58 protein-coding genes, 3 tRNA genes, 1 rRNA gene and 1 pseudogene (1 of these 63 running past the window's edge) are annotated in these 57671 nt (G+C 38.9%); 23 read left to right on the top strand and 40 right to left on the bottom strand.

Translation table 11 applies throughout. The features are described 5' to 3' along the window. Nucleotides 1-693, bottom strand: the 5' portion of a protein-coding gene (gene kdsB, locus LLF28_05900; GenBank protein ID MCE5194973.1) for a 3-deoxy-manno-octulosonate cytidylyltransferase. 69 nt of this gene lie to the left of the window's left edge; the window shows 693 of its 762 coding nt (coding positions 1-693); it begins with the start codon at nt 691-693; its stop codon lies off the left edge, out of view. Between the two features lie 98 nt (nt 694-791). Between kdsB and LLF28_05895 the strand changes: the two genes are divergently transcribed. Beyond that, a tRNA-Leu gene (locus LLF28_05895) sits at nt 792-874 on the top strand. 5 nt (nt 875-879) lie between these two features. Here the strand turns inward: LLF28_05895 and LLF28_05890 are convergent. The 6 genes and pseudogenes from LLF28_05890 to rpsF all read right to left on the bottom strand — a co-directional run bounded on the left by LLF28_05890 (nt 880) and on the right by rpsF (nt 4760). Further along, nucleotides 880-1176 (bottom strand): HNH endonuclease, encoded by a 297-nt coding sequence (locus LLF28_05890; protein MCE5194972.1) that lies wholly within the window; start codon nt 1174-1176, stop codon nt 880-882. Nucleotide 1177: 1 nt separating this feature from the next. Continuing rightward, nucleotides 1178-3037, bottom strand: a complete 1860-nt coding sequence (locus LLF28_05885; GenBank protein MCE5194971.1) for a sensor domain-containing diguanylate cyclase — start codon at nt 3035-3037, stop codon at nt 1178-1180. A 104-nt stretch (nt 3038-3141) separates the two neighbouring features. Beyond that, a pseudogene (locus LLF28_05880) lies at nt 3142-3707 on the bottom strand (DUF507 family protein). Between the two features lie 3 nt (nt 3708-3710). Then, nucleotides 3711-3935, bottom strand: coding sequence for a 30S ribosomal protein S18 (gene rpsR / locus LLF28_05875; protein ID MCE5194970.1), 225 nt, complete (start codon nt 3933-3935; stop codon nt 3711-3713). A gap of 52 nt (nt 3936-3987) precedes the next feature. Next, on the bottom strand, nt 3988-4386 hold the full coding sequence (ssb, locus tag LLF28_05870) for a single-stranded DNA-binding protein (GenBank protein MCE5194969.1): 399 nt from the start codon (nt 4384-4386) through the stop codon (nt 3988-3990). After that, nucleotides 4386-4760 carry a 30S ribosomal protein S6 gene (gene rpsF, locus LLF28_05865; GenBank protein ID MCE5194968.1) on the bottom strand — a complete coding sequence of 125 codons (375 nt, stop codon included), beginning with the start codon at nt 4758-4760 and terminating at the stop codon, nt 4386-4388. The genes ssb and rpsF overlap by 1 nt, the downstream gene beginning before the upstream one ends. A gap of 282 nt (nt 4761-5042) precedes the next feature. On the opposite strand from rpsF, the gene LLF28_05860 reads away from it, so the two are divergent. Both LLF28_05860 and LLF28_05855 read left to right on the top strand, forming a co-directional pair. Next, the gene (locus tag LLF28_05860; protein ID MCE5194967.1) at nt 5043-5396 is read left to right on the top strand and encodes a hypothetical protein; all 354 of its coding nucleotides are present in this window, start codon (nt 5043-5045) and stop codon (nt 5394-5396) included. After that, nucleotides 5389-5781 carry a hypothetical protein gene (locus tag LLF28_05855; GenBank protein MCE5194966.1) on the top strand — a complete coding sequence of 131 codons (393 nt, stop codon included), beginning with the start codon at nt 5389-5391 and terminating at the stop codon, nt 5779-5781. The genes LLF28_05860 and LLF28_05855 overlap by 8 nt, the downstream gene beginning before the upstream one ends. Before the next feature lie 44 nt (nt 5782-5825). Here the strand turns inward: LLF28_05855 and pabB are convergent, their stop codons facing one another. Continuing rightward, on the bottom strand, nt 5826-7682 hold the full coding sequence (gene pabB / locus LLF28_05850; protein MCE5194965.1) for an aminodeoxychorismate synthase component I: 1857 nt from the start codon (nt 7680-7682) through the stop codon (nt 5826-5828). A gap of 24 nt (nt 7683-7706) precedes the next feature. Then, a complete protein-coding gene (locus LLF28_05845) occupies nt 7707-8396 on the bottom strand; it encodes a response regulator (GenBank protein ID MCE5194964.1) in 690 nt (229 codons plus the stop codon). Nucleotides 8397-8543: 147 nt separating this feature from the next. Here LLF28_05845 and feoB point away from each other — a divergent pair, with 147 nt between their 5' ends. Together feoB and LLF28_05835 are read left to right on the top strand one after the other, a co-directional pair. Beyond that, nucleotides 8544-10490: a ferrous iron transport protein B gene (gene feoB / locus LLF28_05840; GenBank protein ID MCE5194963.1), complete on the top strand. Its 1947-nt coding sequence runs from the start codon at nt 8544-8546 to the stop codon at nt 10488-10490. 2 nt (nt 10491-10492) lie between these two features. Continuing rightward, nucleotides 10493-10921, top strand: a complete 429-nt coding sequence (locus tag LLF28_05835) for a transcriptional repressor (protein ID MCE5194962.1) — start codon at nt 10493-10495, stop codon at nt 10919-10921. A 3-nt stretch (nt 10922-10924) separates the two neighbouring features. Here the strand turns inward: LLF28_05835 and LLF28_05830 are convergent, their stop codons facing one another. From LLF28_05830 to LLF28_05805, 6 genes are read right to left on the bottom strand one after another with little or no spacing between them, the layout of a single operon-like run. Then, nucleotides 10925-11176, bottom strand: coding sequence for a YkgJ family cysteine cluster protein (locus LLF28_05830; GenBank protein MCE5194961.1), 252 nt, complete (start codon nt 11174-11176; stop codon nt 10925-10927). 1 nt (nt 11177) lies between these two features. Then, nucleotides 11178-11594: a hydrogenase 3 maturation endopeptidase HyCI gene (locus LLF28_05825; GenBank protein ID MCE5194960.1), complete on the bottom strand. Its 417-nt coding sequence runs from the start codon at nt 11592-11594 to the stop codon at nt 11178-11180. Nucleotides 11595-11634: 40 nt separating this feature from the next. Next, nucleotides 11635-12963 carry a Ni/Fe hydrogenase subunit alpha gene (locus tag LLF28_05820; GenBank protein MCE5194959.1) on the bottom strand — a complete coding sequence of 443 codons (1329 nt, stop codon included), beginning with the start codon at nt 12961-12963 and terminating at the stop codon, nt 11635-11637. Then, nucleotides 12956-13705 carry a hypothetical protein gene (locus LLF28_05815; GenBank protein ID MCE5194958.1) on the bottom strand — a complete coding sequence of 250 codons (750 nt, stop codon included), beginning with the start codon at nt 13703-13705 and terminating at the stop codon, nt 12956-12958. Before LLF28_05815 ends, LLF28_05820 begins: the two co-directional genes overlap by 8 nt. Beyond that, the gene (locus LLF28_05810; GenBank protein ID MCE5194957.1) at nt 13705-14541 is read right to left on the bottom strand and encodes an FAD/NAD(P)-binding protein; all 837 of its coding nucleotides are present in this window, start codon (nt 14539-14541) and stop codon (nt 13705-13707) included. Before LLF28_05810 ends, LLF28_05815 begins: the two co-directional genes overlap by 1 nt. Further along, nucleotides 14523-15590: a 4Fe-4S dicluster domain-containing protein gene (locus LLF28_05805; protein ID MCE5194956.1), complete on the bottom strand. Its 1068-nt coding sequence runs from the start codon at nt 15588-15590 to the stop codon at nt 14523-14525. Before LLF28_05805 ends, LLF28_05810 begins: the two co-directional genes overlap by 19 nt. A gap of 192 nt (nt 15591-15782) precedes the next feature. Between LLF28_05805 and LLF28_05800 the strand changes: the two genes are divergently transcribed. Next, nucleotides 15783-16304, top strand: coding sequence for a YkgJ family cysteine cluster protein (locus tag LLF28_05800; GenBank protein MCE5194955.1), 522 nt, complete (start codon nt 15783-15785; stop codon nt 16302-16304). 181 nt (nt 16305-16485) lie between these two features. Further along, nucleotides 16486-16647: a hypothetical protein gene (locus tag LLF28_05795; GenBank protein MCE5194954.1), complete on the top strand. Its 162-nt coding sequence runs from the start codon at nt 16486-16488 to the stop codon at nt 16645-16647. Nucleotides 16648-16744: 97 nt separating this feature from the next. Here the strand turns inward: LLF28_05795 and LLF28_05790 are convergent, their stop codons facing one another. The 5 genes from LLF28_05790 to LLF28_05770 form a co-directional block, all read right to left on the bottom strand. Then, a complete protein-coding gene (locus LLF28_05790) occupies nt 16745-18679 on the bottom strand; it encodes a CHASE2 domain-containing protein (GenBank protein MCE5194953.1) in 1935 nt (644 codons plus the stop codon). Nucleotides 18680-18715: 36 nt separating this feature from the next. Further along, nucleotides 18716-20365 (bottom strand): FecR domain-containing protein, encoded by a 1650-nt coding sequence (locus LLF28_05785; GenBank protein MCE5194952.1) that lies wholly within the window; start codon nt 20363-20365, stop codon nt 18716-18718. Nucleotides 20366-20504: 139 nt separating this feature from the next. Next, nucleotides 20505-20621, bottom strand: a 5S ribosomal RNA gene (rrf, locus tag LLF28_05780). Nucleotides 20622-20676: 55 nt separating this feature from the next. Then, nucleotides 20677-20752 (bottom strand) — tRNA-Ala (locus LLF28_05775). Between the two features lie 14 nt (nt 20753-20766). Further along, nucleotides 20767-20843, bottom strand: a tRNA-Ile gene (locus tag LLF28_05770). 182 nt (nt 20844-21025) lie between these two features. Here LLF28_05770 and argS point away from each other — a divergent pair. Together argS and LLF28_05760 are read left to right on the top strand one after the other, a co-directional pair. Next, on the top strand, nt 21026-22666 hold the full coding sequence (argS, locus tag LLF28_05765) for an arginine--tRNA ligase (protein MCE5194951.1): 1641 nt from the start codon (nt 21026-21028) through the stop codon (nt 22664-22666). A 43-nt stretch (nt 22667-22709) separates the two neighbouring features. Next, entirely contained in the window at nt 22710-23627 is a 918-nt protein-coding gene (locus LLF28_05760; protein MCE5194950.1) for a branched-chain amino acid transaminase, read from the top strand. Between the two features lie 66 nt (nt 23628-23693). Here the strand turns inward: LLF28_05760 and LLF28_05755 are convergent, their stop codons facing one another. From LLF28_05755 to LLF28_05735, 5 genes are all read right to left on the bottom strand, one after another. Continuing rightward, the gene (locus LLF28_05755; protein ID MCE5194949.1) at nt 23694-23957 is read right to left on the bottom strand and encodes a hypothetical protein; all 264 of its coding nucleotides are present in this window, start codon (nt 23955-23957) and stop codon (nt 23694-23696) included. Between the two features lie 278 nt (nt 23958-24235). Beyond that, nucleotides 24236-25072: a polyamine aminopropyltransferase gene (speE, locus tag LLF28_05750; protein ID MCE5194948.1), complete on the bottom strand. Its 837-nt coding sequence runs from the start codon at nt 25070-25072 to the stop codon at nt 24236-24238. 45 nt (nt 25073-25117) lie between these two features. Further along, a complete protein-coding gene (locus LLF28_05745; protein MCE5194947.1) occupies nt 25118-26281 on the bottom strand; it encodes a type III PLP-dependent enzyme in 1164 nt (387 codons plus the stop codon). A gap of 88 nt (nt 26282-26369) precedes the next feature. Next, nucleotides 26370-28577 (bottom strand): PAS domain S-box protein, encoded by a 2208-nt coding sequence (locus LLF28_05740; protein ID MCE5194946.1) that lies wholly within the window; start codon nt 28575-28577, stop codon nt 26370-26372. Nucleotides 28578-28579: 2 nt separating this feature from the next. After that, complete coding sequence (locus LLF28_05735; protein ID MCE5194945.1) at nt 28580-29509, bottom strand: DUF3365 domain-containing protein; 930 nt, start codon at nt 29507-29509, stop codon at nt 28580-28582. Nucleotides 29510-29618: 109 nt separating this feature from the next. On the opposite strand from LLF28_05735, the gene LLF28_05730 reads away from it, so the two are divergent. Next, entirely contained in the window at nt 29619-30551 is a 933-nt protein-coding gene (locus LLF28_05730; GenBank protein ID MCE5194944.1) for a TIGR01212 family radical SAM protein, read from the top strand. Here LLF28_05730 and LLF28_05725 read toward each other — a convergent pair. After that, nucleotides 30540-33200 carry an AMP-binding protein gene (locus LLF28_05725; protein MCE5194943.1) on the bottom strand — a complete coding sequence of 887 codons (2661 nt, stop codon included), beginning with the start codon at nt 33198-33200 and terminating at the stop codon, nt 30540-30542. The genes LLF28_05730 and LLF28_05725 overlap by 12 nt on opposite strands. Before the next feature lie 149 nt (nt 33201-33349). Between LLF28_05725 and hisI the strand changes: the two genes are divergently transcribed. The 11 genes from hisI (at nt 33350) to hisF (ending at nt 43891) form a co-directional block, all read left to right on the top strand. After that, nucleotides 33350-33673, top strand: a complete 324-nt coding sequence (gene hisI, locus LLF28_05720) for a phosphoribosyl-AMP cyclohydrolase (GenBank protein ID MCE5194942.1) — start codon at nt 33350-33352, stop codon at nt 33671-33673. A gap of 188 nt (nt 33674-33861) precedes the next feature. Next, entirely contained in the window at nt 33862-34890 is a 1029-nt protein-coding gene (locus LLF28_05715) for an aspartate-semialdehyde dehydrogenase (protein MCE5194941.1), read from the top strand. 161 nt (nt 34891-35051) lie between these two features. Then, on the top strand, nt 35052-36911 hold the full coding sequence (locus LLF28_05710; protein ID MCE5194940.1) for an ASKHA domain-containing protein: 1860 nt from the start codon (nt 35052-35054) through the stop codon (nt 36909-36911). Between the two features lie 67 nt (nt 36912-36978). After that, nucleotides 36979-37527, top strand: coding sequence for an epoxyqueuosine reductase QueH (locus LLF28_05705; GenBank protein ID MCE5194939.1), 549 nt, complete (start codon nt 36979-36981; stop codon nt 37525-37527). Then, nucleotides 37514-38524: a SpoIID/LytB domain-containing protein gene (locus LLF28_05700; GenBank protein MCE5194938.1), complete on the top strand. Its 1011-nt coding sequence runs from the start codon at nt 37514-37516 to the stop codon at nt 38522-38524. Before LLF28_05705 ends, LLF28_05700 begins: the two co-directional genes overlap by 14 nt. Next, on the top strand, nt 38508-39572 hold the full coding sequence (gene queA / locus LLF28_05695) for a tRNA preQ1(34) S-adenosylmethionine ribosyltransferase-isomerase QueA (GenBank protein ID MCE5194937.1): 1065 nt from the start codon (nt 38508-38510) through the stop codon (nt 39570-39572). Before LLF28_05700 ends, queA begins: the two co-directional genes overlap by 17 nt. Nucleotides 39573-39576: 4 nt before the next feature. Further along, nucleotides 39577-40188 (top strand): SPOR domain-containing protein, encoded by a 612-nt coding sequence (locus LLF28_05690; protein ID MCE5194936.1) that lies wholly within the window; start codon nt 39577-39579, stop codon nt 40186-40188. Nucleotides 40189-40391: 203 nt separating this feature from the next. Beyond that, entirely contained in the window at nt 40392-41180 is a 789-nt protein-coding gene (locus LLF28_05685) for a PhoH family protein (GenBank protein ID MCE5194935.1), read from the top strand. Beyond that, a complete protein-coding gene (locus LLF28_05680; GenBank protein ID MCE5194934.1) occupies nt 41161-42645 on the top strand; it encodes an HDIG domain-containing protein in 1485 nt (494 codons plus the stop codon). The genes LLF28_05685 and LLF28_05680 overlap by 20 nt, the downstream gene beginning before the upstream one ends. Continuing rightward, on the top strand, nt 42626-43042 hold the full coding sequence (gene ybeY, locus LLF28_05675; protein MCE5194933.1) for an rRNA maturation RNase YbeY: 417 nt from the start codon (nt 42626-42628) through the stop codon (nt 43040-43042). The genes LLF28_05680 and ybeY overlap by 20 nt, the downstream gene beginning before the upstream one ends. Nucleotides 43043-43048: 6 nt before the next feature. Then, nucleotides 43049-43891: an imidazole glycerol phosphate synthase subunit HisF gene (hisF, locus tag LLF28_05670; GenBank protein MCE5194932.1), complete on the top strand. Its 843-nt coding sequence runs from the start codon at nt 43049-43051 to the stop codon at nt 43889-43891. An 8-nt stretch (nt 43892-43899) separates the two neighbouring features. Here the strand turns inward: hisF and LLF28_05665 are convergent, their stop codons facing one another. The 14 genes from LLF28_05665 to LLF28_05600 all read right to left on the bottom strand — a co-directional run bounded on the left by LLF28_05665 (nt 43900) and on the right by LLF28_05600 (nt 56463). Then, nucleotides 43900-44373 (bottom strand): tryptophan-rich sensory protein, encoded by a 474-nt coding sequence (locus tag LLF28_05665; protein MCE5194931.1) that lies wholly within the window; start codon nt 44371-44373, stop codon nt 43900-43902. Nucleotides 44374-44451: 78 nt separating this feature from the next. Beyond that, nucleotides 44452-45501 carry a thiamine biosynthesis protein gene (locus tag LLF28_05660; GenBank protein MCE5194930.1) on the bottom strand — a complete coding sequence of 350 codons (1050 nt, stop codon included), beginning with the start codon at nt 45499-45501 and terminating at the stop codon, nt 44452-44454. Nucleotides 45502-46252: 751 nt separating this feature from the next. Continuing rightward, nucleotides 46253-46765 carry a hypothetical protein gene (locus LLF28_05655; protein ID MCE5194929.1) on the bottom strand — a complete coding sequence of 171 codons (513 nt, stop codon included), beginning with the start codon at nt 46763-46765 and terminating at the stop codon, nt 46253-46255. Nucleotides 46766-46816: 51 nt separating this feature from the next. Continuing rightward, nucleotides 46817-47413, bottom strand: coding sequence for a hypothetical protein (locus tag LLF28_05650; protein ID MCE5194928.1), 597 nt, complete (start codon nt 47411-47413; stop codon nt 46817-46819). Between the two features lie 198 nt (nt 47414-47611). Beyond that, nucleotides 47612-48247, bottom strand: coding sequence for a dTMP kinase (tmk, locus tag LLF28_05645; GenBank protein ID MCE5194927.1), 636 nt, complete (start codon nt 48245-48247; stop codon nt 47612-47614). 63 nt (nt 48248-48310) lie between these two features. Then, nucleotides 48311-49336, bottom strand: coding sequence for a methionine synthase (locus tag LLF28_05640; GenBank protein ID MCE5194926.1), 1026 nt, complete (start codon nt 49334-49336; stop codon nt 48311-48313). Continuing rightward, nucleotides 49337-50011 carry a ribonuclease H-like domain-containing protein gene (locus LLF28_05635; GenBank protein ID MCE5194925.1) on the bottom strand — a complete coding sequence of 225 codons (675 nt, stop codon included), beginning with the start codon at nt 50009-50011 and terminating at the stop codon, nt 49337-49339. 127 nt (nt 50012-50138) lie between these two features. Next, nucleotides 50139-51464, bottom strand: coding sequence for a S41 family peptidase (locus LLF28_05630; GenBank protein ID MCE5194924.1), 1326 nt, complete (start codon nt 51462-51464; stop codon nt 50139-50141). Between the two features lie 42 nt (nt 51465-51506). Then, on the bottom strand, nt 51507-52670 hold the full coding sequence (locus LLF28_05625; protein ID MCE5194923.1) for a peptidoglycan DD-metalloendopeptidase family protein: 1164 nt from the start codon (nt 52668-52670) through the stop codon (nt 51507-51509). Nucleotides 52671-52675: 5 nt separating this feature from the next. Then, nucleotides 52676-53554, bottom strand: a complete 879-nt coding sequence (locus tag LLF28_05620; protein MCE5194922.1) for an ABC transporter permease — start codon at nt 53552-53554, stop codon at nt 52676-52678. Continuing rightward, nucleotides 53554-54216, bottom strand: coding sequence for a cell division ATP-binding protein FtsE (gene ftsE, locus LLF28_05615; protein MCE5194921.1), 663 nt, complete (start codon nt 54214-54216; stop codon nt 53554-53556). The genes LLF28_05620 and ftsE overlap by 1 nt, the downstream gene beginning before the upstream one ends. A gap of 2 nt (nt 54217-54218) precedes the next feature. After that, on the bottom strand, nt 54219-55187 hold the full coding sequence (locus LLF28_05610; GenBank protein MCE5194920.1) for a transketolase family protein: 969 nt from the start codon (nt 55185-55187) through the stop codon (nt 54219-54221). Beyond that, nucleotides 55184-56026, bottom strand: a complete 843-nt coding sequence (locus LLF28_05605) for a transketolase (GenBank protein ID MCE5194919.1) — start codon at nt 56024-56026, stop codon at nt 55184-55186. The genes LLF28_05610 and LLF28_05605 overlap by 4 nt, the downstream gene beginning before the upstream one ends. Next, entirely contained in the window at nt 56023-56463 is a 441-nt protein-coding gene (locus tag LLF28_05600; protein ID MCE5194918.1) for a hypothetical protein, read from the bottom strand. Before LLF28_05600 ends, LLF28_05605 begins: the two co-directional genes overlap by 4 nt. 88 nt (nt 56464-56551) lie before the next feature. On the opposite strand from LLF28_05600, the gene LLF28_05595 reads away from it, so the two are divergent. Further along, nucleotides 56552-57139 carry an FmdE family protein gene (locus LLF28_05595; GenBank protein ID MCE5194917.1) on the top strand — a complete coding sequence of 196 codons (588 nt, stop codon included), beginning with the start codon at nt 56552-56554 and terminating at the stop codon, nt 57137-57139. A gap of 51 nt (nt 57140-57190) precedes the next feature. Next, the gene (locus LLF28_05590; GenBank protein ID MCE5194916.1) at nt 57191-57520 is read left to right on the top strand and encodes a winged helix-turn-helix domain-containing protein; all 330 of its coding nucleotides are present in this window, start codon (nt 57191-57193) and stop codon (nt 57518-57520) included. Nucleotides 57521-57671 lie beyond the last annotated feature (151 nt).

Here is a 57671-nt window from a genome sequence, read left to right as displayed (position 1 = left end):
AAAAGGAGTTTCTTTTACTTTTATTTTTATTCCATTAACCATTGCACGAAGCTGTTCAAGCCTTTCAATGTTCTCAAGTATTCCAGGTTTCATCTTTGATATCTTTAATAAAACATCTTTTCTGTAACTATAGATTCCGATATGTTTGAAACAAAAATTTTCAGTCTCATTTTTTAAATTCAAGACCGAAAGTGATTTCCAGTTGTCTCTGTTAAAAGGTATCGGAGCCCTTGAGAAATACATAGCAAAACCATTGCTGTCGCATACAACCTTTACAACATTAGGGTCTAATATTTCTTCGGGTTCTGTTATTTTCTGCATTAGGGTTCCGATGGATGCATTTTCATCATCAAGAAGGCTTATAACATCATCGATCATCTCAGCCTTTATGAATGGTTCGTCGCCCTGAACATTGACAATTATATCATAATCCATTGATGAAGCGGCTTCAGCTATTCTGTCTGTTCCAGATTCGTGTGTCGTTGAAGTCATAACTGCTTTTCCGCCAAATGCATTAACAGATTCAAATATTTTTTCGCTGTCAGTTGCAACAATCACACCTTTTGCTAGCCTGGATTTTCTTGAGTTTTCGTAAACATGCTGTATTATTGGTTTGCCTTTTAGAGAGACAAGTGGCTTGCCCGGAAAACGGGTTGAGTCGTAACGCGCAGGAATAATAACAATTGCAGTCATTTGATATGAGAATTATATATGATTTGAAAAAAATTGGAAAGAATAACTGGTAAAGGTTGTGTTTGACCTGACAAGGAAAAATCTTTTACAATCAATCAGCGAGAGTGGCGGAACTGGCAGACGCGCTGGACTTAGGATCCAGTGGGTAACCGTAGGGGTTCAACTCCCCTCTCTCGCACCATGAATCTATTCATTCTTGAGCCTTGAAAGATATTCTTCCCACTCAATTGGTAGCATATGTTTTTTCTTGTTGTTGCATTCTTTGCAGGCGGGAACAACATTCCCCTTTGTTGATCTGCCGCCTCTGATAATAGGCACGATATGATCCATCGAGAGTTCTTTTGGTTTGAAATTTATTCCGCAGAAATAACATTTCCCCTGTGATTGTTTCCTCTTCCACCACTGTGTTTTCCTGAGTTCACGCGCTTTGGCACGTTCTCTCTTAATCTCCTCTTCTGTTGTATCTGAAATAAAAGCAGACATATTATCTCCTGATTTCACTCCACAGCACACATTGGTTTCTTCCGTTGTTTTTTGCATGATAGAGCGCCTGATCAGCTTTTTCTACAAGGCTTTTTTTATCATCTGATTTTCCTGCAGCTGTTGATATCCCTATGCTCACTGTCACATGAATATTTTTACCGTCGATGTTAAATCCATTGTCTAGTGTTTGTTGCCTTAGTCTCTCTGCAATGTTCATAGCGCCTGTGCTGTCTGTGTCAGGAAGTATTGCTACAAATTCTTCGCCGCCGTATCTTGCTGCGATGTCTATATCACGCATTGTGTTTTTCATTATATTAGCAACACCTTGAAGTATTTTGTCTCCTGCCGGGTGCCCGTATGTGTCATTAACTTTTTTAAAATAATCGATATCCAGCAGAAGGATTGAAAAAGGCTTTTGAGTTCGATCCAGACGCCTGAATTCATCTGTTAATTTTTCCTGGAAATGTCTGTGATTAAAAAGTCCTGTGAGTCCGTCGACAACCGAAAGCCGCTTTATCTCAGCATGGAATTTAGCGTTTGCAATCGAGATTGAAGCCTGTGTGCCAAGAACAACAAGCAGCTCTATCTGGTGAGAATTGAATGCGCTAAGTTTCTCTGATAGAAACACGATCATGCCTGTAAGCTCTCCCTCATAGAGCAAAGGAAGAATTAATACAGAGGCGATATCTCTTGTCTCGAATGGCATTAGGTTATACGTATAGTTTCTTACATCTGATAGACATACTATCTTTCTGTTTTTCTTTGCCATGTCCAGAAGTGTTCCTCTGGGTGAATATAGGTTTTTAGTAAGCTTTATATCATCTGTTTTGTGCAATAACTCGAATGCTTCTCCTTTTTTTGTAAATAAAATAATCTTTGACGGGGCAATTTTTAAACAGCTCTCTACAATCTTCTGGCTGAGATCTTCGAATTTCAAGCTTTCAGTGAGCTTTACGCTTTCTTCGTGCAGTATTTTTAGTCCTGAATGTGACCTGTGGATCTGCGAGTGAACTCTTTCCTGCTGAAGTATGCGTATAAGCTGTTTGGATAAAAGATTTAGTGTCGTTGTGTCTATTTCAGTAAATGCAGAGTATCTTGAAGTATCAGCGGAAAGAACGCCAAGCACAAATGGTTCGTCAATAACCGGGATTGAGATAAAGGATGAAATTCTGCCTTTTTTCAAATATCCCACTTCATACCCCTTTTCATTTACATCAGCTGAAATGATTGTGCGTTTTTCTTTATAGCAGGCCATTATAAATCCATTACCTGAAGGTATTATGTTTTCTGTTTCTTCTGTTGTGCTTCTGAGTTTGAGTGTATTGTTGTAAGGCACAAAAAAATTCACTGAATCAGCGGTAAGAGAATGTTTTATTGTTTGTAAAACTTCTTTAATATCTTTGTCTGCTCTGGAAATCATAGACAGATATTGGGCTACTGCATTGTCATCCTGTACTGAGACAGCGCCGGCAGCGCTTATATCTGATGTCTCTTTTTTCAGATAAATCAGTTGAGATTCCACAGAAAGTATTTTTTTATTGGCTGATGCAAACAACCATGAGCTTGTAATTGCGGCGATGATAGTGACTATGCTTACTGAAACCTCTTCATAGATGTTATTAGAATTAATAAAATGACTTGCCTCAAGCAGAGGGACCGAAAGGCTCAGCAGGATCATTGTTTTCATAGGAAAGAATGCGGTCAAGGGAATAAGATATAAAAGATAAACAGTATGAAGCCACGCATAACCTGACAGCTTTATTGCGCCGGCGATTATAAGCGCAAAGCCAAATAAATACTCAAATGAGAATGAGCTGATTGTGTTTTTCCTTGCTAAATACAGGGTCAGGTAAATGAGCAAGGCAGCTGCTGGAAGCAGGAACCAAAACGCTGGTTTTTCTGATGGAAATTTGAAATGTAAACTTATTAGCGAAAAAACAAGCAGGACGACAGGTAAAAATCTAATTATCCTCCTGATGCCCTTCCTCTTTTTACTTCCTCCTCTCGGAAAAACTTCTTGTATAGAACTTCCCACTCAGGACTCCCCTCCACTAACTTCTTTGAAAAGGATTGCAGTTTTCTTCTTACTGCTACATCTATGTCAGCGCCAATTTTTAATTCGTCTGTAATTATACGTCTTATCTCCCGCCTGACTTTGCTCTCTTCTTCATTAAGTTCAATAAGTTTTCTGTCAATAATTCCAGTGAGCAATACATGTGTAAGATGAGTTACTTTTTCGTCTGATAACATCAGATGATAAGATTCCTTTCCTTTACCAGTTTTCTTTTTGTGAGTTCAAAAAGCTTTCTGTAATCCAGCCTGCTTTTCTCAATCTCAGGGTTATGCTTCTGGAGGAGCGCTCTGATCTCTTCATTAAGTCTGTCTTCTACCATAAGATCTTCAAGGAGAAGCTCCTCTGTATCAGCAAGCAGTTTATCAATGGGTACAAGTGGTGTAATAAGATGTTTTGCAACAATAGTATCAACAACTTTTTTGGATATCAGCGTGACCCATGCTTTTGGAATCCTCATTGTTTATTTTTCCACAAAGGAAAGCAATGCAATATTTCTTGCTCTTTTTATCGCCTCAGTAAGGTCTCTTTGATGTATTGAGCATGTGCCTGTCATTCTGCGCGCCAATATCTTTCCCTTTTCAGTGATATACCCTCTTAGGAGTTTCATATCTTTATAATCAATAAACTCTACTTTTTCAGCACAGAACTTACAGAATTTTTTTCTCTGAATTCTTCTCGGTTGCAATGTGTTTCTCCTTTCGATAATTTATAATTTTTTTAGCGTATATTATTATTGTTTAAAATGGTTCTAAGTCAGTTGTTTCTTCAGCTGGCGGAATTGATTCCGCTCCTCCGGTTTCTGTCTGTTCGCTTGGTTTTCTTGATGATAAAAAACGCACTGATGCAGCAATAACCTCCATCTTGTTCCTCTGCTGTCCGTCTGATTCCCAGCGCCTTTCAACAAGTCTTCCTTCAACCAATGCAGACTTGCCCTTACTTAAATACTGGCTGCATGATTCAGCCTGTTTTCCAAACACAACAATGTCAATGAACAGTGTTTCTGATTTCAACTCATCAGACTGTTTGTATTTTGAATTAACAGCAAGCCTGAAAGATGTTACCGGTGTTCCCTGAGGAGTATATCTGAGCTCAGGGTCTTTGGTCAGATTGCCTATCATTATTACCTTGTTAAACATTAGACCTCGCTTTTTATCTCAGGCTTTTCTTCTGCAGTTGCAGTAGCAGCTTCAGCAGTAGCAGCCTGCAATGCTTTGTCAGCCTGTTTTTTGCCCAGCTTCAAGACCATATATTTTATTACAGTGTCTGTTACCTTGTAATAGTCTTCAAGCTTTTTTATTGTGGCTGAAGGAGCTTTGAAAAGAAGGAGGATGAAAAATCCTTTTTTCTGTTTTTGGATATCGTATGCGAGTTTCTTTCTGCCCCAGATATCAGCCTTAAAAATTTCTCCGCCGGAATTTACGATGAGGTCTTTGACCTTTCCTGAAGTTGTGTCGATCTCTTCGTCAGAGAGTGATGCATTGAATATGATAATGTTTTCGTAGATGTTCACCCGAACACCTCCTTATGGATTTACCCGCCTACGGCGAGTCTCAGCCCAACTCAAAATGAGAGAGCAAGGAGTGCATATTTATACCACAGAAGCAGGGAGAAATGCAACTTTAAGAAAATTTTTAAAAAGATATTGTTTGTAGGAGAATCTTTCTCTGTTATTAACCTATTATTTAATTCACATTTTTTAGGTATTTGTTACGAAATTTATATACTATTGACAACCATAGAGCTTTTTAGATAAATTTTTATGGAGTTTTTTATTTTTTAAAGGAGGCACAAAATGCGTTTTATGCTTAAATGGCTTTTTGTGTTGTTTGTTTTATTCACTTTGGGTAGTTGCGGAGGTATTGAAAAAAAAGCATTCAATAAGTCTGCCAATCAGGATATAAAAACGATAGGAGTTCTTGAGCCTGCAAATTTAGGCGAATACCGCGTAGTGAACTTTGACCACCCTGGACTTGCTTTCGGTATTGTTGGAGGTTTACTGGCAGCATCTGATATGAAATCAAAATCTAGTCAATTTACTGAGCAAATAAAATTGCGTAATTTCAGCCTCTATGAGGATCTTCAGAACGCGTTAATGACAGAGCTTCAGAGAGTAGGATACGCTATAAAGTTGATTAAAGTTGATTAAAGTTGATTATACTAGAAAAAACTTGATGGAGAAATATGATTTTTTGGATAAAACCGTTGATGCATACTTAGACACTTATGTTTCAGCTATCTATGCCTGTAAGTTTTTATTTGGAGACTACTTCCCGTCAATGCGCGTTGTTGTGCGGTTAGTTAAGAATGGATCGAATGAGATTCTTTATCAAGAAGCGATTTGCTATGGATATGAAGAATTTTGTTATAATTATGGGGCTTGGAGATCTGAAGATATTCTTATTGCCGCTGACAAAAAATATTTTTTTGCAAACTTTAAAGCTATTATGGGAGAGCCTGAGCGTGCAATTGAGGGCTTTAAGGTTGGCATTCCTCTCATAACAAAGCAGGTGGTGCAAGATTTAGCTAAGTAACATATTTTGTTCCACGTGGAACAAATGTGGGATTGCGCAAGTTTTTAACCTAAAAAAGTATCATAAAACTTGGCTTTCCTCAGCCCTCTGACAGCATTGCAGATATATATATCTTCTGCCTCCTCCAAGTCCTTCAGGTAAAGAAGACCTTCTTTTATGTCCAGTCTTGTTTCAAGCAAGTGCTGACGAAAAACTCCATTCAGCAATCCGGATTCTATGGGAGGCGTTATAAATTCAGCACCCCTTTTTATGATTATGTTGTGTATAGCGCCTTCGGTTATCTCGTTTTTTTCGTTCATGAAAATAATATCTGCAAACCCTTTCGATTGAGCTGTTTTGAAGAGCCTGTCATACAAGTTCCTGTTTGTTGTTTTGTGATATAAAAACTTTTTTCTTGAATCAGTGCATATTTTCGAGACTGCTATTAAAGCTATCGTCTGTTCAAGGTCTCCAATTATTTTGTTCTCAATTTTTATGTTCCCAGTGCAGTCTAATCTAATCCTGATTTTGTATTTTTTATTTTCTATCAATAATCTGGAATGTTCGATGAGTTTTTTCTTTAAGTTTTCAATATCACAGGGATAATCAAAATACTCTGCTGAGTTTTGAATTCTTTTTATATGTTTATCAAGAAAAGGGAATACATTATCCCATAGTAATGATTCTATAAGCTCAAAGTCAGGAGTTTGAGACAAAAGAAAGTCTGCTTTTAATCTGCATTCTTTATATTCATCCTCAGGTTCAGAATCAATTACGATTCCACTGCCGACACCCATTTCTGCGCTGCTGCCTTCGATGGAGATTGTTCTTATCGGAACATTGAACACTGCTTCATTATTTGGCGAAAAATATCCTATTGCGCCTGTGTAAACCCCTCTTGTTTCTTTTTCGAGTTCGTGAATGATCTGCATTGATCTGATTTTTGGCGCTCCGGTAACAGAGCCTGAAGGAAATAGGCTTTTAAAAATATTATAGTATTTGACGTCATTTTTTATTTTTCCTGATACTGTTGAGGTCATCTGAAACAAGGTCTGATATTTTTCAATAGAAAAAAGTTTGTGAACTTTGACTGTGCCATTCTCGCATATTCTGCCAAGATCATTTCTAATCAGATCCACAATCATTAGATTTTCAGATTGATTCTTTGTGTTCTCTGCCAGCCATGAAGAGAGTTCTGCATCTTCATTTAAAGTTTTGCCTCTTTTTGCTGTCCCTTTCATCGGACGTGTAAATATTTCGTTATCTTTTATTCTCAAGAACAACTCAGGAGAAAGGCAGATTATGTGCTGGTTGTCTGATTTTATATAAGAAGCATAAGATACTCTCTGCTTTTTCTTTAGGTCATTATAGAAGGAAAGGCTTGAGCCATGAAATGTGAAATTATATTTATCTGTAAAATTTATCTGATAGGTATCGCCTGATTTAATGTAATCCTTGATGAAATTTATTTTTTCTGAGTATTCATTTTCATTAATATTCAGCATCGGCTGGCTCAATCGGTATGTGTTTTTTTGATTCTCTTCTGAAGCGTCACCCGGAATTCCCATGTCAGGATTCTCAAAACTTTCTGTGATGTGATTAAAAATCAAAGGTTTTTCATATACACCAAACCATGCGACAGGTTTGTTCTGTTTTTTAAGTTCAGTGATTTTTTCGAAATGATACCCAAGTTCATAATTAAAATATCCTGCAAGATAATAGTTCTGATCAAGATAGGCTTCAATGTTATTGAAAAGTTCAGGAACTTCATCCAATTCATATATCTGGAGTATCTTTATGGGTTTGATAAATAAAAATGTTTTATAGTTGTCTTTATCGTAGCGGAGCGTTTCTAGTATAACTATATTGTTTTGTTTCTTTGCCAGCTTGTAGTATGTTGAAGGGAAATCCTTTAAGAGCATTAGTTTTGTTCCACGTGGAACAATTTATTTATCAGAGGATGTATGATGAGTTTTTATGTATTCTTCAATGGCTAATTTATTGAGATTGCTTATATTGGTGAATCTTATTCCATACTGATACATGCCAGCGCCATTTTTTTTCATTACTCTTGCTACTTCACCCTTAAAAGAAACAGATGTTTTGTCAGGTAAAAAGAATGAACAGCTTATAACATCACTTATCGGCAGCGACAGTTCAGTTTCTATTAATATGCCGGTTGAGCTTAGGTTTACAGAAAAAGCGGAAAAATTAAAACTATTAGACATGCCTTCAATTTTTATTTTTGCAAGTGCCCTAAAATTCTTTCTTTCAGATACTACGAGCAGAATGGTAGCCTTTTCTACTAGTGACTGCGCTTTAATAGGCTTTGTTATATAATCGTTTGCTCCGCATTTCTTGCAACGTTCGATATCTTTTTCATTGGGTCTTGTTACCATTAAAATTGACACACTTTTTAGGTTTGAATTTTTTCGGATTTCAGAACAAAGCTCGTCACCTGACATTCCCGGCATATCAAGATCAATTATCATTAGATCTGCGCCAAGTTCCTTATGTATTTCGAGTGCATCTATTCCAGATGTTGCGGTCAGTATCTGGAAATCAGAGCGACACAGAATATTTTTTTGCTGTTCTATAAAAGGCTTTAGATCATCAACAATCAGTATTTTTTTCATATTATTTTCCTTGTGCACCAATAATTTAAGGTTTAATAATTATAACTTACTTGCTGTGCCATTTAAAGCGAATTGACAAGCCAATGTTATGTTGCGTATTATTGTAATTGAGACTCAATCTCAATTAAAGGATTAGTAACAGATAAAATGGCTATGAAGAACAATAAAATAGTTCTTGTGGGAAACCCTAATGTTGGCAAAAGCGTTATATTCGGCCTTCTTACAAAAAAATATGTAACAGTATCAAATTACCCCGGGACTACTGTCGAGGTCTCATATGGTGATATGAAACTCGACGACAAAGAATATATTGTTCTTGATACTCCAGGCACAAACAGTCTTATTCCAATGAGCGAGGACGAAAAAGTCACTAGAGATATGCTGTTAAAAGAAAGGCCTAGTTGTGTTGTGCAGGTTGCTGATACAAAAAATCTCCGCAGATCATTGCTTGTGACAATACAGCTTGCAGAGATGGGATTGCCATTAGTACTTGTATTGAACATGGAGGATGAAGCTCGAGATAGAGGGATAGCTATTAATACAAAAGATTTAAGCGCAATCAGCGGGGTTAAGGTTATAAGTACGATAGCGCCGCAGAGAAAAGGAATAAAGGAAATAAAAAACGCCATTAAAAGTCCTTCTCTCCCAACTCTAAAGATTAAATATGATTCAATAGTTGAAGAATATACAGAAAAAATATCTGCTTGTCTTCCTGAGTCGAACATATCAAAAAAAGCTGTTGCCTTGATGATCCTTGCCGGAGATGGAAGCCTCAAGGACTGGCTCGTAACAAATATCGCAGCTGAAAAAATAAAAAAGATAGAGATTCTTAGAGATGAATGCCAGTTAAAAGTGAAAGAGCCCATAAGCATTTTAATAACTCAGAGACGTCTTGAAATAGCAGAAGAAATTACAGAAAAAGTATTAAAAAGAATTCCATATAATGCAAACAATACTGCATCTTTTCTAGGAAGAATAAGCATGCATCCGGTATGGGGGATTCCAGTTTTACTGGCTGTTTTATTCGGACTTTATGAGTTCGTCGGAGTTTTTGGCGCAGGAACTCTGGTTAGTTTTTTAGAAAAAACTATTTTTGAAAATTATATTAACCCAATGGCAAAAAGTGTTGTGGAACTGTTTATCCCCTCTAAGCTTCTTCAGGAAATATTTGTTGGTGAATATGGACTAATTACTGTTGCTCTAACCTATGCGATCGCTATTATACTTCCCATAACAGCAACCTTTTTTATTGCATTTGCAATACTTGAAGACAGCGGTTATCTTCCAAGACTTGCAATAATGAGCAACAGAGTTTTTAATTTTATGGGATTAAACGGCAAGGCAGTGTTGCCTATGGTTCTGGGATTGGGCTGCGGCACAATGGCAGTCATGACATCGAGGATACTCGAGACAAAAAGAGAAAGAATAATCACAACATTTCTGCTTGCACTTGCAGTTCCATGCTCTGCACAGATAGGCGTTATACTTGGGATGCTCGGCGCTTTATCTTTCAAGGCGATGCTTGTATGGTCTGGTGTTGTGCTTGGAACGCTTTTACTCTCAGGATATCTTGCGTCAAAGATTGTGAAAGGCGAGAGAACAGAATTTTTTCTTGAGATACCGCCCATAAGAAGACCTAATATTATGAACATGCTTGTTAAAACCACTGGAAGAATTGAATGGTATCTAAAGGAGGCTGTCCCTTTATTCATGCTTGGAACTTTTATGCTCTTTTTAATGCACAAATTCAATCTTATCTATAAACTTGAAATGTTGACCAGACCTGTTATTACTAGTTTTGTCGGACTGCCGGAGAAAACAACAGCGGCGTTTATACTAGGGTTTCTTAGAAGAGATTATGGTGCAGCTGGTCTTTTTACAATGGCAAAAAATGGAGAACTTGATCCTGTTCAGTCAGTGGTCAGCCTTGTAACAATAACACTTTTTATCCCGTGTCTTGCAAATCTTTTTATGACAATTAAAGAAAGAGGAATAAAAACAGCTCTGGCCATAGTTGCAATAGTTTTTCCAACAGCATTTGCTGTAGGAGGACTGCTTAATTTTATTCTTAGAACCCTTAATGTGAGTTTTTGAATATGGAAGAAAAAGTATTCAGGGAATTTTTGGATAAAAAAGGACTTAAATACACACAAGAGAGAGAGGCTGTCCTAAGGGAGGTTTTTTCGAATCATAATCACTTTGATCCGGAAGAAATCCTTATAAAGATGAGGCAGAAAGGAATAAGAGTTTCAAGGGCGTCAATTTACAGAACTCTGCCTTTGATGATCGAATGCGGACTTGTTGGAATAGTTGGGAAGACCGATAAACAGACTTTTTATGAACACACATTCGGGCATGAACATCATGATCATGTGATATGCATAGGCTGCGGAAAGGTTATATCAATTTTTTCAGAAAAGATTGAAGAGCTTCAGGCAAAACTCTGCAAGGATAAAAACTTTATCCCTGTTACTCACACCCTTGAGATTAAAGGTTATTGCTCAAAGTGCAATAAGAAAAAATAAAAATCATTTTGTAAGGCTTTCAAGAATCGAAAGTGAACTGATCGCCTCATCACGCGACGAACCGCATGTTTCATAAGATGCCTGAAAAGATTTGCATACCTTTGGACGTTCAGGATTTTCATAAATCCCGCAGAAACAATCACCAGTTAGATGGAGGCATCTAACACCGGCTGGTTTGCCTTCAGGCATGCCAGGGATTGGTGATGATATGGAAGGTGCAATACAGCAGGCTCCGCAGCCTTTTCTGCATTTCATTTTATTCACTGTTCAGATAACCGATTAATTCATCGGCAGATTTTTTTACCTCTTCAGAGAGACTTTTGCCTAATCGTGTATTTTTTGCCTGAATTCCCAGAAAGTAAACTTTTGCGTTAGTATCATCCGCTATAATTTTAGCTAGAGCATTCAAAGGAAAAGCATGGGTTGTCAGTATTGTATGTGAAATATCTTCTTCCTTGATTATATGTAGTTCTCCATGTGTTCCTTCAAAATGTGCGGCATCTATAATTATCACTTTTTTCGGGTTAAGCTCAACAGCCTGATCAATGATAGCCTCAGGTCTTTCACCTGCATCCATGATTTTAATTTTGGGGTTGGGGTTTTTAAGATTTTCTGATATGTAGGGACCAACGCCGTCATCTGCTCTAAGAGAATTGCCTACAGTGATTATCAACAGAATCCCAGATTCCGGCGTTTTAAAAAGGTCTTTTATTTTATCTGTTAACAAATTTAACGTTAAGAAGATGTGTTGAGCATGAGATGCAAGGATCATATGCGCGAACAAGCATTTCTAGCGCAAGAGTTATCTCTTCGTCTTTTTTATTAATAATCTCAGGCACAAGTTTTTCCATGTCATGCTCTATATTGTTAACGTTCTGGTTTGTGGGTATGATGCAGTTAGCATTAACAATTTTCCCCTGTGCATCAAGCTCATAGTTATGGAATAAAATACCTCGCGGCACTTCAATAGCGCCAACACCATTGCCTGCCCTGACAGGTATATTGCCTTTTTCATTCAGTCCAACAAGAATTTCTTCTTCGTATTTAATGCCGTTTTTCTTTAACCCCTCGATAATTGAAATAGCATCTTCAAGGCAGTGAACGCTCTCTATAAGCTGGGCAGCAGTGTTAAGATATGGATTAATACACTTAGGTTTCATTTTAAGAGTTTTTGCTGCAGCTTTAGCCTTAGGAAGAAGTTTTTCAAAGTTAAGGTTGAATCTTGCAAGCGCACCAACAGCATAAGATTTACGGCTTAGTTTTGTATGTTTTGCCGATGAGTGGGAAACAACAAATTCATTTGTTATTTTTTTGTAATCCTTGGGCTTCATCCTCACCCCATCAGTTGAACCTATGTCTCCCATGAGAAGAGGATATTCATTTGTGTCATTAACGAGGCCGACATATTCGGTATCCCTTTCAAATTCAGGAAATTTCACAGAAGACATTAACTCTACGGTTGCTTCCATATCTGGTCTCATTGCAGTAAGCATCTGGAGCATTGTGTCAAGATCCTTTGGCTTAGGAAGCTTTGTGAACCCTCCGACAATTGCAGATATTGGATGAACATGTCTGCCGACTAGGATGTCACAGACATCATTACATGTTTTTTTCATCCTTAACGCCCTTCTGACAACCTTATTGTGTGAGTCTATCAAAGGAACAAAACTCTTTACGCCGAGAAGATCAGGAGCAACAAGAAGGTATATGTGCAGGATGTGACTGTCCAGCATCTCATAATGCAACAAAAGTTTTCTTAATTTAAGAGTCTGTTCAGACGGGGTTATGCCTAACGCATCTTCTGCGGCCTGAATAGACGCAAGTGTGTGTCCACACGAGCATATTCCGCATATTCTGCTTGTGATATGCTGTGCTTCAAAAACAGAACGGCCTCTGAGCATGCCTTCGAACAAACGTGGAGCTTCAACTATATCAAGTCTGCATGTTTCTAGTTTGCCTTCTTTTACGTTAACAACAATATTCCCATGTCCTTCAACTCTTGTCAGGTACTCTACATTTATATCGATATTCCGTTTATTCATTTTTGTTCAGCTCCCTGCATTTGTTATACATATTCATTTTATTTGTTATAAATTCTACTGGTATATTGTGTTTTGCAAGCACATCTTTTGCGCTTTTTTCATTTGGATTTGAGATCATTCCGCGGCATCCATAACAAATATTCCCGTTATTTATGCACCATGAATTGCATCCTGCCTTTGTAACAGGGCCAAGGCAGGAAACTCCTCGGTCGTACATGCAGATATTTTCATTAAGTTTGCATTCAACACAAATAGGATAATCAGGCACATAATAAGGAATGCTTCGCAGCGCTGCCTTTACAACAGTTAAAAATTCGGGCACGTAAACAGGACAGCCATTCACAAAATAATCAACCTTAACTACCTGATTAACTGCTTGTGTTTTTTCTGTCGGGAAGAATTTGAAGTCTTTGCCATAAACATAGTTTCTAATCTCATCGAGATCAAAAGCATTCTTCATTCCATTGACACCTCCGATAGTTGCGCAGGAGCCGTATGCAATCAAAACCTTTGCTCTTTTTCTTATTTCTTTGATTCTTTCAACAGCATTCTTGTTGGTAATGCTTCCTTCAATAATAGCAACATCAATGTCTTTATCCCATTTTTCTGACATAACTTCGCGAAACTCTACTACATCTATTACACCCAAAACATCCAGCAATGCTTCACCTATATTTGCCACCTGAAGCTGGCACCCTTCACAACAGGCAAAATCAAAAAAAGCTACTTTTGGTTTTTTCATTAGAATGCCTCGCTCAAATCTTTGATTTTTTCATAATTGAAAACAGGTCCATCCTGACAGCAGTATATTCCTTGTATCTGACAGCGGCCGCATTTGCCCATTCCGCATTTCATATGGCGTTCAAAAGATACAAGAATCTGTCTTTCAGGGATGTTTTTTGCCAGAAGTTCTTTTATCACAAATTTATACATCACAGGAGGACCGACTACCACTGCAAATGTTCTTTCTGGCTCTATATCAACACCGGGAAGCAATGTAGTAATAAGCCCTACATTTCCTGCCCAATCCGGAGCTGCATTGTCTACAGTACATTCATAGTGAACATCCATACGCTTTTGCCATTCGCCGAGTTCGTCAACAAACAGCATGTCATTTGGAGATTTACAGCCAAGCAGTATATGAACGTTTCCAAAATCTCTTCTATTATCCAAAACATAATTTATAAGAGAACGAAGAGGCGCTATTCCTAATCCTCCGGCTACAATCAACAGATCATTTCCCTCAAGTATCCTTATGGGGAACCCTACACCGTAGGGTCCTCTTACTCCTATTACATCGCCTGCCTCAAGCTTATGCAAAGAGCGGGTAACCTTGCCAACCGCCCTTACGCATAAATCAAATGAGCCTCTTCTTGACGGTGATGAACATACAGAAACAGGAACTTCCCCAACGCCTACAACTGAAACCATAATAAACTGACCCGGTTCATGGTCAAGGCTTTCTCCGCCTTCTAGCACAAGATGAAAGAACTTTTCATGCGGAGTCATCTGTGTGACTTTTATTATCTGGGCTTTTTTGGGAATGTATTTGGAATCTTTTATAGCCACTTTATCCATAGCTTGTTCACTCTCTCCTTTATCAAGTTGTTCAGAGTTTCTTTGAGACTGATCCCTGCCATGCATGTTCTGGTGCATCTTCCGCATCCAGTGCAAAAGAATCTTGAAAATTTACTGACAGGATATTTGAATTTTCTGTAATAACGATGTTTCTGCCTTGCAGCCCTGGACTTTCTGAAATTTTCACCGCCTGCTACAAGAGCAAATGGGTCAAGCTGGCATGAATACCATTTTCGATAACGCTTGCCGCTCTTAAGATCCAAATTTACCTCGTCAATAATATCAAAACAGTAACAGGTCGGACATACATTTGTGCAGTTTCCGCAAGAAAGACATCTCTCTCCAACCTCTTCCCATACAGGACTTTCAAAAGACTTATCAAAAAGCTCTGCAATATCGCGCGATTCAATCGGGATTTCATTTTTAAAAATATTTTTTTTCTTTTCACGAAGGTTAACCAAATCCTGCATATTCTCTTTTGCAATAGGCTCGAAAAACTTTGTCTGTTCTATTATCTCATCGCCTGCATGAGTATTTATATGCACAATGAAATAGTCGCCAACGTCTGAGAAGAATAAGTCATATCCTCCATTAGGCACATTTGCGTTAACAAGGTTGCAGCTTGCATGCTCATCGCAATATTCATTGCAGCCGAGCCCTATGATGTTTATCTTGTACTTTCTTGTGAGATAATTATAATCCTTTGGTCTTTCAGAAAATACCATGTTAAGACACTGAATTCCTGCTAGGTCGCAGGTATGAACTCCGAAGAGCACCATCTTTTCCTGCTCAACAATTGCCTGCATCTCAAGCCCTTTTGCCTGATCGAACTCAACAAGTGGTTCTCTCTGAGGCATGAAGAATTTTTTTGGAGGCAGCACTGTTGGAATATATTTTAGAGAAATCTGGTCCCCTGATGTGACTTCCTCAAAGACGAAACTCTTGTTACCTTTTGCAACAGGCGCCATTACCTTCTGCGTCTTTGCGAGCTGAGAGATAAAACCGTTAAAGTTTTCCTTCCTAAGGATCATGAACTGCACATCTTTCATAAGTTCCTCTTCCCAATCTTTAGTTGAATTAGCTGAAAAATTTAAAAACAGCAAATTAAAACGACTGATAAATATATAAGACTATTTAATCGATTGTCAATGAAGAATTAGGTTTTTACAATTTTGTTAAATTTATAGTGCCATTAATTCAGCTTATAGCCTTGTTGTTAAATTTTTGATAGAATTAAGATTATGCACAAGAAAATAAAAGCACTAAAAACAATAGATGATTTTTACAATGAATTAGACATTTTTGTCAAAAAACTTCATGAGATTCACAGGCAAAGACTTAGTTGCAAGTATGGATGCAGTTCATGCTGCATGGATGATATTACTGTTTTTGAAATTGAGGCAGAAAACATAAAAAGCAATTATAAATATCTGCTCAAAAGTGGAAAGCCTTATCCTGAAGGCAAGTGTGCGTTTCTGGACGAGAAAGAAGGATGTAGAATTTATGAACATCGGCCTTATGTCTGCAGAACACAAGGACTTCCATTGCGCTGGATTGATTATGGAGATAATGATGAGTTTGTGGAAATGAGAGATATCTGTTCTTTAAATGAAAAAAGAATTAATCTTGAGGAATTAAAAGAAGATGAATGCTGGAATATCGGACCATTCGAGAAAAAAATGGCAGAACTTCAGCAGGCTTTATCATGTGGACAGGAAATGAAGCGTGCAGCTTTAAGAAGTCTTTTCATAAAAAAAGACTGAATTTTTTAAAGAAATCTGTTTCTGCTGGTATTTTTCGTTGACAACCTTGCCTTAAATTGAAGTATAATATCAAGTTTTGTGCAGCTTCCAGGCAGTCCTCAGTGCCTCTAAAAAGTCTGCAAAAAAAAAACGAGCGCAAGCTCTGAAAATTTAAGTTAATAATTTAAAGGAGGGTTTTACTATGGCTGGAGAAAAAGTTAAGTCCAAGACTGACGTATCAGCAAGAGCTGAGAACAAGAGCAAGGGACAGTTATGCAGTCTCTGCGGCAAAAAGATTGAGGTAGTTCTTTCAGTTTCTTCTACTGGGAGAAAGTCAATGAAGCGTCTCTGCTGCGCAAATTAACTATATGTTACTAGGTTAGCATTAACGGGGATAAATGTGATTATAGCATTGGAATTGATTACAATAGTAACAGATAAACCTATCCTTGTTATTAAGTTTAACTAACATTAGGATATTTATTGAATATCCCCTCGAACACCCCGGCAGATTCTATAAATGCGCGCAGAACCTGCGGATCAAAATGCTCCGGACTTGTTCTCTCATTGCCTTTTGTAATAATAGCTAAGGTTTCCTGATGAGAATAAGCGGGTTTGTAAGGTCTTTTGCTTCTTAGTGCATCGTAACAGTCACATAAAATAAGGATCCTAGCCTCAATCGGAATTTTTTCCCCATTCAGGTGGTTTGGGTACCCTGTCCCATCCCATCTCTCATGATGATTAAGAGCAATCACTGCTGACATCTGAATTTTAGGATAAAGAGAGTCAGCAAGTATTCGTTCACCCAGAACGCAATGGGTTTTCATTATCTCCATTTCTTCTCTAGTAAGTTTGTCGGGTTTCAGCAGTATCTTGTCAGGAATGCCTAATTTGCCTATATCATGCATCGCACTTGCAAACTCAATGGTCTCGATAAAATTATTCGGCATTCTTAGCGCCTCGGACAGATGTTTAGCGTATAAACTTACTCTAACTATATGCTCACCGGTTCCACCTTCTTTGCATTCAACTGCTTTTGTCAGTCTCAATATCATCTCATTACTAAGGTTGCTTATCATGGAAATTGCTTGGGATAATTCATGGGTTCTTTTTTGAACAGTATCTTCGAGCTTTTGTTCATATAAGCGCTCTAATGATAAAAGAGTCTCTATCTTAGAATTTATTCCGCCGACAGAAAAGAGACCTCGAAATCCTTTGCCGTGAACTATCTTGGCTTTTTCAGTTGTATTAGTTGCTAAGAGAGAGTTAATCATTGAATGTTCTTCGTCAAGCTTTTTTGCAGCGCTGTTTAATTTATAAAGATAAATAAACATAAACGTGAGACTGAATGAGGAATAGAAAAGTGACGGGTTCATCCATATATTTTTAACAGAAAAAAGAAGATAAACAGCAATGCTTGTCAGAAAGAGGCTTAGAAACCAGAATATGAATATCCACTTTTCTTTGAATTTCATTAGTAGAAAGAACATAAACAAAGAGAAGAATATCACAATTAAACCGAGTAGTATTATGGGTACGTCTTTAATTGAATTGTTATCTAAAAGATTGTTCAAAGCATTTGCAAATACTTCTACTCCGGGCATTGTATTTCTTTCTTGGCTGAAAGGAGTGTGTTTGTCGTCAGCGATCCCAGGCGCTGTCACACCTACTAGAACAATTTTATCCAAAAAGAAACTTGGAGAATATTTTTCACTAACAACATCTGCCATCGAAACCCTCTGGAATTGTCCTGCTGGCCCGTAATAATTTATTTTTTTAAAATCCTGTTGCAGCAAGCTTAAGCCCTTTTTGCTTCTCGCAGTCTGTGCAGGGATTTTTTCACGCGCAAAATACCCTCTGTCTGATTCATATATAACAGATGTCAAAGAAGGGATAGCAGCCTCTTTGTGGTAAATTGTGTGATATATTGAGTTTGCTAAACCGTTAATCCCAAGTTCTATATGCACATGCCCTGCCTTATACGAACTAAGAAGAGGCGATGAATATTCTATATGCATGCTGTTGTCAATATAGACAGGCAGAACTGCATTTTTATGTTTTTTCATTGCTTTTTCGAGAAGATTGTCGTCTTTTGTAGGCTCAGTAAACAGGATATCGAATCCCACAACCGAAGCCTGTTCAAGATTGTCAAGCATGCGAGCATAATGTTTTCTGGGTATCGGCCACCTGCCGAATTCTTTAAGACTTTTTTCGTCAACAGCTACGATTATTATCCGCTCGGATACAGGCTTGGCTCCACGAATTCTGAAAGACATATTATAAAAATACGAATCGATCCCGTTGTAAAGACCCATGTATTCGGCAGAAAACGAAAGCGCCAGAGCCATTACTGTAGCAAAAAGAGATACGCGAAAAATTTTGAGATTAAAATTCATCGAGATAGGCCTATTATCATAATTTTATAACTTGTCTTAAAATATAATAATTATTAAAATTATAAAAGCGCTGAAAGCTCCGATGGCCTCATAAGGGAAGCTTTCTTTTATTTCAAAGCTCTGCGGCTTGGAAAAATCCGCTGGAGATCCGTCCGAAGCAATTGCACGCACTCGTACATAATATGTTCCGGGCTCAGAGGGTTTTTTTAGCGATACCTCGGGTTTTGTCACCCTCTCGTCGATAAGTATTTCCTTAAATTCCTCATTTTTTGACATCTGAACCTGATAATTGACGCCTTTCCCCATATCTGCCCAACGTATGGCAATAGCAGATTCATTAGCTTCATCGATATTTACAAGCTTAACTTGACCGGGGACGATCTCAAATTCTTGGACAACAGACCATACTCCCTCATACCCATCATTTGCAACAGAACTCATTCTAAGATAATAGCGCTTGTTATCTAATTCTACGGGTGCCAAACTCGTATCCTTGAGATCGCTTTTATCTAATACAATATTATTAAATTCTCTGTCCTCCGATATTTGAAGATGATAGTTTGCAGCATCTTTGACCTTCAGCCATTTGACCTCAACGATTCTTTCGCGTAATCTGGTTCTATGAACAGGCGCCTGAATAAGAGGCGGAAGCGGGTTAATTCTGATTTTAATCTCTTTTGGCTTTGAGGACAGTCCTTCGAGGTTGTCTGGGTCTATACTGGTAGTTGTAAGATAATATGCGCCGTCTTCTGCGCTGAAAAGTTCGAATGTTTCATGAGGTTTTATTTTTAACTCTTTAGTAATATCTTTTGCATCAATATCCCGAGAGAGCATAACTCTGTATGAAGATGCTCCATTGACTAAGTCAAACCTGAGTTGCAATGGGAATGCACGATATAAAGGAAGTAATTCTGTTGGAGCAGGAGGCTGTAATAGTTTTTTGGGTTTCGCAGGCGGAGATCCTCTTTTAACCACTGTGCCCTCGCCCTTCTTCACTGTTACCGCACTGCCTGAAGATGCAATATTTACTTTGCCTTCTAATACTTCAGCCATTGTGGAAATCTTTGGATCAAGCGACACTCTGTATTCAGTTCCCCTGACAACTGCAACAGCTGAAGGAGTATATATCTCAAAGCGGGATACGCGTCCCGTTGAAGACTTTATTTTTGCGATTACTCTTCCGGCCTGTAGTAAAAATTTCATTGCAAAGCCTGAGGGTTTCTTTTTAACTGATTCTAAACGCATTAATGTATCAGGCTTGAGCAAGAACGTTGAGCCGTCTTCAAAGGAAACTTCAAGAGAACTGTCAGATTCTGTTCGGAGAAAACTGCCCTCTTTTATATGTTCTCCTGTTTGAAGTTTCTTCCAAGGCTCTTTACCGTTTTCGCTTACCGCGGCGTCTCCGCTGAGAAATGTAACCTCTCCCTCGATAGGTTCCCCTTTCAATAGCTCGACAGGGAATTTTATTGTTTGTCCTGGGAATATTAAGTGAGGGTTTGATAGACGATTCAGCTTAGCGATTTTCCAGCACAGTTCTGGTTCGTCGAGATATATTTTGCACAGATGGTTGAGTGTATTTTTTTTCTCGACAGTAATCTCGATTACCTTGTTTTCAGCTAGGGAAAATGAGGGATGTAAAAAAAGCAAAGTTGATAATAAAATAATTAAAAAAAGGCGCATTTTCATTTGCAGTCCTTTTTACAAAAAGATTAGATCAAATCAAATATGCTTACTTCATAATTAGCATAGAGTTGTTTGAATGTCAAGAATGCAAAATGAAATCAAAAAAAGAAAACCCGAATTTTTAATTCGGGTTTTTTATTTAATCTGGCAGCGACCTACTTTCCCATGACCTCGCGGTCATAGTATCATGGGCCCTGGAGGACTTTACTTCCGTGTTCGGGATGGGAACGGGTGTTGCCCCTCCGGTAACGCTACCAGAAACTTTGATTTCTGATGAGTAAAAATATTACCACCATTGTTTTAAGAATGTCAAGTGGTGGAGGTGAACGGGATCGAACCGATGACCTCCTGCTTGCAAAGCAGGCGCTCTCCCAACTGAGCTACACCCCCTAAATGGTGCTATATGGTGGGCCTAGGTGGAATCGAACCATCGACCTCGCGCTTATCAGGCGCGCGCTCTAACCTTCTGAGCTATAGGCCCATACAGTGTCTATATTATACCCACTATCAGCCCAAAAACATTGCAACTAACACAGTTCTGAGACTGTATAAGCCTGCAAAAGTTAAATAAAATAACTTAAATGTTCTTGGCATGTCAAGTTGAAGAGAATATATGCATCCTTTGTTTGACTTTAATAATAATGAAGTTTAAACTTATCATCTATGAAAAAACAGCTAAAAGACACAATTCTTGAAGCATTTAAGAAGCTTGGTATTGATCAAGATGAAATAATAATAGAACTTCAAAGAGAAGAATCTTTTGGCGATCTATCTACGCCTGTTGCAATGACTCTCTCAAAGAATCTTAAAAAACCTCCAAAGAAAATTGCAGAAGAGATAGTAAATGCAATTGATAAAAAAAATATTTTTGAGAAAATCGAGATTGCAGGACCAGGATTTATTAATTTTACTTTCTCAAAAAATTATTTGAACTCAGAGATAAAGCAATTAATTAAAAACGGTTCGAAGTTTTTAAGAGAAGATATCGGCAAAGGTAAAAAAATCCAGATTGAGTTTGTGAGTGCGAATCCTACAGGACCTTTGCATCTCGGACATGGCAGAGGCGCTGCATTTGGAGAGGCGCTTGCAAACCTGCTTAAAGCAGGAGGTTACAAGATTGATAAGGAGTATTACATTAATGATGCCGGCAGACAGGTGCGTCTTCTTGCACTGTCAGTATTTGCAAAATATAAAGAACTGATTGGTGTAAATTATCCCTTCCCGGAAGAAGGTTACAAGGGAGAATACATAAAAGATATTGCTCAAAAAATTATTGAAAAAGAGGGAAGTAAATATTCATCTGCAACATTCGAAGAGGCAGGAGATTTTTTCACGGAGTTTTCATATAAATCTTCTCTAACAGACATTAAAAAAGATCTTGGGGATTTCGGGATAACATTTGATGTATGGCAAAGTGAAAAAGACCTTTATAAAAACGGCGAAATTGAAAAAGCAATTTATGATTTAAGAAAACATGGATATATATATGAAAAAGACGGCGCTGTCTGGTTCAGGGCAACTGACTTTGGCGATGATAAAGACAGGGTTTTAATCAAACAAGACGGGGAATACACTTATTTTGCATCTGATATTGCGTACCATAGAAAAAAGATAGAAAAAAAATTTGATGAGCTTATTGATATATGGGGAGCTGACCATCATGGTTATATAGAGCGCGTTAAGGCGGTAATCCAGGCTCTGGGTTATCCGCGAGAAAGACTCAGGGTGCTCCTTGTTCAGATGGTCTTGCTCTTAAGAAGCGGAAAGCCTGTTCAGATGTCAAAAAGAGCAGGAGAGTTTGTAACTCTAAGAGAGGTCATGGATGAGGTTGGCGCTGATACAACAAAATTCATTTTCCTGACACGAAGGTCTGACAGTCATCTTGAGTTTGACCTTGAAGTTGCAAAAGCACAGTCTTCTGAAAATCCTGTTTTTTACGTTCAGTATGCAAACGCCAGGATAAACAGCATTTATTCGCATGCGAAGACACAGGGAATAAAGATTGAGATCCCTGAGAATGCAGACATGAGCCTGTTAACAGAACCTGAAGAGATAAAAATCGTAAAGAAGCTGCTTTCATATCCTATGGTTTTTGAAGGAGCTGTTATCTCACATGAGCCGCACAGGATTACATTTTATTTACAGGAACTTGCAGGGATGTTTCATCCTTATTATCATAAATATAAAGTTGTTACAGACGAACCTGAACTTACAAATGCAAGACTTGCACTATGTGAGGCAATAAGGATTGTTCTAAGAGACAGTCTGGAAATACTGGGCTTAAGCGCTCCGGAGAGAATGTAAAAATTGACTTTTTGAATTTGAGTTTTGGTATAATAAAATTCCTATGTTAAAGAAGACAGAAAAAATATGGATGGATGGAAAATTTGTTGATTGGGACAATGCCAATGTGCATGTTTTGACACATGCGCTTCATTATGGTCTTGGGGTGTTTGAAGGAATAAGATGCTATGAGACTGAAAACGGCCCTGCCATATTCAGACTGCGCGAGCATGTTGAACGTTTATTTTCATCAGCGCACATTTTTATGATGGAAATTCCTTATACGAAGGATGAAATTGAAAAGGCAATAATAGAAACAGTAAAGATAAATAAAATAAAAGAATGTTATATCAGACCAATTGCATTTATAGGATATGGTGAAATGGGATTATATCCAAAGGACAATCCGGTATCTGTTACAATTGCAGCTTGGCCATGGGGAGCATATCTTGGGGATGACGGTATCAATAAGGGGATCAGAGTAAAGGTATCCTCATTCGTAAAAAACCATGTTGATTCACAGATGGGCAGGGCTAAGGTGTCCGGTTATTATGTGAATTCGCAGCTTGCAAAAAAAGAAGCTGTCTCATGCGGATATCATGAGGCGCTTTTGCTTGATGCAGAAGGTTATGTTTCAGAAGGAAGCGGAGAAAATGTTTTTATTGTAAGAAACGGCAAACTGAAGACAACCCCTCTTACCTCAATACTTGAAGGCATAACAAGAGACAGCATAATGCAGATTGCAAAAGATGAGGGGATAGAGGTTGTTGAAGAGAGATTTACGCGTGACGAGGTTTATATTGCTGATGAGGCTTTCTTTACAGGCTCAGCTGCTGAGATCACTCCGATAAGGGAACTTGACGGAAGGATCATAGGCAAAGGAACTCCCGGTAATATAACGAAAAAAATACAGTCAATATTCTTTGATATTGTTAAAGGAAAGAATAAGAAGTACAACAACTGGCTGACATATGTAAAGTAACCTGCAATAAAAGCAAAAAAGGGGAAAGACCTGAGTCTTGCCCCTTTTTTATTTAAAGGACTTAATTTATTTAATTCCAAGTTCTGCTGCAGATGCTTTAAGATCCGGCACGTTATTTTTAAATGCGTTCATCATAGGGTTTGTTGCTGCCTTTGCACCTTTAATGAACTCATCAACAGTTTTGTATTTTGCAATGAGAATATCTTTTGTTGATTTTGCAACATTGCCGTTATGGCATGCAGCACACTTATCCCACGCTGCTGCAGAAGCAAACGAAGCGAGTCCAAGCACCAGCACAAGCGCTGTAGTGATTGACACGAAATTTTTCATTAATTTTTACCTCCTTTCATCCAAAGTTTTTTATTGCAACTATCATGCCCGTATTTTCAGCAGTGTTTTCTCAGAATATAACAGAAATTACTTCTGATTTGAGGAACTCCTTGCTGTTTTGAGACATATACTAATCATCATATTTTGTAAAATCCTTAAATTAGGCAGATGATTATAAATGAAAACAAAATTTGGAGTCAATACAAATACAAAAAATTTACATTTTATAATTATTATCTTTTAATTAGCGCTGCTTATAGTTGAACAATATCAATCTCTTACCAGTCCAGCTTTCTTTTCATAAGCTTTTCATACATTTTTTTAGGGAGGAAAGCCTGCTGGTGTATCTCATCGCTGTAATATTTTGTTTTTACGGAGAATTTTTGCCTCATCTCACGCGGAGACAAGTTTTTTGAAGCAATTGAAAATGTCCACCAGTTGCCGGCATATGTAGCAAGGGGTGCAGTGTAGATATCAACTACAGGGAATACACTTTTCATGGTTTCCTGCACCTCTATAACAACATCTTTATGAAAATGCAAAGATTCCGAAAGCGTTACATAAAATCCGTTTTCTGTAAGACAATGTTTAATCGATGTGAAAAATTCCTTTGTGAAAAGACTTGTTGCAAAACCTACAATATCAGTTGAATCAACTATTACTGCATCGATATCTGCATTACTGCCCTTAACAAATTCAGCGCCGTCCATGCACTTTATCTCAACTCGTGGATTATCAATATCGCAGGCAACTGTTGGGAAAAACTTCTTAGAAATATTGATGACTTCCTCATCAATCTCAATGAAATAAACCTTCTCAACACTCTTGTGTTTTAATATCTCTCTTACAGCTCCGCCGTCTCCGCCTCCAATAACGATAACTTTTTTTGGAGCAGGATGCGCATGCAGAGCTACCTGGGTCAGCATCTCATGGTAAAAGAATTCATCCTTTTCTGTTATCTGAACAACTCCGTCAAGAACAAGCATTTTACCAAAGTGAGAATTCTGTATTACTTCTATTTCCTGATATTTGCTTTTCCCTTTATAAAGAATATTTTCAACCTCATAGCTGTATTGTATTGGCGCAAATGGATCTTTTTCGTAAAATTTTATCATGTTATCCTCCTGAAAATAATTTACGGTTCAAAATTTAGAATTGAATCATATAAGAACTGTCTTTGGAATTGAAAACCCGTTAAATTCTGAAGCATATGATATTGTGTAAGCTCCGCCTGCCAGTATAAGCACCAGACTTCCAATCTCGGGTTCCGGCAGAAAAATTTCTTTGTCTATGACATCAAAACTGTCGCAGCTTGGGCCTGCAAGCGTCCATTTCTTTTTGGTTTTTGTATCCCTTGAACTTTCAACAAGATAGGTATATTTTATTCCCCCGATGCTTTCCATTAGACCATTGAAAACTCCAACATCAATATAAAGCCAGTTATCGCCGTCTCTCTGAGCCTTGCCAATTACAGATGCAGCAAATATTCCGGCATCACCTATAACAGATCTGCCGGGTTCAAGGATGACTTTTACATTTTTTGGAAATCTCTCATATATAATGCTGTCAATGTTTTTTTCGATAGTTTCAACACCAACGACATTTTTGATGTAATTTATAGGGTAGCCGCCGCCAATATCAAGAAAGCTCAGCCTCAGACCTCTTTTTGATGCAAGATCAAAAACTGTTTTTGCCTTATCAAGAGCTGAATTCCAGTTGTACATATTTGTGCATTGAGAACCTACGTGAAAGGTAATTCCCACAGGGTTAAGCTTCTTCTCTTTAGCGTAGGATAAAAGTTTTATTGCTGTATCTTGCTCTACTCCGAATTTCTTACTCAAAGGCCATTCACTTCCTTCATTAGGCACGGCAAGTCTTACATATACATTTGCACCAGGTACAAACTTTGCCATCTTGTCAACTTCGTCAAAAGAATCATAGGCAAAATAATTTACACCGTAAGACTGCGCTATCTTCAGAAATTTGAATGATTTAACCGGATTGCTTGTAATCATTCTGTCCGACTTAACTCCAATGGAAGCAAGCACTTCAAGCTCACCTTCAGAGGCAATCTCAAATCCAAGGTTCAGCTTATTAATGAACTTAAGCACTTGGATATCGGGATTAGCCTTAACAGCATAAAAGACCATTGAATTTTTTATATTCTGGCCTATAAGAGATACTTTTTCCCTGACCTTCTCTTTGTCTATCAGAAGAACAGGAGTGGTTATATTTTTTTTATCAAGATGTTTGAGCGCTTTAAACAACATTGTCTTAGAAACAATGTTTGTGTGAGATTTTTCTATCTTAAATGTTCTTGGCATAAGTCCTCTTTCAAAATAAATAGATTAAAATTATAAACCAAATGATATGTTTTTATGCAATATTTTTTAACTCAACAGTCAGCATTTTTTATTTAATTTTTTCCAGTGTTTTTTTAACAGTATTAAGGATCTCAGTAGGTGATATAGGCTTGGAAACAAATTCCTGTCCCTCCTGAAATAACTGGTTTCTCTTTATTATATCCATAGGATATCCGCTCATGAAAATAGCTTTTATGTCAGGCTTAATTGCTTTCATTTCGTAAAAAGCTTCTTTTCCGCTTTTCCCAGGCATTATCAAGTCAAGCAGTACCAGTTTTATTCTATCTTTATTTTTATTGAAGATATTCACTGCCTCTTCACCATTTTCAGCGCTAAGCACCTTGTAATCAAACTCTTTCAGTACAGAGAAGATAAGATCTCTTACTGGTTTATCATCCTCAGCAAGCAGTATTATCGTCCCTTCACCATGTACAGGAGCAGAAAGCTCCTTAGTATAAGATTTTGCCACATCTATTTTTTCGAGCGGGAAATATATCTGAAAAGTTGTCCCTTTTGAAGGTTCGCTGGATACGTGAATATATCCATTGTGCTGCTTGACTATGCCATATACTATTGAAAGCCCAAGCCCCGTGCCTTTGTCGACATCCTTTGTAGTGAAAAAAGGCTCGAATATTTTTTTAGTTGTCACTTCATCCATGCCTGCCCCTGTATCAGAGAATAATATTCGCGCATATGCTCCAGGCTTGGCATACCTGTACATATCTATGAATCTATCGTCAATGGTTACTATGTCTGTTCCTATTACTATGCGGCCTCCGTTTGGCATAGCATCTCTAGCATTGGTCGCAAGATTTACAAACACTTGTTCCACCTGTCCAATATCTGCTAGTATAACTATATCTTCGTCTGTGAGCTCTGTCCTTAAATCAATGTTCTCGCCAATTAATCTGCCAAGCAGACTTTCTAGTTCTTTTATTATTTCATTAAGGTGAACAGGAAGTATGTCCATCGTCTGTTTTCTTCCGAATGTGAGCAGTCTTTTGGTCAAATTTGCAGCTCTGTCAGTTGATGCAAGTATCGGGTCTACATAAGCCAGCAAAGGACTGCCCTTGGGGGTTTTTATCTTAAGAAGACTGGCATAACCTATAATTGCTGTGAGTATATTATTAAAATCATGCGCTATTCCTGCTGCAAGCTGGCCAATAGCCTCTATTTTTTGAGCATGAAGAAGTCTGGCTTCAAGTTTTTTGTGTTCAGTGAGATCATGTGCAAGCACAACCTCCGCGCGCCTGCCTGCAAAATCGATGGTGTGCGATATAATTTCAACATCAAGAATTTTGCCGTCTTTTTTTCTATGCCGCCATGTCCCGGCAATGTCAAGGCCGTTGTCAACCTGTGATACATTCTCTAGAAGTCTTGGTATGTCATCACTTGGACGGATATCCTTGATTGTCATGGAGAGGAATTCATCTTTCGTGTAGCCGTATTTTTCTATAGCGGAGTTATTCACATCAAGAAATGCAAGAGTCTCAAGGTCATATATCCACATTGGGTGAGGGTTATTCATAAACATAAGATTATATGCAGTCTCTGTTTCATAAAGAATTTTTTCAGTCTCTTTCTGTCTTGTTATATCGTAAAGAACTCCCTGAACAAATAAAGGATTCCCTGAGCTGTCGCAGATGTTGCTTACGTGTTCACGGAGCCATTTTACTTTTTTGTTTTTGGCTAATATGCGGTATTCGCGCTCCAGAGAACAGCAGGGTTTAGTGCGGATATCTTCTATGCTCTTTGAGATTTTAACAAGGTCATCAGGATGTATGATCTCATCCCATCTTAAACGTCCGGCAATAAAGTCTTCTTCTTTATACCCTGTTATGGGTTCGACAGCTCCATGTAAAAAAACAGGTTTAAAAAACAGAGTGCCCTGATATGCTATCCCGTGGAAATGGTCGAGAAACAATCTGTAGCGTTCTTCAGTTTCCTTAAGTTTCTGATCCGCCGCGTTTATTGAACGAAAATAATTCCCTATGCGTGTTACTCCAAAAAGCATGAGGCAGGAGATGATAAATGCTATAAATTCAGGAACAGAAAAGGATATAGAAGGACCTGAAATAATATGTTGGATAAAAGATAAAATCCTGCGTACTGCCATGAGCAGCATTGCTGCTGCAATAAGAATCCATGCAGTTTTGCGTCCGGTAATCTTGATTAAAAGCAGTGCATATACAGATGCAGCCAGCTGAAACAATATTGAGAGTGCAAATATTAAAACCGCTGTAATATTATGCGCCATATTTATTTTATATTTGGGTAAAGCTTTTTCATGCAATCAGGACAGATGCCGTGTGAAAACTCTGCATCAGTTCTGTCGCTTATATACTCCTCGATTGCAACCCATGATTTTTCCCCGTGCTCTGCTGCCTTCTTCGTTCGTATTTTTTTGCAGCTGGAACAGATTGGAAGTATGCCTTCCAGTTTTCTGATCTGCTGCTGTGCATTCTGTAATTCCTCTATACTGGAAATCAGTTTTTTACCTAAAAAAAATGTTATGAACAAACCTATGGCCAGAAATATGAGGTGTATAATGAATGTATTAAGCTGGTGAGCTCTGATTATTTTATAAAAAGGTTCATAAGAAAAGTTGACAGTTATTCCGCCTCTGATATCGCCTTCTTTATATCCCTGTTTCCCATGACATTTCAAGCAAGGCTTTTCAACTTTTAACGGAGCCATATATCTGAATGTTGATTTTTCACGGGATCCGATCACAGCATATTCTTCTTTTTTGTCTTTTTCAAAATTCTCAAGGGCTTTTGTTTCCCATTCATCAGCCTTATTTGCAGGTCTTAGCAGTTTGAGACTTGTAATATGTACCTGTATCCCCTGTTTTTGCTGGAGAACCTCTGAAATAAGTCTTGTCATATAGGCAGGATTTACTTTGGTGAGTTTCATCCCGTTTGTTGCTGTGAGATCTCTTAATGGATCGTCCAGATAAAGGTTTGGCATAAACCCCTTAGTTACAGGAACATAAACTCCGTTATGATCTGCGTTCCATCTTCTTGCTGCAACAAAGGTCTGGAAGAATGAGCGTCCCATTGCAGCAGCGAGTTCCTCGTGTTTTGTATGAAGTTCGCCGAGCGTTACATGGAGGGATGCAACAGTAACCATTATGAGAAAAAGGCCTATTGTCACAAGGTAGTTTTTTGCCTGGACAAGTGTTTTCATTCTTCTCCAATAAACTGGATTTGTTAATAATATTATAACACTATAACATTGATTGCTATCAGAAGAAACCTTTGTTGACAGTGTTCTGCATAAAAATAGATAATTAAACATGAAGCAGAGATTTAATGCATTTGGTTCCTATATGAAGAAAAAATTCGGAGCTCCTGTTTACAAAGTAAATGTCGATGCAGGCTTCACATGTCCCAATAGAGACGGCACGCTCGGCTTCTCAGGCTGTATCTACTGCAACAACGAGAGTTTCAAACCGAGTTCCTGCAGGCCAGCGCTAACAATAAAAGAACAGATAAAAAGCGGCATTGAATACATGAGCAGAAGGTATAATGTCCAAAAATTTCTTGTCTATTTCCAGCCATATTCAAACACATATGCTTCTGTAGAAGTTTTGGAAAAGCTCTACACAGAGGCTTTGCAAGAACCGTCAGTCATAGGGCTGGCAATAGGAACCAGACCTGACTGCATTGACGAAGATAAGATTAAACTGCTTCAAGAACTGGCAAAAAAATATTTTGTACTGGTCGAATACGGAGTCCAGTCAATCTATGAAAAAAGCCTTGAATTTATACAGAGAGGACATGACTATAAGACATTTCTGGATGCAGTTTCATTAACGCAGGGGAAAGGAATTTTTATCGGAGCTCATCTGATTGCTGGTTTTCCAACTGAAACGAGGGAAGAGATGTTGAGCATGGCGGATGAAATCTCGACAACAGGAATAGAATTTCTCAAGATTCACCAGCTACAGATAATTAAGGATACACCCTTGGCTCTCATGTATAAAGAAAAGCAGTTTCACACATTCGGCTATGAAGACTATATTGATTTTGTGGTCGATTTTATAGAAAGGCTTTCACCTGATATTGTGCTTCAGAGGCTTTTTGCAACAGCGCCGGATGAGATATTGATTGCTCCAAGATGGGACAGAAGCAGGCATGGACTTACTCTCGATATCGAAAAAAGATTTGAAGAAAGAGGCGCATTTCAGGGGAAAAAGTACAAGGCATTGCTAAGATCATCTGTGTGAGAGTTCTTCAACCTTTTTTCTTAGCTCATCTGCAAAAAACTGATGGTTATCAATATTCTCCTGTTTTTTAGTAAAATCCATTTCATCCGGATTTAGAGCCTTTCCGAAATTAATTATTATTTTTTTTGGTTTTATTATAAACGAGCCTGCTGGCATTGCCTCAAAACTGCCTTTTATAAAACATGGGACAACAGGCACATCCATTTCGATTGCCAGAACACCTATGCCTTTTTTGAATTCCATCAGTTTTCCGTCAAAAGACCTTCCGCCTTCAGGGAAGATACAGAGATTCTTGTTCATCCTCAATGCGTATGCCGAGAGCTGAAGCGCCTTGGTAATATACATGTCAGGGTCAATCTGTATAACATGCGATATCCTTGCAAAGCATGACGCCAATTTATTTTTAAAAAATTTTCTGAGCCCCAAAAAATAAAGATTTTTAAAAACATCAAAGGGCATTGCAGCAGCAATAAGAAAAGCGTCCAGAAAACTGCAGTGATTAGCTGCAATAATGAATTTTGTTTTTAAGAGATTATTAATCCCTTTTACTTCAAGTCTGAAGAAAAGCTTTGCAGATAACTTAATAAGTAAAAGAAGCAGTGATAAGACAGCCCATTCGATTCTGTTTTGCTTCAGGCCAACGGCTTTTTTCTCGATGTCAGCAGGCTCCTGAAGGAGTATTCCTGTGAATCCAATCTCATCAGGAATTGCAGTAATATCTGCTGCATCCTGCTTTAACCTGAATGCTTTAATTTTTTGGAAAAGTTCTTCCACTGTCTGTATGTCTGTAAAGAATGTTACAGGAAGATTTAACGAGAATTCTTTTTCAAGGCAGGCTATAAGCTCTATTTTTTTTAAAGAATCAAATCCAAGGTCGAACTCAAGATTGTCTTTTGCTTGGACAGCAATGTGCTCGTGTGTCACTGTCTTAATGCATTTCAATAGATGTTTTCCTGTTTTATCATCTATCAATAGAATGTCATCCCCTGTTTTTTCTTTTACAGTGTCAGGTTTGATAAGGTCTTTGATCATGAACCGTCTTAATTTCCCGAGCGGAGTTTTTGGAAGAGATTCTGTATAAAGCGTGAACCCTTTAATGCGCATATATTCAGGAAGGGTATGCGAAATTTTATTTGTTTTCCATTTTAAATGTTCAAGAATATTCGAAATATGATTTTTCTTTGCATATTCAAAATCAGGAACAATAACTGCGTGCAAAAAATCCCCGCTTTTTTGTCCTCCTGCTTCTGTAACGCATATCTCCTTGATTAAAGGTATTTTTAAATATGTCTTTTCAATTTCCACAGGATAAATATTTTTGCCTGAAGAAAGGACAATAACTTCTTTAATGCGGTTGGTTATATAGAGATAATTTTCTTTATCCAGAAATCCTATATCGCCTGTGAAAAACCAGTTGTCTCTTATCACCTTGTTTGTCTCATCGGGATTTTTGTAATAACCTTTCATTACCATTGGGCCTCTTACGGCAATCTCACCCTGCTCGCGGGTTTCTAAGATTTTTCCTGTTGCTGTGTCGATGATTCTTATTTCAACTGAAGATAACGGTTTTCCAACAGAGCCGATCTTTGATCTGCTTATCGGATTAAAAGTAAGAACAGGAGATGTTTCAGTCAGGCCGTAGCCTTCAATAACAGTAAATCCTATTCCTTCGAGGTCTCTCATTACCTGTGGATCAAGTCTTGCCCCTCCGCTTGCCATAAGTCTGAACTGTTTCCCGAGTTTTTTGTGAACAGAAGAGAAAAGCATCTTTCCAATATTCAACCCTGACATTATTCTGAGTACTTTACAGACGCCTAATCCAGCGCTGATAATCGAAGAAAAAGGAAATGGAAGCTGTTTAATTTTTGTTGTAATATTGTTTCTGATTAATTCGAGCAGCTGCGGCACTGCAAGCAAGATCGTAACAGACTTATCATGTATTGATGAGATAATGTCAGAACCTTTAAGGCTGGGTGAATATACAACTCTTCCTCCTAGTATCATAGGAACTATGAATGTACACATAAAAGGATATGTGTGGTGAAGCGGCAGGACAGAAAGCACGCTGTCGGATTCTTTAATAATTCCGGACTTGATAACAGCGTCTGCATCGGACAAAAAATTCTTGTGTATAAGCATCACGCCTTTTGGAATGCCTGTTGTTCCTGAAGTGTATATTATCGACGCAACATCCTCGAATTTTACTTCTGGAAGATCAAAGCAGACGTTTGATTCAATCACGAGTTTGAATTCAGGCGAGTCGAAATTTATTTTTTTTGTTTTTACTGAATTACTGATATTTGCCGCTGTTTTATCACTGCAGAAGACGATTTCGGATTCAGAATCAGCAAGAAGATTTTTTACAGCATCAGGAAGAAGCTGTGCGTCTATCGGAACAGCAATCCCTCCGGCCATGATGATCCCTGTATAAGCAATGCACCACTCTGGGCGGTTCTCCGAAATGATTGCTATTCGGTCGCCTTTTTTTAACCCAGAATTTAGAAGATGCGCTGCAATTGATCTTGAGCTGGTGATAAAATCATTGTAAGTTACTGAATGCCATGTTGAATCAAAATAATTGAACGCAATTTTCTGTCCGAACATTTCCTGATTTTTCAGAAAAATTTCATGAATAACAGTGTTTTTCATTTCAGTGGTATTTTGCCTGTTCGCATTTGCGAATTCAACGGCAAAATAAATTCGTTATTACAATGGTCAATAATATTTTATTAAAACAGCAAGGAGCATGCTATGTTATAATTTATTTCATTCTTTATTTAAGTTTTTAGGGAGGAGTTATGATACCGCAGTTAAAATTCAACGAGAGCGGGTTAATCCCAGCAATAGTGCAGGATGCAAGTACAAACGATGTGCTGATGATGGCTTATATGGACAAGACCTCGCTCGAAAAAACACTGAACACAGGATTTACCCACTTCTGGTCCCGTTCAAGAAAAAAATACTGGATGAAAGGCGAGACCTCAGGGCATGTTCAGGCTGTTCAGGAGATATGGTACGACTGTGATGAGGATACTCTTTTAATAAAGGTCATCCAGCACGGAGCAGGCGCATGCCACACTGGAAACAGAACCTGTTTTTACAGGAAGATAACAAAAGAATAAATTATTCCGCAGTTCAGTTTTTTCTGTTGTCATTATTAATGTATTCTGCTCCCAACTATATTTTCTGATCGTGTTCACAAACAAAAATCTCAGAAACAAAGTTTCACTATGCAGCTGCAAAGCATAGAAATTTTTTACTTCAATGTGATAAATTAATGCAACTTGCTTAGAAAAGAGGGAGTACATAGATGATCAAGAAAAAGAAAAAATATGTTGCTGCTATTGTAGGAGCAACAGGCGCAGTCGGAAATGAGATGATTGCAACTCTTGAACAGAGAGACTTTCCTGTTGAAAAATTAAGACTTTTTGCATCAGAGAGATCAGAGGGAAAAACACTCGAATTTCACGGGAAGAATGTGTCTGTTGAATCGCTGAAAGAAGATTCTTTTAGGGGGATTGATATAGCGCTTTTTTCTGCAGGCGCGGAACGCTCGAAGATATGGGCGCCGATCGCGGCAAAATCAGGATGTGTTGTTGTTGATAATTCCAGCCAGTGGAGAATGGACCCCGAGGTTCCTCTGGTTGTGCCTGAGGTGAACAAGCACGATATTAAAAAGCATAAGGGAATAATCGCAAATCCAAATTGCTCGACCATACAGATGGTTGTTGCCTTAAAACCAATACATGATGCGGCCAGGATAAAACGTGTTGTTGTAACAACATTCCAAGCGGTCTCGGGTACAGGGAAGAAAGCAATGGATGAACTTCTCCATCAGACAACAGATATCCTGAATTTTAAAGAGATAAAATGCAATGTCTATCCGCACCAGATAGCATTCAATGTTCTCCCGCATATAGATAAGTTCCTTGAGAACGGATATACGAAAGAAGAGATGAAGATGGTAAATGAGACAAAAAAAATAATGGGAGACAATTCCATCAAAGTCACTGCAACAACAGTGCGTGTTCCTGTTTTCAGATGCCATTCAGAGAGCGTAAACATAGAGACAGAAAAAAAACTTACTGCTGTTGATGTGAGAGTGATACTTTCCAAAGCTCCTGGCATTATTGTTTTTGATGCGCCTGAAAAAAATATCTATCCTCTGCCGGTTGCAGCTGCAGGAAGAGACGAGACATATGTCGGCAGGATACGGGAAGACGAATCCATAGCAAACGGGATAAATCTCTGGGTTGTGTCTGATAACCTGAGAAAAGGCGCAGCGCTTAACGCCGTTCAGATAGCAGAAGAACTTATCAAGATGGCAGAGCAGCGGTAATTTAGTTCGATATTTAATAAAAGACTGGCGAGGTTAATATTTGCAGGGTTAGGATTCTCGCTCATTCTCGCTCCGATAAAATCGGGATTGCAAGTTATCCTGAAAGCTTTCGGGATAAATCCGCTCGAACACCAAACCTGTGAATGAAGATTAATTCAATTATGCAGATTAAACTTTCAACAGGAAAAAGTTTTAACGCATCTTCTGATGAGAGCCTCCTTATTGCCCTGAAAAAAAACAAGATATACCTTAATGCGCATTGCGGCGGCAAAGGCACATGCGGCAAGTGCAAAATTCAGATACTTGAAGGCGATTACAGATCAGAACAAACAGGAAAACTTTCAAAGACAAATAAAGATAAAGGCATTTTGCTTGCGTGCCGGACATTCCCCAAGACAGACATGCTGATAGAAATTCCTGAGGATTCAAAACTTGTTATCGGCGATAAGATCGCTATTTCAAGATCAGGAGATCTTGCTGAACTTTTCAAAAAAATGGACGGCGTAATCACGCCTTTGGTAAAAAGACTCGACCTTAAGCTTACTCCTCCAACAATCGAAGATAACATCAGCGACCTCGAGAGAATAAAAAGAGAACTGCTTCTAAATGGAATCAGCGAGATACATTTTCCTTATGACTTTATTCTTAGCTTTGCAGACAAGGCAAGAAAGCGCGCTTGGTCAATAAATCTTGCATATTATGATGAAGAAGCGCTTTTTATCGATGAAGACTCAGGAAAACACAGATACGCTGCTGCAGTAGATATAGGGACAACAACAATAGTCGTATATTTAGTTGATTTAAATACAGGAAAGCTTATTGATACAGGCTCAACCTATAATTCTCAGATCAAATTCGGAGATGACGTCATCACCAGAATTATTTACGCCACTGAAAAAAACGGACTTAATGAACTGAGAGAAGAAGTTGTCGAAGATATAAACGACATTATCCAGACCATTATCGAAACTCACAATCTTAAAAACAATTCGATCGAATCAGCAGTTATCTCAGGCAATACAATAATGTTGCATATATTTTGGGGCCTTGACCCAAGACATATAAGAGAAGAACCCTATATTCCGACAGCTAATTTTTTCCCGTTGTGGAAGGCGGATAAGGCAAATATCCAGATTAATTCAAGTGCGCCTGTTTATACACTGCCATGCATTGCAAGTTACGTGGGCGGAGATATTGTCTCTGGAGTGCTTGCATCTAATATGCACCGAAGCAAAGACATATCTTTGTTTATGGATATTGGCACAAACGGCGAGATCGCAATAGGAAATAATGAATGGCTTGTAACAGCAGCGTGTTCGGCAGGTCCGTGTTTTGAAGGAAGCGGAATAAAACACGGAATGCGGGCAACTGAAGGTGCAATCGAGGATGTAAAGCTTGATGCTGATACATTTGAGCCCAAACTTAAAGTTATAGGGAATGTAAATCCTTCAGGAATCTGCGGATCAGGAATGATTGATGCCATTGCAGAGATGTTCTTAAAAGGCGCTATAGACATGAAAGGGAAATTTGTAACCTCCCATAAAACTGACAGGATACAGAAATCAGAAGATGGGATGGAGTTCGTGCTATACAAAGGCAAAAGGGATATTGTACTCACAGAAGTTGACATTGAAAACATTCTAAGAGCAAAGGCAGCGATGTACGCAGGGGTTTCTCTGCTCATAAAAGAAGTTGGTTTTACTCTCGATAACATAGAGCACATCTATATTGCAGGCGGCTTTGGGAATTTTCTTGATGTTGAAAAAGCAGTCATACTCGGAATGCTCCCTGACCTTCCAAGAGAAAAGTTCAAGTTTCTCGGCAATACATCTATAACAGGAGCATATCTTTGCGTACTCTCAGAGAGGCTTCGGAAAGAGGCAGAGGATATTGCGAGAAAAATGACCTACATAGAACTTTCAACCTCAAGGAATTTTATGGACGAATATATGTCAGCTCTCTTCCTCCCGCATACGAATATAGGGCTCTTCCCGACAGTGCAAGGATTGCTGAAAAGGTAAGGTAATTCAATATTCCCCTTAAGGTGATTCTGATGTGGCAATCCCTTCAAATGATTTATAATAAACTATGAAGCTTTTGATGCATATCTGCTGTGCAAACTGCAGTCTGTACCCAGTCAGGAAACTGGCTTCTGAAGGAATATTTGTGAAAGGCTTGTGGTTTAACCCCAATATACACCCGCACACTGAATATACACTTAGGCTTGATGCAGTAAAAAATTTAAGCAGAATGTGGGGGCTTGAGATCGAATTTGTGGATAATTATGGACTGAGAGATTTTCTGAAAGTGACTTCCAGTGATATCGAGAACAGATGCGAGAAATGTTACAGGATGAGACTTGAGGAGACAGCAAAGAAAGCAAGAGAGATGAATATGGACGGATTCACAACTTCCATGCTCGTCAGCCCATACCAGAAATTCGACATAATAGTCGATGTCGGAAAAAGAATGCAGGATAAATATTCTGTTGAATTCTTTATGCAGGATTTCAGGCCAGGGTATAAAAAAGGCGTTGAACTTTCGAAAGAACTTGGTCTTTACAGACAGAAATACTGCGGCTGCATCTTCTCAGAGGAAGAAAGATACATGGGGAAAAAGAATAATGTCAGAGAATAGCAGCTGTAAAAAATATGCAGTCTTTATAGCAGCGATATTTTTTATCTTCTCTTTTTTGTTCAATGCATATGCTGAAACAATAAGGGTGCTGATACTTGAAGAGAGTTTCAACAAGATACCTGAAAAAAACGAGTATCTTGAAAAGATCGGTGAAAAACAAAAAGGTGAACTGCTTGCTAACGGGATTCATTATAAGGGGGATATAGAGGTTTGGCAGGGGACAAACGGTCTTTATGTTATTGCTGAAATACCATTTGAGGATTATGTCAAGGATGTTGTTTTTGCAGAGGTTGGCAGCAAATGGGAGGTTGAGGCTTTAAAGGCACAGGCAGTTGTTTCAAGGACGTATGCTTTATATCACAAGAATGCCAATGGCAAGTCTCTTTATCATATAACATCTTCAGTTCTGCATCAGGTTTATAAGGGTGATATTTTTGATCCTGCAATAGCCACTGCAGTTGAAAAAACCGCAGGCGAGGTTCTCACATATGAAGGAAAGATCATTGAGGCATTTTATCATTCAACATGCGGAGGAAAGACTGAACTTCCTGATGAGGTCTTTGGTAAAAGTTTTCCATTTTTAAAGTCAGTAGAGCCTGTTTGTGAGACATCACCATATAAATTATGGGATAGAAGAATCCCTGCTGCTGAGATAGAAAAAGCATGCAATGTGCAGAGCATTAAAGACATTATTATAAAAACATTCACATCAACAGGGAGAGTGAATGAATTGGAGATAATCACTGAGACAGGCAAAACAACGATTAAGGCGACAGAATTAAGGAGACTGCTTGGCTGGCAGAGACTGCCAAGCACAAGTTTTACAATATCCAAAGAGAACGGCTCTGTTTTTTTTGAAGGCAAGGGATATGGTCACGGTGTCGGACTTTGCCAGTGGAGCGCTCTTGAGATGGCAGGCAAAGGAATGAATTACAAAGATATTCTAGCCTATTTTTATCCAGGAACAAAAATAAGAATTCATGAAGGACATAAATAATATTAACGTCCTGAAAGTCGCTGATTTTGACTTTAGCCTGCCTGAAGAACTCATAGCGTTAACCCCGTCAGAAAAAAGAGATGAGGCCAGACTTATGGTGCTTCATAAAGACGGAGGAATAGAGGAAAGGCAATTTCATGATATCCACGAATATCTTAATGAAGGCGATATGCTTCTGCTTAACAACACAAAAGTCTTTCCTGCAAAACTCACTGGAACAAAACCAACAGGAGGAAAGATAGGCTTTCTTTTGGTAAACGAGATTGCAAAAGATGAATGGAGCGTGCTTTCAAGGAAAAAGTATACAGGGGAATTAGCAATTGCAGACGGATTTTCAGCAGAGATCACTGACGGCGAGAAAGTCAGATTCAAATATAACGGCGCTTTTATCGAGAATTTATCAAAATATGGAGAAATGCCATTGCCTCCTTATATAAAACGAAAGCCGGAGGCAAGGGATAGGGAATGGTACCAGACAGTTTATGCAAAAGAACTGGGCTCTATTGCTGCTCCGACCGCGGGAATGCATTTTACGCAGGAGCTTATCAAAAAGATCGAGGGCAAAGGAGTAAAAATAAAATATTTGACGCTTCATATCGGCATCGGAACATTCAAACCCATAAAAACAGAAAAAGTTTACGAACATAAGATGGATCAGGAATATTTTGAGATTGAAACAGAATTATTAAATGAGATCAATAATACAAAGGGATCAGGGAAAAAAATCATATCTTCAGGCACAACAACAACGCGCGCTATTGAAGGCTGTCTTAGCGGATACTGCAGATCTGGTGAAAATAAGGAAGGCAGCCGGATAAAAAACAAAAACTCAAAAACTGTCAAGGGATATACTGATATATTTATTTATCCGGGGTATAAATTCAGGGCTGTTGACAGCCTGATCACAAATTTCCATCTTCCACGCTCAACACCATTGATGCTCACATCTGCGCTTTGCGGTTTTAGCAGGCTCAAAGAGGCTTATGAGCGTGCTGTAAAAAGCAGATATAGATTTTTCTCATATGGTGATGCTATGCTTATTTTGTAAAATTATGAGAGACAGATCTTCCTATGAAAGCCCAAGAGAATCATCAGGCAAAAGTATTGTTATAGTAATAGTAATTGTCACATGTACAGTGAGTTTTGCCCTTGGATATTTTGTCGGCAAAACAAATGTAAAAGACAAACAGGAGAAGTATCAGATTGTAGCAGCTTCTGCAAAAGAAGAGGCAGTAAAACCATTACAGGCAGAACAACCAGCGCCAAATGCACAGACAAATCCATCAATAATACTTTCTGATGCTAAGAATGAGAAAACAACTGAACCCAGGCAGCCTGTTCAAGGCAAGGATAAAAAAAATAATTCTGAAACAGTAAAGCAGGAGAAGAAAGACAGCAGCACAGAAGAGAGCGCATCTTCATATACAGTTCAGGCTGGAGCATTCAAGAACCAGAAAGATGCAGAAATTCTCAAAAAGAAACTTGAAAAAAAAGGACATAAAGCTTATATAAAGAAGATGACAGGAGCTAAAAACATAAAGCTGTATAAGGTCAGAGTAGGAAGTTTTGAAGATAAGGAAGAGGCTGAATTTCTTGCAACAAGACTTAAGAAGGAAGGCTTCAAGCCATTTATCACTTCAAAGAATAAAGACGCAGGAAAATAAAAAACAGGCGTTTATGTAAAACAGGAGAAAATACGGTAACACTATCTATTGAACTGGACAGCGAAAAAGAATTTCCTTTCATCTACAGCGGACTTGACAAGAATATAAAGCTGATAGAAGAAACCTTTGGAATAGAAGTGAGCTTCAGAGGCAACAAGATATTCATTAAGGGGAATTCTGAATATGCTAAAAAAGCAGAAAATATGATTAATGAGCTCCGCGAGGTTAGCGCTGAAGGGTATCAGCTGAAGCCGGAAGATATACGTTATGCCCTGAGGGCAATTGCCAAAGGAGACAAGACATCAGTAAAGGATCTTTTTCTTAACAACATACCTGTAGCTTCAAGCAAGCGTTTCATAATCCCAAAAACAGAAGTCCAGCGCAATTATATAGAGGCAATAAAAAAATATGATATTGTGATAGGAATCGGGCCAGCAGGAACAGGGAAAACATATCTTGCTATGGCTATGGCAATAAACGCACTTCTTAAAAAACAGGTAAGCAGGATTGTGCTTGCAAGACCGGCTGTTGAAGCTGGAGAAAAACTTGGTTTCCTGCCAGGCGATATGTTTGAAAAAGTTAATCCTTATCTAAGACCGCTTTATGATGCGCTGTTTGACATGCTTGATGCTGACAAGGCAGGCAAGTTTATTGAACGCGGGATTATCGAGATCGCGCCTCTGGCATTTATGAGAGGAAGAACATTGAATGATTCATTTATAATTCTTGATGAAGCGCAAAATACCACATCTGAGCAGATGAAGATGTACTTGACAAGATTGGGGTTTAATTCGAAAACAGTAATTACAGGGGATATTACACAGATTGATCTTCCTTCGGGAAAGGCCTCTGGTTTAATAGAGGCGGATAAAGTTCTCAGTGAGATAGAGGACATTAAAGTAATATATTTTTCAGAAAAGGATGTTGTAAGGCACAGGCTTGTGCAGGAGATTGTAAAGGCGTACGAAAAATATGAAAAACGGGATTCCTAAAATAGAAGAATTCAAAAAAGAGATTGATGTAAAGCAATACTCTTTGCTGATCGTATTCAGTATTCTTGCTGCTATTGCGATTCAGGGCAAGGCCGGATTAGAAAACCTCATGGGCGGCGTACTTATAACAGGAATCCTTCTTGTTATTTTCTACAGGGACATAATGAGATATAAGCCTGTGTATTTAAAAAATTACAGGATGCTCGTTCTTCTTGGCATCATGATAGTTATCACTCTTCTGTTTGGGAGATTTTTTGGTTATGTGCTCGAAAATCTGGCAAAAGGCTCTGAGTCGATACCTGCTGGAAGCTATGTCTACGGAATACCAATCGCTGCAGGTGCAATGCTTGTTGCGCTCTTATTTGATTTTCATACAGCAATATTCTTTTCATTTATTGTAAGTCTTCTAAGCGGTGTCTGGCTTAATGATGCTGTTTATCCTATCTATTCTTTTGTTGGAAGTCTGACGGCTGCGTTCAGCGTTATAAGATGCAAACGGCGTACAGCTATTTTAAAAGGCGGAGCTTATGTAAGCGTTGTGAATGCTGTCACTGCAATCATACTGATGCTGCTGTCTGGGAATTTTTTAACAGAGATGTCGGCAGCTTCGATAGGGTTTGCATTAATTTCAGGGATAAGTGTAATAGCAATTGTGTCTGTGATGCTCCCAATTTTTGAATACATGTTTAAGGTTACGACTGATATCAGCCTTCTCGAACTCCTTGACCTTGAACAGCCGTTGATGAAAAGTATGATGGTCGAAGCTCCGGGCACATATCACCATAGTGTTATTGTAGGAAATCTTGTTGATTCCACTGCAGAGGCGATTGGCGTAAATCCTCTTCTTGCAAGAGTAAGCGCATATTACCACGATATAGGGAAGATCAAGATGCCGGAATATTTTATTGAGAATCAGGGAATTTCCTTAAATAAACATGACAATCTCACACCTCACATGAGCAGCATGATAATAACCTCTCATGTAAAAGAAGGAGTTGAGCTTGGAAAAGAATATAAACTTCCGGAACCTATAATAGATATAATTCAGCAGCATCACGGAACAAGTCTGATGACTTATTTTTATCAAAAGGCAAAAGATGTTAAAGGTGAAGAAGATTCTGCTGCTGATGAATACAAATATCCCGGGCCCAAACCTCAGACGCGTGTTGCAGCGCTTGTGATGATGGCTGATGCTGTTGAAGCAGCATCGAGAGTCATTATAGAACCAACGCCTGCAAAGATATCAGCGCTGGTTGAGAAGATAATAAACCATATGCTTCTTGAAGGGCAGCTTGATGAATGCGATCTTACACTAAAGGACCTTGCTTTAATAAAGAGCCGTTTCACACATACGCTTGCAGGAATTCTGCACAAGAGAGTTGATTATCCGGGTTTTGATTTTAATAAAAATACTGCCAAGACAAAAGGAAACCCAAAGCGCAGCAATGAAGATTCTTATCACTAACCAACAAGAAAAAATAAAAATAAACGAACCTAAGATTATGAGCTGTTCAAAAAAGGCCATGAAACTTCTTGGTCTGGACAAGTCTGAACTCAGCATTTTGCTTGTGGATGACAGGAAGATGAAGAAATTGAATAAGAAATATCGCAAAATTAACAAGACAACGGATGTGCTTTCATTTCCGTTAGATGACAGGATATTCCTTGGCGATATTGTTATAAGTCCTGAAACAGCAGCAAGACAGGCTGAAGAGAATGATTGTTCATTCTGGGATGAGATGAAATGGCTTATTGTCCACGGCATTCTTCATTTAACGGGATATGACCATGAAAAAAGCCTTTATGCAGAGAGAAAGATGAGATTAAAAGAAAAAGAACTTCTTAGAAAAATGAGAGGATAATGGCAGATGCTTGCAAAGAGAATAATCCCCTGTCTTGATGTTAGAGACGGAAGAGTGGTCAAAGGCGTTAACTTTGTCAATATAAGGGATGCAGGAGACCCTGTTGAGAATGCAAAATTCTATGATGAGCAGGGCGCTGACGAGCTTGTGTTTCTCGATATAACTGCTTCTCATGAAAAAAGAAATATAATCCTTGATGTTGTAAGAAGAACAGCAGAAGAAGTTTTCATGCCGCTTACAGTCGGCGGAGGGATAAGATCGCTTGAAGACATAAGGGAACTTTTGAGATCAGGCTGTGATAAGGTCTCCATAAATACTGCTGTAGTGAAAGACCCTTTCTTTGTCAGCCGCGCAGCAGAAAAATTCGGCAGCCAGTGCATTGTTGTTGCAATAGATGCAAAGCGGGCAACAAAAGATATGATTTATACTGATAACGAACCATGGATGAAAGAGCCTTCTCTGAAAAGTGTTTATCTTGAAGATATCAAGCCTGAAAAATTAACATGGGCGATATCCACTCACGGTGGAAGAAAGATGACCAGAATAAATGCTGTTGAGTGGGCAAAGAAAATGGAAGAATTGGGTTCAGGAGAAATTTTGCTTACGAGCATGGACAGGGACGGAACAAAAGACGGTTATGACATTGAACTTACAAGAACAATTGCAGAGTCTGTTTCGATCCCTGTGATCGCATCAGGCGGAGTCGGCACACTCGAACATCTATATGATGGTCTTATCAATGGAAAGGCAGATGCAGCTCTTGCCGCATCGATCTTTCATTACAGAGAATACACTGTAAAACAGGCTAAAGAATATCTAAGGGCAAAAGGCGTTTCTGTGAGACTCTGAATTTTTTATTACAAATTCAATCTATAAAAGAGATACGAAAGATATGTTGCGAACGAGACCCATAGAAGATACGGCAGAAGAAGCAGAGAAGATATCTTAGAATAACTCCATACAAAAATCATTATAAGCAAAACCGTAATCCCGATAAGAGCTGAATCCAGAACAGCAAGCCCGAGCATATGCTTTGAAAAAAATATCCAGCTCCATGCAGCGTTTATTGCTCCATTAAGAATATACAGTAGAAATATATGCCAGAAAAATCTCTTTTCTTTTGCGGCCGTTATAAACAAAGCCATCGAGACTGCAGCAAGGATATATATTATTGTCCATATTATTCCTATCACAAATCCCGGAGGAGTAAAAGAAGGTTTTTCCAATGCACCATACCATACAGGAATGCCTTGAGAAGTGAAGCGGCTGCCAAGCATGGAAACAAGCAGATAAAAAACAACTGGGGAAATATATGCGATAATCCTGCTCATTATTATATTCCTTACGGTTAACTGAAGTATATTCCAATATCAGACGAGTGTCAAACAGAAGCTTTTTAAATTAGATAGTTAAGAGCTTACAGATGTAAAATTTTCTTTTTTAAGCTCTATTTTGTAATGGTCAAGAACATGGTTTTCTGAAGGCTCGATCATCAGCTTAGAAATATTTTTTTTGTGATCAACAGAAACTTCGACTTCAGAAATATGCTTTGCATCTGAATATCTTGCGCAGATAGATGCCGAGAGTGAAACAAATTCCTCGCATCCTTCTCCTGAAAGAAGCGCAAGCGGACTTCCAAAATTTTCTACAGTGAGCAGATAATCATTTTCTTTTGCAAGCTTTTCTATGCTGAGATTGTCTTTCTCATCTCTTCCTACAATTAATTTGCATGAAGGCGATAATCTGAAATGTCTGCCGACTCTTAAAAGATGCAGATCATTCAGTGTTGGATTCGGATTATTCATCAAAAGTTCTCTTAATCTTAAAGAATAGTTCGGCTCTGTAAGCAGACATCCGCCTGCAGGCATAGGATAGTCTGTAAGTTCAAATTCTTTTGCAAGCGAGATCTGGTTTTTTCTTGAACGGCCGCTAAAATCATAAAGTTTTTCTCTTTCAATAATCCCATTTATCTCAGGGATTGTAGGTTCAAGTATTTTTGCGCTTAATGGTCTTAAGACGAGACCTTTAACCCCGGCTTCCTTGTCGATTTTATATAAAGTATTTTTCATCTGGCTCATGGGCCTCTGGCCAACAACCTCTCCTGTAATTATGAAATCCGCATTGGTTATTTTCATGAATTCCTTTGCTTCTTTAAGCATTAGTATCCTGCAGTCAATGCAAGGGTTCATGTTCCTGCCATGCCCGTGTTTTGGATTTTTTACAATATCAATGAATTTGTCGGCAAGATGAGAAAGTTTTATTTCAAATCCGAATTTTTCTCCAGCAGAAAAAGGATCTTTTGAGCAGGATGATTTGTCCGATGCATCACATCCAAAATGCGTGAGAAATTTCACTGCTGTTACCTCAATGCCCTGACGCAGCACTGCAAGTATCGCAAGCGTGCTGTCAAGCCCGCCTGAATAAAGAGCTATTGCAGTGTGTTTCTTTTTGGTGTTCATAACGGTTTATTTTAAAATATTAAGGGGAAAAAATGGGGAGTTATGATGGAGAATATCTTTGTCTGTGGTACCTGATTGGGTACGCTTCGTTATCGGTCTCCAACAGTTAACCCATATATTCTTATAAAATAAGTAGCCAAGGCGGTAAATACCACTACAGCGAGTGAAGCGACGAGTCTAAAAGGAATTACTTGGTCCTGTGATTGCATGAGCATATCAGGCTTCAATACCCAGTCAACTACTCGGTCTCCCTTTGACACAAGGTACCCGGATGCAAATAACGAAAACCCCTTAACAAAATCACTGAACTTGTTTGCTTCATGTCCTGAATCAGGTGATAAGAATGTGCCTATCGCCCAACCAATTGAGAGTGAAAGGATCAGAATGGCAGTAGTGAGCAGTTCTTGGTTTTTCGTTGGCCCTAGAGAGTATCCTATAATGAACAACCACACTATGAGCACAAGTGCGATTGAAAGCGCGATTATCCACGACCAATGTTGATGCTGCTTTGGAACATTATTGCTCATAATATAGATACCAAACTGTTAATAACTATTGTTTGTTTATTTATAACAATACTATACCATAATTGCAAAAAGAGTTACTTTAAAATCTTCTCTACAATTCCAACGATCTCCCCATGAATCTCCTCAATCTTCTTAGATGCTTTTAACACTTTAATTCTTTAAACGAGTAAAATGTACCTGTCCCCATTTTTGATTTTTGTATTCATTATTCCAATGTCACTTGTTTAAGGTTCGTACGCCTTTTTGCCTTCCGCCAGCAATTGGTTATAGTAAGTAGTCGCGTTCGGTGGGTCGTCAGAAAAGAAATCTTCTTTGTCCTCATTTTGCAGAAGGTAGCCGTATAGGTACATCACGCTGTTTTTGATTACATCAAGCTTAGGAATGTGCATTACCTCGTTGGAATCGAGATGTGCGATAAATTTGTCTCTATAAGTCCGTACTTCCTTCAAATAGTTATCCAGGTCTATTTCCTTCATTCTCAATTCTTTTAACAGTCCACCAAAGAATTTATCGGGATTCGATATAACTTTTTCCCAGTAATGTGGTGCGCGAGAATCACCGAACAACTTGCACCATTCCAGCACGCAAACATCCAAGAAGTTTCCATTGGCGTTCAACAAAAACTTGCCATGGAATATTCGCTTATGCTCCTGCCAGCCCGCTATATAGAACGCCATATTGCGAAGGCAATTCAAGCATAGAATCGCTACTCGACGAAGACGTTGTTTACGTGTCATTGAGCAAACGCGGCGCTAAGCGCGAAGTAGCCGGTCCGAACGAGCGACATGTTATCTGAAGTTGATGAACGCGGCATATGCTTCACACATACCCCAAATAAAAATTCCATATGACGACAAGCCGAGGACAATTGCTGCGATGTTAAGCCAAAAACCCGTTTTTACCTTCCATTGTTGATTTCCGGCGTAAAACCATTGACAGAGATAGGTAATGCCCGATGTTACTGTAATTGCCAGTACTCCAATGACAAAGATTGTGAGGCTAGGCGCAAAAGCGGGGATCTTTGCTGCTTGGTTTTCGGTCAGCTTGCCGATGAAGGCGAGCATGGCGACAGCCGCGCCGCCGTTCAGAAGAAAGGACGACCGAATTGCATTTTGCCCTGACTGAATTACAGAGCGAAACATTTCCAAACCGGATTCATGAGCGGCCTTGTTCTGTTCGACCCAGCCTTGTAGTTCTGCTTTGTATTTCTCAAGTTTTGCTGGTGAAACAACCGGCGAGGGAGACTTTATGGCTTCATCTAGATATGCGATGAGATTGTCGCAGTTGATAGTAGCCGTTCCTTTGGCTTTGATCTCTTCAATTGTTTTCTTTAGCTGGGCAGCAAATTCCTTTGCACTCACTTCTGCTTCCCGTTCGTATAACATTCTTTTTTAAGTTTATTCAACATTATGATAAATTATAAAAAGCAAAGATACCATAGTCAAGTGAAAGAATCTTCAAACCACTATGATCTATACGCATGTTGCGACAAAGAATATCCTCAGTGTGAGGAGTTTGCTGGAAAGACAGTATAGTTTAGAAATTTTCAGTTTAAAAGTCGCTTAATATAGAAATAGAAGTAGTTACCTTAAAGCCCTCTCAACAATCCTCACAATCTTCCTGTGAATATCATTAATGCCCTTTGAGGCTTTAACCAACTTTATTCTCTTCGGTTCTTTTACCGCAAGTTTCAGAAAACCTTCCCTGACTTTCTTATGAAACTTAATATCTTCGAGTTCGAATCTGTCGTTTTTGTTTACGCGTCTGTTTCTTTTGCGGCCTGTTTCTGCGTTCAGATCCAGAAGTATTGTGAGATCAGGCTTTAATCCGCCTGTTGCGATTTTATCAAGAGCTGAAATTGTTTTAGGATTTATTCCTCTGGCATAGCCCTGATAAACTGAAGTTGAATCGCTGAAACGGTCTGTTATCACTATCCAGCCTTTTTCGAGCGCAGGAAGAATTTTTTCTCTGATAAGCTGGGCGCGCGCAGCATTGTACAAAAGCAGTTCAACAACCGGCTCCATGCGTTTGTGTTTTGTTGAGAGAAGCACTTTTCTTATATCGAGGCTGATTGCTGTTCCGCCTGGTTCTTCAGTGAGAAGAATTTTGTATTCCTTCTTTTTCAGATACTCTGCAAGCAGTTTTGCCTGAGTTGATTTGCCTGTTCCCTCAATTCCTTCAAGAGATATAAAAAATCCTTTTTTTAGTTTCTTTCCCATGATTTTAAATCATAGCCTCTTTTTTGTTTGATAAGCAACTGGAAATATAATTTTAAAAAGAAGTTATTGAATGGTGAATGATTCTTTTAAGTGCACAAGAAGCTGAAAAATTCTGTGCGCGTCCTGTATTGTTCTTGAGCCTATGCCGCAGGACGGAGTTAATATTGACTGAGAAAGAATTTTTTCCTCTGGAATAATCTTCCCAAGCATATTTATTTTTTTGTTGAGTTTTTCTTTCATTGAATCATATGTTTCATCATTGAGCGCATCTGTTGTCGGAACAATTCCCCATGCAAGATATCCGCCTCTTTCGATAAATTCAGACAGGGCCTTTTCATAAATAAGTATGGTCTCGAAATATGAATATGCGTCGAAATTAAGAATATCGATGCCTGTTCTAATTACAGCTCCCCAGTCAGCATTTCCGCAGCAGTGAATTGCTGATATGCCTCCGGCAAGTTTAATAGCATCAGAGGTTTCTATTAACATACGGGCTGATTCAGCAGGGTCAACGCCCATATAAGCAGTGCTTCCGAGCGCGGACAATATTGGTTCATCAATAAATATAATTACATTGTCAGCAAACTGCTTTAACGCAGCTATCTGCCAGCGGATTTTGGCCTTTAGCAGCATTAAGCCTATCTCCCTCAGCTCTTCATCGAAAAAAATTGCCTTCCCTGCCCTGTCTCTTAATCCAAGTGTGAAGGTAAGAGGTCCGGTTACGTGTCCTTTTACGAAATCAAACCTGTTTGTTACTATATTCAAGAAGGTGTGCAGCCCTTTTGCATAATCTTCTGAGATGGCGATCTTTATATCTTCATTATAGGTTTCATAAAATCTTTCCAGGTCATCGCTTTTGTTTCTGTCTATCCATATTGACTGTTTTTCAGGATTTATCTTTATAAAAGGCATTCCTTCAGAATACTGTGCAACCATGGATTCTCTGAATGAGAGTCTTGGAAGCTGCGGCCAGAAAGGGATGTCGAATGTCTCGATGATGATTGTGCACGCCTCAACAGGGTCTTTATGAGGAAGGCTTCCGATTCCTGTTGTTGAAAAAGTTTTTAATTTAAAAGGGTTGGTATGCATTTATGGATTAAGTTTTATAAAGTTTTCCCAGTAATATAAGAGATCTTTTGTTGCCTTAAGATCACCGAGACAGTATTTTGCGATATCGATGTATTTCTTTTCAGCAAAGAGATTTTTAACCTCTGCCCCGGTTATCCCGTCTTCTTTAGGACTCTTTATCCCAAAAGTCCTGCACCACATGTCCAGACTGAACTTGCGTCTTGATGCGCCGTAGAATGCAAGCTGATCCAGAAGGTCTATATGAGAGCCGTTATATCTGTTAGGCATAAGTTCTTTTGTAGGTCTTATCTTGTGTTTTGCAGAGCGCACGAGTATAAACGGGCAGTCGAAAGCCCTTCCATTGAATGTCACTATCTCGCTGTATTTTTTTACCTTGTCCCAAAATTTTTCTAATATTTCTTTTTCTGTGCCGGGTTCGAATTTTACTCCGTCTTTTTCGAATGGGAACGAAAGGATTTCAGGGGATTGAAAATAAACAGCGCCTTTATCTAAATCCGGATCGAAAAGCCCGATTACAATTATCTCTCCGGTGAGAGGATACAGTGCAAGGCTTTCCTTGATATCCTTGATTTCCTCTTCAGTTTCTGCCCATTTGAGAAGATAGTCCTGAGTGTGCTTATCAAGAGAATCAAAATCTTTGCCTGCAGTTTCTATATCAATAATAAGACGTGACATGAACAAGTATAAATTAGATTAAAGGCAGGGTTCAAGCAGAATCAAAGAAAATTTGAATGCTCAAACCCCTTATTGCGCCTGTATTCTGTTATCCTCGACGGATTATTAACTCAGCTGAGGATAAGATTTAAGATGCTTTTGGCAATGTGTTAAAAACCTGCCAGGTTTTGATCAGCTCAATTGCGCGCTGCAGCTGAGTATCGTCCTTCTCATTTATCTCGATAGGCGCCATTTCTTCAGGCTCTTTTGTCTTGTCTTCATTGACTTCATTCTTAAGATGTCCCGGAATATCTTTTTCTCTTATAACTGGAAATTCTTTTGCGCCCTTAACTTCCTGTTTAACAATAATGTCCGGGGTAATTCCTGTTGATTGTATGGAAATACCCTTTGGAGTATAGTAGCGTGCGGTTGTGAGCCTTAATCCAGAACCGTCGCTTAATGGGATAACGCTTTGAACAGAGGCTTTCCCGAATGTCTGCACTCCGAGTATTACAGCTCTATTCCAGTCCTTGATAGCGCCGGCAACAATCTCTGATGCGCTTGCACTGCCCTGATTTACAAGAACTATCATAGGTATTTTGCGGAAGAGTTTCTTGTTCTCACTGGTAGCATCATCCGGTTTTTCAGAATCAGTGCGGTACTCGATCTTCTCTCCTATGCGTCCTTTTATGAATACAACCAGTTTGTCTGAAGGCAGAAACTGCTCAGATACGTCAACAGCGCTGTTAAGAAGACCGCCCGGGTTGTTTCTAAGATCTAGGATCATGGAGGTAATGTTGCTTTTCGCAAGGCTTGATAAAGCTGTTTCCAATTCAGATGCTGTGCGTTCCTGGAACTGGCTGATTTTTACATAGCCCACTTTATTATCAATGACCTTGAATTTTACGCTCTTTACCTTAATAATGTCCCTGACAATCTTAAAATCCTTAAAATCCTTCCATCCATCGCGCATGATAGTGAGAGTAACGGGTGTTCCTTTTTTGCCGCGCATTTTTGAGACAGCATCATTAAGTGTCATATCTTTGGTTATCTCGTTGTTTATCTTTACTATAGTGTCTCCGGCCTTTATACCTGCAAGATATGCCGGGGTGTCTTCTATAGGCGATATCACTGTAAGCATGCTGTCTTTTACCCCTATCTGTATGCCCAATCCTCCAAACTCGCCTTTTGTGTCAGCCTGCATATCCTTATATGCATCAGGCGGCATGAATGATGAATGCGGATCAAGGGCATTTATCATTCCCTTTATCGCGCCGTAAACAACGGTTTTAATGTTTATTTCTTCAACATAGTTTCTTTTTACAACAGATAGGACTTCCGTGAAAACCCTCAGATATTCATAATCTTCGCTGTCGGACTTTACTCCTCCGCTTGAGAGTCTTCCGATAAGAACTCCGCTAAGTGCGGTTACTATTATCAGTGCCCATATCAGAACAGGTTTTTTAAAGCTCATTTTCTATTAACCTCCAGTATTAACCTCTAGTTTTGTGTGGAGTTATCTTTTTTTCAACCACTGCAAAGGATCAAGAGGTTTGCCTTTGTATCTTATTTCAAAATATAAATTTGTCATAGTCAGGGTTCCTGACTCGCCAACTACGCCAATAGGCTGTTGTTCTTTTATTATATCGCCAACTTTATGAAAAGTCTCTGATAAATTTGCATAAAGGGTATGATAACCATCGCCGTGATTTATTATTACAAGCTGTCCATATCCTTTAACCCATTCAGAATAAGCAATTTTACCTTTATAAACAGCCTTTGCATTAGAATCTTCCTCTGCTTTTATATGTATCCCATTTCTGAAAACAGCGATCTTGAATTGAGGGTCTTTTTGCGTGCCGTATGGAAGTATTACTTTGCCGATGACAGGCCATGGCAGTCTGCCTCTCAAAGCATGGAATCCTGTTGCAGAATAGGAGATTGTTTCTTCTGATTTTTTAATTATCTCGAGAAGCTTTTTGGCTGATTCTTTTAATTCCTTCAGCATTATTTCATGCGAGGCTTTTTCATTTCTGGCTGAAGCAAGAAGGGTTTCCTTGCCATGTTTCATCTTCGAGACTTCTGATTCGTTCTGTTGAATTTTTTCCTCGGTTTTCTTCAGATCAGCATGCAGCTGCTTGAGTCTGTTTTCTTGCTCATTAAGGTTTTTAAGAGTGTTTTTGTAGCTTTCAAGCATTGTATGGTCATATAATGCCAGCGCTTTTATATAGCGCCATCTTCTGAAAAGCTGTGATAAATCTTCTGAGGTCGAAAGCATTATCATTACATCGCCTGAATATCCATACCTCTGCATAACGCGGAGTTTTCTTTTGAGCCACTCGTTTTGTGTCTGAAGTTTTTCCTTGTTAACGGATACTTCCGATTCAACTTTTTTTATTTCTGTAGAAGTTTCCTTCAGCCTGATTCTGTATTTTTTTAATTCTACCTGTATATCGTTCAGTTCTTTGTTTATTCTTTCAAGCTCGCCGAGAATTGAATGTTCAAGTTTCTTTGTTCTCTCGATTTTCTCTTTGCGGGTTTCAATATCACGCTGAATTTTTTTGTATTGTTCTTTCGGATCCTTGGCTAAAATATCTGTTGATATGGACAATACTGCGAAGAATATAAAACAGGATACCAGCAATACAAGTGTTTTAATTCTGAAAATAGGGTTCTGCATTTACCTCAGGAAAACCTTACTCTTCCGAGCGCTATTAGAGCGCCGCCAATCCCTAGCACAAACCCTGCAAACGGCAGCGCTATAAATATCTCTGATGGAAAAACTGCTATATTAAAGATAGGCATTATTTTTACAAGTTTATTGAATAGTGCATAATCAAAAAGAAGTGCGGCAAACAAGGTTGCTACGCCGCTTGCCAATCCAATTGCAGCGCCCTCAATCAGAAAAGGCGCTCGTATGAACCCCCTTGTTGCGCCCAGAAGCTTATAGGTTTCGATCTCTTCTTTTCTTCTGTAGAACATAATTTTAACTGTGCTGTAACAGACGAATATAATTCCTGAACACATTATTATTATGATTATAAGGCTGAGCATTTCAACAGCAGCTTTTATTGAATGAAGCGAGTTTAAAAACTTCTCGCCGTACTCAACGTCTTCAATGCCATTTATTTTTTTAATGTCAGCAGTAAGTTTTTTAACGCTTGCAATATCAACAGATTCCTTGCGGAGCCTTATCTCGATTGAGGCGGGAAGCGGGTTCTCGTTCAGGCCCTCAAGCACAAAATCTGCATTTTTGAGAATGCCTTTCATGTCCTCAAGCGCCTTGTCTTTTGATATATATCTGACACTTTCTATGGCAGAGTTCTTCTTCAAGGATAATATTATATTCTCCGCTTCTTTTTCAGGAAGGTCTTTGCTCAGATAAATCATTACAGAGAATTTTTCAGGGAGCTTCTTAGTTGCGAGATTCATGTTATACACAGCAAAGAAGGTTATGGCAATTATAAAAAGACCGGTAGCAATTGTAAGCACAGAGAGAAAATTTATCCATTTTTCCCGTAAAAGACTCTGTATTGCAAGTTTTAAAGAATAAAGAAGGTACATTACCCAATCCCCTCAGATACGATTTTGCCGCCTTCAAGTCTTATCAATTTTCTGCCGCTGTTAGTGTATAGATCTCTATTATGTGTAGCAACGATAATTGTTGTTCCTTTAAAACTTATTTCCTTGAAGAGCTGTGCAATTCCGGCTGCTGTGTCAGGATCAAGATTGCCCGTGGGTTCGTCGGCAAGGAGGATTGTCGGCTCTCCAATAATTGCGCGCGCAATCACAATTCTCTGCTGTTCTCCTCCCGACAAAGTCTGCGGATATGCCTCTGCCTTATGTCTGAGGTTTACGACCCTGAGCATTTCCATAACCCGCTCTCTTACTTCTTCTTCCACGATGCCGCGTATCCTTAATGTCATGGCAACATTTTCAAAAACATTTCTGTTATCCAGCAGCCTGAAATCCTGAAAAACAACTCCAATGTTTCTTCTAAGGAAAGGAATGCTGGATTCCTTGAGTTTTTTCAGATCCCAGTCAGCGACAGTTACTCTTCCTTCATCAGGTTTTTCTGAGAGATAGATGATCTTGAGCAGTGTTGTTTTTCCTGCTCCGCTAGGGCCTGTTATAAATGCCATCTCTCCTTTTTCTATTGAAAAGGTGATGTTCTTGATAGCGGCCTGCCTCTCGTAATATTTTGAAACATTCGTAAAATGAATCATATTTATTCAAGCCCTTGTTTGACAGTCTTTACTATATCATCCGCAGTGAGTCCGTAAAGCTTCATCAATTCATCAGAACTTCCTGAACACCCGAATGTATCTCTTATTCCCATTCTCTTTACTGGGATTTGGTGATTCTCCGATAAAAATTCGCAGACTGCTCCGCCAAGCCCGCCGATAATGGAATGCTCCTCTACCGTTACTATAAGTTTTGATCTTTTCGCCGCTTTCAAAATTGTCTCAGTGTCAAGCGGTTTTATGGTTGATACATTTATAACGCCTGCGTCTATGCCTTGCTTCTTCAATATTTCCATAGCTTTCAAAGAAGGAGAAACCATAATCCCTGTTGCAATAATATTTGCATCCTTGCCTAAGTGGAATGTATATGCCTTTCCGATTTCAAATTTATAAGCATCAGGCATTACTGCCGGGACCTTTGCCCTGCCGAGCCTTACATATACAGGACCGTTAAAATCAGTAACTGCCTCAATAGCCTTTGTTGTCTCTATGCTGTCTGCCGGAACTATTACAGTCATGTTCGGCAGAACTCTCATGAGCGCAATGTCCTCTATTGCCTGATGCGAGGCGCCGTCTTCTGCAACTGTTATTCCGCTGTGTGTTGCAACCAGCTTTACATTCAAATGCGAATAACAGAGAGTCTGTCTTATCTGTTCCCATGCCCTTCCTGTCTCGAAGATCGCAAATGTTGAGGCAAACGGGATTTTCCCTGTAAGAGAAAGTCCTCCTGCTGTGCCTATAAGATCCTGTTCTGAAACCCCCATGTTAAAGAATCTCTCTGGAAAAGCTTTTGCAAAAGAAGCTGTTTTTGTTGAGCCGGAAAGATCAGCGTCAAGAACAACAATATCATTTCTTTTCTTGCCAAGCGCGAGAAGAGCTGCTCCGTATGCATCGCGGGTTGCGTGCTGTTCAGAGCGGTTAATCTCGTTTTTAACTGCCTCGGTGTTTTTCATGCGCTCTCCTTCTGCCCAAGCTCCTCCAGCGCCTTTGCAAGCTCATCGGATGTCGGCGCGAGCCCGTGATACTTTGCCTTACCTTCAAATATTGATACGCCTTTGCCTTTTACTGTTCTTGCAACTATCATTGTCGGCTTGTCCTTTATTGTCTCTGCAGCATCGAGCGCATTGACAATCGCCTGCATATTATGTCCGTCAATATCAATTACATTCCAGCCGAATGCCTGCCATTTTTCTATAATCGGCTCTATTGTCATTACATCACAGCAGTGTCCGTCTATCTGAAGCCCATTATTATCGATTATCGCACACATATTATCAAGATTGTAATGAGAAGCAGACATGGCAGCTTCCCAGACCTGTCCCTCCTGCGTTTCTCCGTCGCCTAAAAGACAATAGACCCTTGAATCCAGTTTATCCATCTTCAAGCCTAGAGCTATGCCGTTTGCAATAGAGAGTCCTTGTCCAAGAGAGCCTGTTGATATTTCTATTCCGGGAAGCATTTTTGAACAAGGATGTCCCTGTAAAGGGCTTCCGATCTTGCGCAGAGTTTTTAAAAGAGAAGGATCAAAGTAGCCTGAAAGCGCAAGCACAGTATATAGAAGAGGCGCTGCATGTCCTTTCGAGAGAACAAACCTGTCTCTCTCTTTCCATAAAGGATCCTTTGGGTTGTGCCGCATCTTATAGAAATAAAGCGCTGTTGCAATGTCAGCGGCTGATAATGAGCCGCCGGTATGTCCTGAGCCTGCTTCCGCAAGCATCTTGAGTATCTCGATTCGCACAGAATTAGCCTGCTTTTTAAGAAACTCAATGTCTTTGGTGTTTGAAGTTTTCATTTACCCTTTTCCTTTTTTAATATATAGTCAAGCAGGATGTCATCGAGCGACTTGTCTTTTTTATCTTCATCTTTCTCAGTGATATCAAGCGTCACGGAATCTGTTTCTATAGGGCTTGAGATATCTTCTTCCGGAGCTTCATGAGTGTATCTCCCGCTATGAAGTTCCTTGAGCATAGAATGATGCTGTGTTTTCATAAGGTCTCTCACCCTGATCTTCATGTCAGGACTGCTCAGGATATGTGAATACTCTGTTTTCTTCGAGCCGAGGATCGTGCCTTTATAATATAGAAGCGTGATTATGACAGGATTCTTCATACCGCTGTCCTCGGTCTGGACATGATAGACTTTTCCATTGAAGGTTATATTATCGTTATAACCGACGAGCATATAAGTTTTTAAGTTAAATCTTCCTGTGATTATTTTGATACAAAGCAAAATTATTATATTACAGCGCTCTCTAAAAAAGGAAGGGTTTGTTTATAATGTTGACCTTGGCATCGAGTGGTATTAAAATAGAAACCTTATGAACCATTTTGATTTTGAAAAGCTTTTAGAAGAATCTGTCAGAGTTCACGGTCATCTCTGCCCGGGACAGGTGCTTGGGGTCAGGATGTCCATATTCGGACTAAAGGGGATTGGGATTGAAGAACCAAAAGGCAGAGACCGTAAAAACATAATTGTTTTTGTGGAAATAGACAGGTGCGCTACTGATGCAATACAGTCTGTAACGGGATGCAGTCTTGGACACAGGACAATGAAATTTGCAGACTACGGAAAGATGGCAGCTACATTCATCAACCTAAAGATAGGGAAAGCTCTCAGGGTAGCGGCAAGAGAGGACTCAAGAGAAAAGGCAAAAACTTATTTTCCTGATATAGAAGATAAATATAAGGCTCAGATCGAGGCTTACAAAGTAATGTCTGACAGCGAGCTTTTTGATTCTATGGAAGTGAAAGTCGAGATAAAACCGGAGGACATGCCCGGCAGACCTTTAAAGAGAGTTAAGTGTGATATCTGCGGTGAATATGTTCAGGATCTTCGGGATTTGTCAAAAGACGGCAAAACGCTCTGCAGACCCTGCTCCGGGAAATCATATTATGTTATTGACTAATTAAATCAGGTTTTTTTATTATTTAGCGTTATGCAGAAAAGTCATAGCGATATGGAGATAAAGTCAAAGCTTTGGATAGAGGTTGACGGCGAGCCTGTTTTCGGAAGAGGAAGGAGATTTCTTCTTGAGGCAATAAAAAGATACGGCTCGATAAACAGGGCTGCAAAAGACATCAACATTTCATACAGAAAGGCGTGGGGCTACATAAAAGCCATGGAAGAAAGGCTTGGCATAAAACTCGTTGAAACACAGGCAGGCGGAAAAAACGGAGGCGGAGCAGTTCTTACAAAAGAAGCGAGAAAATTTCTTAAAAAATATGAGCGTCTTGAAAACGGGATAAACGAGTTTGTTGACAGAAAATTCAAAGATGTTTACAGATAAAAGTAAAGACTATTTTTCAGGAGAGAGCCATGTGTGATGCGAAAGGCACGGAAGTATTAAGCAAAATTGGAGCAAAGACTGTTCCTGTGCAAAACGCAGTGGGGATGGTGCTTGCTCACGATATCACCGAAATACGAAAAAACGATTTTAA

Source organism: Nitrospiraceae bacterium, assembly GCA_021373015.1.
Taxonomy (GTDB): Bacteria; Nitrospirota; Thermodesulfovibrionia; order Thermodesulfovibrionales; family UBA1546; genus JAJFTJ01.
The sequence above is the reverse complement of the archived record's forward strand: the minus strand, read 5'-3'. Positions and strand labels throughout refer to the sequence as shown.

Coding starts and splice junctions, on each gene's coding strand:
- LLF28_05650 (MCE5194928.1), bottom strand. CDS start 47,413: ATGTTATACGAACGGGAAGCAGAAGTGAGTGCAAAGGAATTTGCTGCC.
- LLF28_05745 (MCE5194947.1), bottom strand. CDS start 26,281: ATGCCAAGAACATTTAAGATAGAAAAATCTCACACAAACATTGTTTCT.
- LLF28_05810 (MCE5194957.1), bottom strand. CDS start 14,541: ATGGATAAAGTGGCTATAAAAGATTCCAAATACATTCCCAAAAAAGCC.
- LLF28_05655 (MCE5194929.1), bottom strand. CDS start 46,765: ATGACACGTAAACAACGTCTTCGTCGAGTAGCGATTCTATGCTTGAAT.
- LLF28_05795 (MCE5194954.1), top strand. CDS start 16,486: ATGGCTGGAGAAAAAGTTAAGTCCAAGACTGACGTATCAGCAAGAGCT.
- LLF28_05830 (MCE5194961.1), bottom strand. CDS start 11,176: ATGAAATGCAGAAAAGGCTGCGGAGCCTGCTGTATTGCACCTTCCATA.
- LLF28_05590 (MCE5194916.1), top strand. CDS start 57,191: ATGGAGATAAAGTCAAAGCTTTGGATAGAGGTTGACGGCGAGCCTGTT.
- LLF28_05640 (MCE5194926.1), bottom strand. CDS start 49,336: ATGCATACCAACCCTTTTAAATTAAAAACTTTTTCAACAACAGGAATC.
- LLF28_05605 (MCE5194919.1), bottom strand. CDS start 56,026: ATGAAAACTTCAAACACCAAAGACATTGAGTTTCTTAAAAAGCAGGCT.
- tmk (MCE5194927.1), bottom strand. CDS start 48,247: ATGGGAAAGAAACTAAAAAAAGGATTTTTTATATCTCTTGAAGGAATT.
- LLF28_05785 (MCE5194952.1), bottom strand. CDS start 20,365: ATGAAAATGCGCCTTTTTTTAATTATTTTATTATCAACTTTGCTTTTT.
- LLF28_05740 (MCE5194946.1), bottom strand. CDS start 28,577: ATGGCGCATAATATTACAGCGGTTTTAATATTTGCACTCTCAATATTG.
- LLF28_05815 (MCE5194958.1), bottom strand. CDS start 13,705: ATGAAAAAACCAAAAGTAGCTTTTTTTGATTTTGCCTGTTGTGAAGGG.
- LLF28_05660 (MCE5194930.1), bottom strand. CDS start 45,501: ATGAACACCAAAAAGAAACACACTGCAATAGCTCTTTATTCAGGCGGG.
- LLF28_05890 (MCE5194972.1), bottom strand. CDS start 1,176: ATGTCTGCTTTTATTTCAGATACAACAGAAGAGGAGATTAAGAGAGAA.
- LLF28_05800 (MCE5194955.1), top strand. CDS start 15,783: ATGCACAAGAAAATAAAAGCACTAAAAACAATAGATGATTTTTACAAT.
- ftsE (MCE5194921.1), bottom strand. CDS start 54,216: ATGATTCATTTTACGAATGTTTCAAAATATTACGAGAGGCAGGCCGCT.
- speE (MCE5194948.1), bottom strand. CDS start 25,072: ATGATAAAATTTTACGAAAAAGATCCATTTGCGCCAATACAATACAGC.
- LLF28_05820 (MCE5194959.1), bottom strand. CDS start 12,963: ATGAATAAACGGAATATCGATATAAATGTAGAGTACCTGACAAGAGTT.
- ybeY (MCE5194933.1), top strand. CDS start 42,626: ATGAAGATTCTTATCACTAACCAACAAGAAAAAATAAAAATAAACGAA.
- LLF28_05790 (MCE5194953.1), bottom strand. CDS start 18,679: ATGAATTTTAATCTCAAAATTTTTCGCGTATCTCTTTTTGCTACAGTA.
- LLF28_05620 (MCE5194922.1), bottom strand. CDS start 53,554: ATGTACCTTCTTTATTCTTTAAAACTTGCAATACAGAGTCTTTTACGG.
- LLF28_05685 (MCE5194935.1), top strand. CDS start 40,392: ATGATTAATGAGCTCCGCGAGGTTAGCGCTGAAGGGTATCAGCTGAAG.
- LLF28_05755 (MCE5194949.1), bottom strand. CDS start 23,957: ATGAAAAATTTCGTGTCAATCACTACAGCGCTTGTGCTGGTGCTTGGA.
- LLF28_05710 (MCE5194940.1), top strand. CDS start 35,052: ATGCAGATTAAACTTTCAACAGGAAAAAGTTTTAACGCATCTTCTGAT.
- LLF28_05595 (MCE5194917.1), top strand. CDS start 56,552: ATGAACCATTTTGATTTTGAAAAGCTTTTAGAAGAATCTGTCAGAGTT.
- LLF28_05665 (MCE5194931.1), bottom strand. CDS start 44,373: ATGAGCAGGATTATCGCATATATTTCCCCAGTTGTTTTTTATCTGCTT.
- LLF28_05690 (MCE5194936.1), top strand. CDS start 39,577: ATGAGAGACAGATCTTCCTATGAAAGCCCAAGAGAATCATCAGGCAAA.
- LLF28_05805 (MCE5194956.1), bottom strand. CDS start 15,590: ATGAAAGATGTGCAGTTCATGATCCTTAGGAAGGAAAACTTTAACGGT.
- LLF28_05735 (MCE5194945.1), bottom strand. CDS start 29,509: ATGAAAACACTTGTCCAGGCAAAAAACTACCTTGTGACAATAGGCCTT.
- ssb (MCE5194969.1), bottom strand. CDS start 4,386: ATGTTTAACAAGGTAATAATGATAGGCAATCTGACCAAAGACCCTGAG.
- LLF28_05760 (MCE5194950.1), top strand. CDS start 22,710: ATGTTAAAGAAGACAGAAAAAATATGGATGGATGGAAAATTTGTTGAT.
- LLF28_05860 (MCE5194967.1), top strand. CDS start 5,043: ATGCGTTTTATGCTTAAATGGCTTTTTGTGTTGTTTGTTTTATTCACT.
- queA (MCE5194937.1), top strand. CDS start 38,508: ATGAAGGACATAAATAATATTAACGTCCTGAAAGTCGCTGATTTTGAC.
- LLF28_05680 (MCE5194934.1), top strand. CDS start 41,161: ATGAAAAACGGGATTCCTAAAATAGAAGAATTCAAAAAAGAGATTGAT.
- LLF28_05730 (MCE5194944.1), top strand. CDS start 29,619: ATGAAGCAGAGATTTAATGCATTTGGTTCCTATATGAAGAAAAAATTC.
- LLF28_05630 (MCE5194924.1), bottom strand. CDS start 51,464: ATGAGCTTTAAAAAACCTGTTCTGATATGGGCACTGATAATAGTAACC.
- LLF28_05725 (MCE5194943.1), bottom strand. CDS start 33,200: ATGAAAAACACTGTTATTCATGAAATTTTTCTGAAAAATCAGGAAATG.
- LLF28_05835 (MCE5194962.1), top strand. CDS start 10,493: ATGGAAGAAAAAGTATTCAGGGAATTTTTGGATAAAAAAGGACTTAAA.
- LLF28_05625 (MCE5194923.1), bottom strand. CDS start 52,670: ATGCAGAACCCTATTTTCAGAATTAAAACACTTGTATTGCTGGTATCC.
- LLF28_05610 (MCE5194920.1), bottom strand. CDS start 55,187: ATGAAAAACACCGAGGCAGTTAAAAACGAGATTAACCGCTCTGAACAG.
- pabB (MCE5194965.1), bottom strand. CDS start 7,682: ATGCTCTTAAAGGATTTCCCTTCAACATACTACAAGCTGGCAAAGAAA.
- hisI (MCE5194942.1), top strand. CDS start 33,350: ATGATACCGCAGTTAAAATTCAACGAGAGCGGGTTAATCCCAGCAATA.
- LLF28_05700 (MCE5194938.1), top strand. CDS start 37,514: ATGTCAGAGAATAGCAGCTGTAAAAAATATGCAGTCTTTATAGCAGCG.
- argS (MCE5194951.1), top strand. CDS start 21,026: ATGAAAAAACAGCTAAAAGACACAATTCTTGAAGCATTTAAGAAGCTT.
- hisF (MCE5194932.1), top strand. CDS start 43,049: ATGCTTGCAAAGAGAATAATCCCCTGTCTTGATGTTAGAGACGGAAGA.
- LLF28_05845 (MCE5194964.1), bottom strand. CDS start 8,396: ATGAAAAAAATACTGATTGTTGATGATCTAAAGCCTTTTATAGAACAG.
- feoB (MCE5194963.1), top strand. CDS start 8,544: ATGGCTATGAAGAACAATAAAATAGTTCTTGTGGGAAACCCTAATGTT.
- LLF28_05715 (MCE5194941.1), top strand. CDS start 33,862: ATGATCAAGAAAAAGAAAAAATATGTTGCTGCTATTGTAGGAGCAACA.
- LLF28_05635 (MCE5194925.1), bottom strand. CDS start 50,011: ATGTCACGTCTTATTATTGATATAGAAACTGCAGGCAAAGATTTTGAT.
- LLF28_05705 (MCE5194939.1), top strand. CDS start 36,979: ATGAAGCTTTTGATGCATATCTGCTGTGCAAACTGCAGTCTGTACCCA.